Source organism: Bowmanella sp. JS7-9, assembly GCF_004329715.1.
Classification (GTDB): domain Bacteria; phylum Pseudomonadota; class Gammaproteobacteria; order Enterobacterales; family Alteromonadaceae; genus Pseudobowmanella; species Pseudobowmanella zhangzhouensis.
This window is the reverse complement of sequence record NZ_JXSY01000002.1, coordinates 57672-114782: the sequence shown is the minus strand read 5'-3', so window position 1 is coordinate 114782 and position 57111 is coordinate 57672. Positions and strand designations below refer to the sequence as shown.

General features: G+C 48.4%; 61 protein-coding genes, 1 tRNA gene and 1 riboswitch (2 of these 63 running past the window's edge). Of the genes, 32 read left to right on the top strand and 30 right to left on the bottom strand.

Annotated features, from left to right (window positions below):
- Positions 1-1382: the 5' portion of a glyceraldehyde-3-phosphate dehydrogenase gene (locus TK45_RS00885; protein ID WP_131256738.1), read on the bottom strand. 64 nt of this gene lie to the left of the window's left edge; the window shows 1382 of its 1446 coding nt (coding positions 1-1382); the start codon lies at positions 1380-1382; its stop codon lies off the left edge, out of view.
- A 66-nt stretch (positions 1383-1448) separates the two neighbouring features.
- Here TK45_RS00885 and TK45_RS00880 point away from each other — a divergent pair, with 66 nt between their 5' ends.
- Positions 1449-2336, top strand: coding sequence for a DUF2989 domain-containing protein (locus TK45_RS00880; protein ID WP_131256737.1), 888 nt, complete (start codon positions 1449-1451; stop codon positions 2334-2336).
- A gap of 38 nt (positions 2337-2374) precedes the next feature.
- Here TK45_RS00880 and msrB read toward each other — a convergent pair whose 3' ends face one another.
- Positions 2375-2755: a peptide-methionine (R)-S-oxide reductase MsrB gene (msrB, locus tag TK45_RS00875; RefSeq protein WP_131256736.1), complete on the bottom strand. Its 381-nt coding sequence runs from the start codon at positions 2753-2755 to the stop codon at positions 2375-2377.
- 258 nt (positions 2756-3013) lie between these two features.
- On the opposite strand from msrB, the gene gap reads away from it, so the two are divergent.
- Together gap and TK45_RS00865 are read left to right on the top strand one after the other, a co-directional pair.
- Entirely contained in the window at positions 3014-4009 is a 996-nt protein-coding gene (gap, locus tag TK45_RS00870; protein ID WP_131256735.1) for a type I glyceraldehyde-3-phosphate dehydrogenase, read from the top strand.
- Positions 4010-4065: 56 nt separating this feature from the next.
- Complete coding sequence (locus tag TK45_RS00865; protein WP_131256734.1) at positions 4066-4908, top strand: D-hexose-6-phosphate mutarotase; 843 nt, start codon at positions 4066-4068, stop codon at positions 4906-4908.
- On the opposite strand, the gene TK45_RS00860 is transcribed toward TK45_RS00865, so the two are convergent.
- The 7 genes from TK45_RS00860 to zwf form a co-directional block, all read right to left on the bottom strand.
- Positions 4902-5471, bottom strand: a complete 570-nt coding sequence (locus tag TK45_RS00860; protein WP_131256733.1) for a DUF3833 domain-containing protein — start codon at positions 5469-5471, stop codon at positions 4902-4904. The two genes, TK45_RS00865 and TK45_RS00860, sit on opposite strands and share 7 nt — an antisense overlap.
- A gap of 184 nt (positions 5472-5655) precedes the next feature.
- Entirely contained in the window at positions 5656-7038 is a 1383-nt protein-coding gene (locus TK45_RS00855) for a GAF domain-containing sensor histidine kinase (protein WP_131256732.1), read from the bottom strand.
- A gap of 101 nt (positions 7039-7139) precedes the next feature.
- Entirely contained in the window at positions 7140-7781 is a 642-nt protein-coding gene (locus TK45_RS00850; protein ID WP_131256731.1) for a bifunctional 4-hydroxy-2-oxoglutarate aldolase/2-dehydro-3-deoxy-phosphogluconate aldolase, read from the bottom strand.
- A complete protein-coding gene (locus TK45_RS00845; RefSeq protein WP_131256730.1) occupies positions 7778-8737 on the bottom strand; it encodes a glucokinase in 960 nt (319 codons plus the stop codon). The genes TK45_RS00850 and TK45_RS00845 overlap by 4 nt, the downstream gene beginning before the upstream one ends.
- Positions 8734-10563, bottom strand: coding sequence for a phosphogluconate dehydratase (edd, locus tag TK45_RS00840; RefSeq protein ID WP_131256729.1), 1830 nt, complete (start codon positions 10561-10563; stop codon positions 8734-8736). Before edd ends, TK45_RS00845 begins: the two co-directional genes overlap by 4 nt.
- A gap of 12 nt (positions 10564-10575) precedes the next feature.
- On the bottom strand, positions 10576-11262 hold the full coding sequence (pgl, locus tag TK45_RS00835; RefSeq protein WP_131256728.1) for a 6-phosphogluconolactonase: 687 nt from the start codon (positions 11260-11262) through the stop codon (positions 10576-10578).
- A gap of 1 nt (position 11263) precedes the next feature.
- Complete coding sequence (gene zwf, locus TK45_RS00830; protein WP_131256727.1) at positions 11264-12742, bottom strand: glucose-6-phosphate dehydrogenase; 1479 nt, start codon at positions 12740-12742, stop codon at positions 11264-11266.
- A 233-nt stretch (positions 12743-12975) separates the two neighbouring features.
- On the opposite strand from zwf, the gene TK45_RS00825 reads away from it, so the two are divergent.
- Together TK45_RS00825 and pyk are read left to right on the top strand one after the other, a co-directional pair.
- Entirely contained in the window at positions 12976-13818 is an 843-nt protein-coding gene (locus tag TK45_RS00825; protein ID WP_131256726.1) for a MurR/RpiR family transcriptional regulator, read from the top strand.
- Positions 13819-13998: 180 nt separating this feature from the next.
- Positions 13999-15432 (top strand): pyruvate kinase, encoded by a 1434-nt coding sequence (gene pyk, locus TK45_RS00820; RefSeq protein WP_131256929.1) that lies wholly within the window; start codon positions 13999-14001, stop codon positions 15430-15432.
- 42 nt (positions 15433-15474) lie between these two features.
- On the opposite strand, the gene TK45_RS00815 is transcribed toward pyk, so the two are convergent.
- A complete protein-coding gene (locus tag TK45_RS00815; RefSeq protein ID WP_131256725.1) occupies positions 15475-16344 on the bottom strand; it encodes an NAD(P)-dependent oxidoreductase in 870 nt (289 codons plus the stop codon).
- Positions 16345-16441: 97 nt separating this feature from the next.
- Here TK45_RS00815 and TK45_RS00810 point away from each other — a divergent pair, with 97 nt between their 5' ends.
- Both TK45_RS00810 and TK45_RS00805 read left to right on the top strand, forming a co-directional pair.
- Positions 16442-16924: a glutathione peroxidase gene (locus TK45_RS00810; RefSeq protein WP_131256724.1), complete on the top strand. Its 483-nt coding sequence runs from the start codon at positions 16442-16444 to the stop codon at positions 16922-16924.
- Positions 16925-16933: 9 nt separating this feature from the next.
- Positions 16934-17929: a 2-hydroxyacid dehydrogenase gene (locus tag TK45_RS00805; RefSeq protein WP_131256723.1), complete on the top strand. Its 996-nt coding sequence runs from the start codon at positions 16934-16936 to the stop codon at positions 17927-17929.
- On the opposite strand, the gene TK45_RS00800 is transcribed toward TK45_RS00805, so the two are convergent.
- A complete protein-coding gene (locus tag TK45_RS00800) occupies positions 17921-18679 on the bottom strand; it encodes a methyltransferase (protein WP_131256722.1) in 759 nt (252 codons plus the stop codon). The two genes, TK45_RS00805 and TK45_RS00800, sit on opposite strands and share 9 nt — an antisense overlap.
- A 22-nt stretch (positions 18680-18701) precedes the next feature.
- Between TK45_RS00800 and TK45_RS00795 the strand changes: the two genes are divergently transcribed.
- Entirely contained in the window at positions 18702-19457 is a 756-nt protein-coding gene (locus TK45_RS00795) for a YdcF family protein (protein ID WP_131256721.1), read from the top strand.
- 3 nt (positions 19458-19460) lie between these two features.
- Here the strand turns inward: TK45_RS00795 and TK45_RS00790 are convergent, their stop codons facing one another.
- On the bottom strand, positions 19461-20222 hold the full coding sequence (locus TK45_RS00790) for a Nif3-like dinuclear metal center hexameric protein (RefSeq protein WP_371414245.1): 762 nt from the start codon (positions 20220-20222) through the stop codon (positions 19461-19463).
- Positions 20223-20323: 101 nt separating this feature from the next.
- Here TK45_RS00790 and TK45_RS00785 point away from each other — a divergent pair, with 101 nt between their 5' ends.
- Complete coding sequence (locus TK45_RS00785) at positions 20324-20671, top strand: hypothetical protein (protein ID WP_131256719.1); 348 nt, start codon at positions 20324-20326, stop codon at positions 20669-20671.
- A gap of 42 nt (positions 20672-20713) precedes the next feature.
- Here the strand turns inward: TK45_RS00785 and TK45_RS00780 are convergent, their stop codons facing one another.
- The 9 genes from TK45_RS00780 to thrS all read right to left on the bottom strand — a co-directional run bounded on the left by TK45_RS00780 (position 20714) and on the right by thrS (position 29026).
- Positions 20714-20908 (bottom strand): DUF3912 family protein, encoded by a 195-nt coding sequence (locus TK45_RS00780; protein ID WP_131256718.1) that lies wholly within the window; start codon positions 20906-20908, stop codon positions 20714-20716.
- 157 nt (positions 20909-21065) lie between these two features.
- The gene (ihfA, locus tag TK45_RS00775; protein WP_131256717.1) at positions 21066-21356 is read right to left on the bottom strand and encodes an integration host factor subunit alpha; all 291 of its coding nucleotides are present in this window, start codon (positions 21354-21356) and stop codon (positions 21066-21068) included.
- Positions 21357-21361: 5 nt separating this feature from the next.
- Positions 21362-23749 (bottom strand): phenylalanine--tRNA ligase subunit beta, encoded by a 2388-nt coding sequence (gene pheT / locus TK45_RS00770; RefSeq protein ID WP_131256716.1) that lies wholly within the window; start codon positions 23747-23749, stop codon positions 21362-21364.
- 14 nt (positions 23750-23763) lie between these two features.
- Entirely contained in the window at positions 23764-24744 is a 981-nt protein-coding gene (gene pheS / locus TK45_RS00765) for a phenylalanine--tRNA ligase subunit alpha (protein ID WP_131256715.1), read from the bottom strand.
- 126 nt (positions 24745-24870) lie between these two features.
- Positions 24871-25749: a PEP-CTERM/exosortase system-associated acyltransferase gene (locus tag TK45_RS00760; protein ID WP_165490670.1), complete on the bottom strand. Its 879-nt coding sequence runs from the start codon at positions 25747-25749 to the stop codon at positions 24871-24873.
- Between the two features lie 130 nt (positions 25750-25879).
- Entirely contained in the window at positions 25880-26236 is a 357-nt protein-coding gene (gene rplT, locus TK45_RS00755; RefSeq protein ID WP_131256713.1) for a 50S ribosomal protein L20, read from the bottom strand.
- Positions 26237-26254: 18 nt separating this feature from the next.
- Entirely contained in the window at positions 26255-26452 is a 198-nt protein-coding gene (gene rpmI, locus TK45_RS00750; RefSeq protein ID WP_131256712.1) for a 50S ribosomal protein L35, read from the bottom strand.
- A gap of 94 nt (positions 26453-26546) precedes the next feature.
- Positions 26547-27089, bottom strand: coding sequence for a translation initiation factor IF-3 (gene infC / locus TK45_RS00745; protein ID WP_131256711.1), 543 nt, complete (start codon positions 27087-27089; stop codon positions 26547-26549).
- Positions 27090-27109: 20 nt separating this feature from the next.
- Entirely contained in the window at positions 27110-29026 is a 1917-nt protein-coding gene (gene thrS, locus TK45_RS00740) for a threonine--tRNA ligase (RefSeq protein WP_131256710.1), read from the bottom strand.
- A 195-nt stretch (positions 29027-29221) separates the two neighbouring features.
- Here thrS and TK45_RS00735 point away from each other — a divergent pair, with 195 nt between their 5' ends.
- The 5 genes from TK45_RS00735 (at position 29222) to TK45_RS00715 (ending at position 32293) form a co-directional block, all read left to right on the top strand.
- Positions 29222-30067, top strand: a complete 846-nt coding sequence (locus tag TK45_RS00735; RefSeq protein ID WP_131256709.1) for a fructosamine kinase family protein — start codon at positions 29222-29224, stop codon at positions 30065-30067.
- Between the two features lie 82 nt (positions 30068-30149).
- Positions 30150-30878, top strand: coding sequence for a pteridine reductase (locus TK45_RS00730; RefSeq protein ID WP_131256928.1), 729 nt, complete (start codon positions 30150-30152; stop codon positions 30876-30878).
- Positions 30879-30890: 12 nt separating this feature from the next.
- Complete coding sequence (locus tag TK45_RS00725) at positions 30891-31091, top strand: CPXCG motif-containing cysteine-rich protein (RefSeq protein WP_131256708.1); 201 nt, start codon at positions 30891-30893, stop codon at positions 31089-31091.
- Between the two features lie 94 nt (positions 31092-31185).
- Entirely contained in the window at positions 31186-32106 is a 921-nt protein-coding gene (locus tag TK45_RS00720) for a DUF3080 family protein (RefSeq protein ID WP_165490669.1), read from the top strand.
- Between the two features lie 110 nt (positions 32107-32216).
- A tRNA-Val gene (locus TK45_RS00715) sits at positions 32217-32293 on the top strand.
- A 303-nt stretch (positions 32294-32596) separates the two neighbouring features.
- Here the strand turns inward: TK45_RS00715 and TK45_RS00710 are convergent.
- Positions 32597-33013, bottom strand: coding sequence for a hypothetical protein (locus TK45_RS00710; protein ID WP_131256706.1), 417 nt, complete (start codon positions 33011-33013; stop codon positions 32597-32599).
- A 665-nt stretch (positions 33014-33678) separates the two neighbouring features.
- Here TK45_RS00710 and TK45_RS00705 point away from each other — a divergent pair.
- The 4 genes from TK45_RS00705 to qatD are packed head-to-tail and all read left to right on the top strand — an operon-like array spanning position 33679 to position 38390.
- Positions 33679-35439, top strand: a complete 1761-nt coding sequence (locus TK45_RS00705; protein ID WP_131256705.1) for a P-loop NTPase fold protein — start codon at positions 33679-33681, stop codon at positions 35437-35439.
- Positions 35439-36329 carry a hypothetical protein gene (locus tag TK45_RS00700; RefSeq protein WP_131256704.1) on the top strand — a complete coding sequence of 297 codons (891 nt, stop codon included), beginning with the start codon at positions 35439-35441 and terminating at the stop codon, positions 36327-36329. Before TK45_RS00705 ends, TK45_RS00700 begins: the two co-directional genes overlap by 1 nt.
- Positions 36322-37656: a Qat anti-phage system QueC-like protein QatC gene (qatC, locus tag TK45_RS00695; RefSeq protein WP_131256703.1), complete on the top strand. Its 1335-nt coding sequence runs from the start codon at positions 36322-36324 to the stop codon at positions 37654-37656. The genes TK45_RS00700 and qatC overlap by 8 nt, the downstream gene beginning before the upstream one ends.
- On the top strand, positions 37653-38390 hold the full coding sequence (gene qatD / locus TK45_RS00690) for a Qat anti-phage system TatD family nuclease QatD (protein ID WP_131256702.1): 738 nt from the start codon (positions 37653-37655) through the stop codon (positions 38388-38390). The genes qatC and qatD overlap by 4 nt, the downstream gene beginning before the upstream one ends.
- A gap of 290 nt (positions 38391-38680) precedes the next feature.
- On the opposite strand, the gene TK45_RS16450 is transcribed toward qatD, so the two are convergent.
- From TK45_RS16450 to TK45_RS00675, 3 genes are read right to left on the bottom strand one after another with little or no spacing between them, the layout of a single operon-like run.
- The gene (locus TK45_RS16450) at positions 38681-38863 is read right to left on the bottom strand and encodes an HNH endonuclease (protein ID WP_131256701.1); all 183 of its coding nucleotides are present in this window, start codon (positions 38861-38863) and stop codon (positions 38681-38683) included.
- Positions 38851-39150: a hypothetical protein gene (locus TK45_RS00680; protein ID WP_131256700.1), complete on the bottom strand. Its 300-nt coding sequence runs from the start codon at positions 39148-39150 to the stop codon at positions 38851-38853. The genes TK45_RS16450 and TK45_RS00680 overlap by 13 nt, the downstream gene beginning before the upstream one ends.
- A 12-nt stretch (positions 39151-39162) precedes the next feature.
- A complete protein-coding gene (locus tag TK45_RS00675) occupies positions 39163-39363 on the bottom strand; it encodes a hypothetical protein (RefSeq protein WP_131256699.1) in 201 nt (66 codons plus the stop codon).
- Between the two features lie 137 nt (positions 39364-39500).
- On the opposite strand from TK45_RS00675, the gene TK45_RS00670 reads away from it, so the two are divergent.
- From TK45_RS00670 to TK45_RS00660, 3 genes are all read left to right on the top strand, one after another.
- Positions 39501-39743, top strand: a complete 243-nt coding sequence (locus TK45_RS00670) for a hypothetical protein (RefSeq protein WP_131256698.1) — start codon at positions 39501-39503, stop codon at positions 39741-39743.
- Positions 39721-40929 carry an Arm DNA-binding domain-containing protein gene (locus TK45_RS00665; protein ID WP_371414244.1) on the top strand — a complete coding sequence of 403 codons (1209 nt, stop codon included), beginning with the start codon at positions 39721-39723 and terminating at the stop codon, positions 40927-40929. Before TK45_RS00670 ends, TK45_RS00665 begins: the two co-directional genes overlap by 23 nt.
- Positions 40930-41273: 344 nt before the next feature.
- Entirely contained in the window at positions 41274-42005 is a 732-nt protein-coding gene (locus tag TK45_RS00660; protein WP_131256696.1) for a hypothetical protein, read from the top strand.
- Here the strand turns inward: TK45_RS00660 and TK45_RS00655 are convergent.
- The 4 genes from TK45_RS00655 to TK45_RS16180 all read right to left on the bottom strand — a co-directional run bounded on the left by TK45_RS00655 (position 42002) and on the right by TK45_RS16180 (position 48090).
- The gene (locus TK45_RS00655; RefSeq protein ID WP_131256695.1) at positions 42002-45034 is read right to left on the bottom strand and encodes a hypothetical protein; all 3033 of its coding nucleotides are present in this window, start codon (positions 45032-45034) and stop codon (positions 42002-42004) included. The genes TK45_RS00660 and TK45_RS00655 overlap by 4 nt on opposite strands.
- Entirely contained in the window at positions 45024-47243 is a 2220-nt protein-coding gene (locus TK45_RS00650) for a hypothetical protein (RefSeq protein ID WP_131256694.1), read from the bottom strand. The genes TK45_RS00655 and TK45_RS00650 overlap by 11 nt, the downstream gene beginning before the upstream one ends.
- A 10-nt stretch (positions 47244-47253) precedes the next feature.
- Complete coding sequence (locus tag TK45_RS00645; protein WP_131256693.1) at positions 47254-47769, bottom strand: hypothetical protein; 516 nt, start codon at positions 47767-47769, stop codon at positions 47254-47256.
- Between the two features lie 147 nt (positions 47770-47916).
- On the bottom strand, positions 47917-48090 hold the full coding sequence (locus tag TK45_RS16180) for a hypothetical protein (protein ID WP_165490667.1): 174 nt from the start codon (positions 48088-48090) through the stop codon (positions 47917-47919).
- 205 nt (positions 48091-48295) lie between these two features.
- Here TK45_RS16180 and TK45_RS00640 point away from each other — a divergent pair, with 205 nt between their 5' ends.
- From TK45_RS00640 to TK45_RS00590, 11 genes are all read left to right on the top strand, one after another.
- Positions 48296-48550 (top strand): hypothetical protein, encoded by a 255-nt coding sequence (locus tag TK45_RS00640; RefSeq protein WP_131256692.1) that lies wholly within the window; start codon positions 48296-48298, stop codon positions 48548-48550.
- Positions 48551-49397: 847 nt separating this feature from the next.
- Positions 49398-49534, top strand: a riboswitch (molybdenum cofactor riboswitch).
- Positions 49523-50494, top strand: coding sequence for a GTP 3',8-cyclase MoaA (gene moaA / locus TK45_RS00635; protein ID WP_131256691.1), 972 nt, complete (start codon positions 49523-49525; stop codon positions 50492-50494). It overlaps the preceding riboswitch by 12 nt.
- Before the next feature lies 1 nt (position 50495).
- A complete protein-coding gene (locus TK45_RS00630) occupies positions 50496-51074 on the top strand; it encodes a molybdenum cofactor guanylyltransferase (RefSeq protein ID WP_131256690.1) in 579 nt (192 codons plus the stop codon).
- Positions 51061-51600: a molybdenum cofactor synthesis domain-containing protein gene (locus TK45_RS00625; protein ID WP_131256689.1), complete on the top strand. Its 540-nt coding sequence runs from the start codon at positions 51061-51063 to the stop codon at positions 51598-51600. The genes TK45_RS00630 and TK45_RS00625 overlap by 14 nt, the downstream gene beginning before the upstream one ends.
- Before the next feature lies 1 nt (position 51601).
- Positions 51602-52105, top strand: coding sequence for a cyclic pyranopterin monophosphate synthase MoaC (gene moaC / locus TK45_RS00620; protein ID WP_131256688.1), 504 nt, complete (start codon positions 51602-51604; stop codon positions 52103-52105).
- Positions 52098-52346 carry a molybdopterin converting factor subunit 1 gene (moaD, locus tag TK45_RS00615; protein WP_131256687.1) on the top strand — a complete coding sequence of 83 codons (249 nt, stop codon included), beginning with the start codon at positions 52098-52100 and terminating at the stop codon, positions 52344-52346. Before moaC ends, moaD begins: the two co-directional genes overlap by 8 nt.
- Position 52347: 1 nt before the next feature.
- Positions 52348-52800, top strand: coding sequence for a molybdopterin synthase catalytic subunit MoaE (moaE, locus tag TK45_RS00610; protein ID WP_131256686.1), 453 nt, complete (start codon positions 52348-52350; stop codon positions 52798-52800).
- A 2-nt stretch (positions 52801-52802) separates the two neighbouring features.
- Positions 52803-53579, top strand: a complete 777-nt coding sequence (modA, locus tag TK45_RS00605) for a molybdate ABC transporter substrate-binding protein (protein ID WP_131256685.1) — start codon at positions 52803-52805, stop codon at positions 53577-53579.
- Complete coding sequence (gene modB, locus TK45_RS00600) at positions 53569-54252, top strand: molybdate ABC transporter permease subunit (protein ID WP_131256684.1); 684 nt, start codon at positions 53569-53571, stop codon at positions 54250-54252. Before modA ends, modB begins: the two co-directional genes overlap by 11 nt.
- The gene (modC, locus tag TK45_RS00595) at positions 54249-55295 is read left to right on the top strand and encodes a molybdenum ABC transporter ATP-binding protein (protein ID WP_131256683.1); all 1047 of its coding nucleotides are present in this window, start codon (positions 54249-54251) and stop codon (positions 55293-55295) included. The genes modB and modC overlap by 4 nt, the downstream gene beginning before the upstream one ends.
- 152 nt (positions 55296-55447) lie before the next feature.
- Positions 55448-56509 carry a DUF3083 family protein gene (locus TK45_RS00590; RefSeq protein ID WP_131256682.1) on the top strand — a complete coding sequence of 354 codons (1062 nt, stop codon included), beginning with the start codon at positions 55448-55450 and terminating at the stop codon, positions 56507-56509.
- Positions 56510-56560: 51 nt separating this feature from the next.
- On the opposite strand, the gene TK45_RS00585 is transcribed toward TK45_RS00590, so the two are convergent.
- Positions 56561-57111: the 3' portion of a thiamine pyrophosphate-binding protein gene (locus TK45_RS00585; protein WP_131256681.1), read on the bottom strand. It continues 1066 nt past the right edge of the window; only the last 551 of its 1617 coding nucleotides appear in the window; its start codon lies beyond the right edge, outside the window; its stop codon occupies positions 56561-56563.

Sequence of the window (57111 nt, the reverse complement as noted above, 5' to 3'; positions counted from 1 at the left end):
TGACAGCTATAACCAAACTCATTGTCATACCAGCAATACAGAGTTGTGCGCGAACCACTAACAATGGTGGCATCTGAGTCAACTACTGACGCAAAACGGGTGCCCACCAGATCTGTCGATACAATTTCAGTCGACGCAGTGTAGCCAATTTGCTGCTGTAACGTCGAAAACAACGATTGATCACGCAGGAAGGTATTGATCTCTTCTTTGCTGGTTTCCATGCCCAATTGCAAATTCAGAATCGCCATAGACACGTTAGGTGTTGGTACACGAATGGCATTACCGGTCAGCTTACCTTCCAATTGTGGGTAGGCTTTAGCTACCGCTTTGGCGGCGCCGGTCTCAGTAATAACCATGTTCAAAGCGGCACTACGCCCGCGACGTGCACCTTTATGGTAGTTATCAATCAGGTTCTGGTCATTGGTGTAAGAATGCACTGTTTCCACATGACCATTTTGTACCTGAAACTTTTCATTCAATACTTTCAGAACCGGTGTGATGGCGTTGGTGGTACAACTGGCCGCCGACAGAATCGTATCCGCACTGGTAATATCGGTGTGGTTCACGCCATATACGATATTCTTAATATCGCCTTTACCTGGTGCGGTTAACAGTACTTTGGCTGCTCCTTTACTCTGCAGGTGCTGCCCCAGACCGTCGCGATCACGCCAGATACCTGTGTTATCGATAACAATCGCATCCTCAATGCCGTATTGAGTGTAATCCACCTCCGCCGGTGAATTGGCATAAATGACCTGAATAAACGCGCCATTCGCTTTAATCGCGCTGCGCTCATTATCGATAGTAATGCTACCGTTGAACGGCCCATGCACTGAGTCACGACGCAATAGCGACGCACGTTTTTCTAAATCGCCATCTTTACCGCCACGTACCACGATGGCACGCAAACGCAACAAATTGTGCTGACCCTGACGCTCGATCAAAAGGCGCGCCAATAAACGACCAATCCGGCCAAAACCGTACAGCACCACGTCACGAGGTTTTTGCTTATGACCAATACCCACGATACTGGCCAGCTCCTGTGCCATAAACGCACGGGCATCCGCACCTGCCGGTAACGCTTTAAATTTTACCGCCAGCTTGCCCACATCAACCTGGGCGCCGCCCAGTTGCATTTCAGACATGGCTTCTATCAGAGGAAAAGTCTCGCGCAGACGCAGTTTTTCACCTACGTACTGACGCACGGCACGGTGTGCCTTGATGATATCAATGGAACTGGCGCCGATTAGCGTACGCCCGAACAGCGTAACCTCAACGGCCTGATTGCGATAAAGCTTACCAACCAGAGGCTGCATTTGCTCCGCATACTCCTGACGTTCCTGCCAACTGTTTTGCAACGCTTGTTCTAAATCCTGATTCATCACTGCTGTGCCTTATGTGTTTATCTGTGTAGGGTTATTGCTGTCTGTGCAGACGCGGCGTATTTTATGGAAATAGCCAATAAAGACAAATTTGAAATAAAGGTACAAAAAGCAGTGGCTTACGCTAATTTCAGGGATTTTTTTCGTAATAAATCTACCTTTGTATATATCAGCGGGTTGTTCGCCCTCAGTGGCTGCGACACCCTGTTTACGCCTCCACAGAAGGTTTTGTGTGACAGGTATCCACAGCAATGCGCCGCGTTGGGCGACAGCGCCTGGTGCCAACATCACAAACATGAGGTCTTAACCCGCTTCGCCGAGGCGCAGCAAGATGTCGCTCAGCCCAAACTGGCACGTCGTCAGTTTCGCGAGTTACAGGCATTGCGCGAATTGGAGCAATGTTTAAGTCATGAACTGCGCAATAATTCGCTGCAACTGAACTCCAAACAGGATATCAGTGCATCGCTCAGCCATACCCGCCAGTGGTTAGCAAAGAGTGAACAATCCAGCGCGCGCTCGACTCAGGCACCATTGTTATTTTACCGCTGGCGCTATTTACAGGATCGCGATGCTGCCGCCATGCTGGTTAATACCCTGCGCGCCAAGACCAAACTAGATAGTTTTGAGCAAAGCATGCTCGGTCAGTTGTATGTGTTTCAACGTCAGGATGAACAGGCGTTAGTCGCGCTACATCACGCTCTGCAACAGCCACCGCGGGACAAAAAAACACTGGCGGAGATTTTTGCTACGTTGCATGTGATTTATGCCGGTCACGAGAAGTGGTTACAAAGCTACCAATGGGGCTATCTGGCTAACCAATATGGCGCGGGGCTGAATCTGAGTCTTATCCGCGAGCAGCTTAAAAAACAGCAAATTTACCAGCACAGTGCTGAAAAAGCGGCCGAGACATTGTTAGCGCAGATCCTAGAGGGGGAGTACCATGCTCCCCTATGACCGGGTCCCTGGTCTGAAAATTAATTTCAGAAATTTTTTTATTTCGGGGTAAATTTTAGCGACACCGAGTTTACACAATAACGCTGACCGGTTGGCGCCGGTCCGTCATTAAACACGTGCCCTAAATGCGCCTGACAGTGCTTGCAGGTAATCTCGGTGCGTCGCATACCATGACTGAGATCCAGCGTGTAATCGATATTGTCCTGTGCCTCTGCAAAAAACGACGGCCAACCACAACCCGAGTCAAACTTCTGCTCACTGGTGAATAACAACGCATCACAACACACACAGTGGTATTCACCACTGCGCTTTTCATTAAGTAATAAACCAGTAAACGGACGCTCTGTGCCCTTTTCGCGGGTCACCCGGTAGGTTTCAGGATCGAGACTATCTCGCCATTGTTCCGGTGTTTTTTGCATACGCCACTCCCATTTTTAGACGGTATTTAACAAATATGCCTGGCACAGGGGTTTCACAAGGCCCTGACATGAAAAATCCCACAACATTGACTAAATTATCGTCTTGTTAGCCGGTTTACTATTCCCTGCATAACAACAGGGAATCATCATCGTGAAAACAAATAACAATATTTAACGAACATTTGCGCTTTAAACCCAGTTGATCCATAATTTTTGTAATTTATTTACATTATTTAATTTCAAAAAGTAGGAACAGTCATGACAATCAAAGTTGGCATTAACGGTTTTGGTCGCATCGGACGCTTCGTGTTTCGTGCCGCCTGTGAAAGAACAGATATCGAAGTCGTTGGCATCAATGATTTGCTCGACGTTGATTATATGGCCTACATGCTGAAATATGACTCTACCCACGGCCAGTTCAAAGGCTCCGTCGAGGTGGTTGATGGTCAACTGATTGTCAATGGCAAAAGCATTCGCGTCAGCGCCGAGCGTGATCCGGCCGCGCTGGCCTGGGGCGACATCGGTGTTGACGTAGTAGTCGAGTCGACCGGCTTGTTCTTAACTGACGAGACAGCGCGCAAACACATTCAGGCAGGAGCCAAGAAAGTGGTGTTGTCGGCCCCTTCTAAGGACGATACTCCGATGTTCGTGATGGGCGTAAACCATGACAGCTACGCGGGGCAAGATATTGTTTCTAATGCCTCTTGCACAACAAACTGTCTGGCACCGCTGGCCAAAGTTCTGCACGACAATTTCGGTATTGTCGATGGCCTGATGACCACAGTTCACGCTACCACCGCTACGCAAAAAACCGTTGATGGTCCGTCTGCTAAAGACTGGCGCGGTGGCCGTGGCGCTTCACAAAATATTATTCCGTCTTCAACCGGTGCCGCCAAAGCGGTCGGTAAAGTCATTCCTGCATTAAACGGAAAATTGACCGGCATGGCGTTTCGTGTGCCAACCGCCGATGTATCGGTAGTAGATTTAACCGTCAATCTGGCCAAACCTGCCAGCTACGAACAAATCTGCGCAGCGATGAAAGCCGCCAGTGAAGGCGAACTGAAAGGAATTCTGGGCTACACCGAAGATGCCGTTGTGTCACAGGATTTTATCGGTGACACCCGTACCTCTGTTTTTGACAAAGAAGCAGGCATTGCGCTTACCGATACCTTTGTCAAAGTGGTAAGCTGGTACGACAACGAAATTGGTTACTCAAATAAAGTATTGGATCTGGTCGCGCACATTTCGCGCTAATCCAAATAAACTGATGAAAAGCGACCGATTGGTCGCTTTTTTCATTTCGGAGAGTTATGCATCGCAGTAATTATCTGACCGTTACCAGTAATGATCACGGTCTCGATATTCTTCATATCGATAACCCCTACGCCAGCGCCAGCATCGCGTTATTCGGCGGGCACGTATTAACCTTTACGCCAAAACATGATGGCAGGCCGCGCCTGTGGATGAGTGAACAAGCCATATTGGATGGCAGCAAACCGATCCGCGGAGGGATCCCCATTTGCTGGCCGTGGTTTGGCCCCCATCCAAGCGAAACAGGGGCGCCGCAACATGGCTATTTGCGTACCCTGCAATGGCAGCTTATTCAAAGCAGTGATACTCAAACAGGCACCGAGTTATTACTGGAGCCGTCATATACTCAGGCATCCTGGTTTACGTCTCCTTGCTCGGTAAAACTAAAAGTGCTGGTAGGATGCTATTTAGAGGTATCGCTGATCACCCGCAATGGCAGTCAAAACCCGGTGCAAATTGGCGCGGCACTGCACAGTTATTTGCATGTGGATGATATTCATCAGGTTCAGATAGATGGTTTAACCGGCGTATTTATTGATAAAACGGCTGACGCCAACATCGCGCAAACACCCGAATCCTATGGTATTGACGCGGAAACTGACCGAGTGCATTTGTGCCGGATTAACGATGTGTCGGTACGCACCCACCAGTTGACACAACGCCTGACCCAGCAGGGGCATGACTCTGTGGTTATCTGGAATCCCTGGCGGGAAAAGAGCCAAAGCATGCAGGATATGGCGGATGACGGCTACCTCACTATGCTATGTGTCGAGGCTGCAGTCACTCAGGGCCTGACGCTCGAACCGGGTGAACAACATAGTTTGACGCAGTCCATCTATTGATGGACTGCGCGAAAGTCTTCACAACCATTCACACCATGGCTTTTATCAAAAAAGATAGATAACTCAGCTACCGTGATGCCAAACTTCTGCATATAAGTGCGGTTCATCAGACGCTGGTTATCTAACTGATACATCCAGTCATCCATAAATACCGTCATGCTGCTGTCTTCCAGTTGCAAATTTAAATTGTATTGCCAGTGAAACACTGAGCCGACCGTTGCGCCTCGCGCCGTCCCTTCGACATCACCGGCACTACCTGTAACACTGCCATCAGGCTTGACTGAAATCTGCCATTTTCGGGTTTGGCGTTCGCCATCAGCAAAATAGAATTGCTCATCGAGAACCCCCTCGCCCCCCTGCCAACTTGGGGTGATCTCCACACAAAAACGTCGGGTCGCTTTACCACTGTAATCCTGTAACAGGCCCCAGGCAGTCATTGGCTGGTCAAAATACTGGTTAAGTCTGAATTGTGGTTTATCCGCTGTGTAATCGTCTAAATCCACTGAACAACCACTCAACAGAACGCTACCTAGTACAGCGATGCCACATAGCATTTTGTGCATTTTTAAATCCTTATTTGCTGCGATTTATTTCAACAGCAGTACGGAAATGACACAGATTCAGACCATCAGGTAGAAAAAAAGCCGCGATTGCGGCTTTGTATTTCAGGTTATTTGGCGCCCTCGACGGCCGTGCGGGCTAATTCAGTAATTTGTGCCAATCCGAACAAACATCATGATTCCCCCGTTAAGGACGATCAACATCCATCGGCAGCCGGATAACTACACAGGTTCCCTGGTCTACATCTGACTGAATAGTGAATTGCCCTTTTAATTGCTGATTAACGAGGTTGTATACGATGGACAGACCCAACCCCGATCCCCCGAGATGTCGTCTTGTAGTAAAAAACGGTTGTGTTGCATTCGCCAGTACTTTAGCGGACATACCGTTTCCATTGTCGGTGATGCGCATAACAACATGTGGAGCGTCAATTGTTGCGCAGAGGTTCACCTGATTGTCCTCCCTGTCAGCGCGTCCGGCAAAGCCGTGAATACAGGCATTAAGTACCAGATTCGACAAAATTTGCGCGATAGCTCCGGGGAACGTCCTGATCGGGATTGCGCCCTCGCAGATTACACGGATTTTCACCTGATATTGTTTGCCAAGGGGGCGCAAATTAGACGTTACCATCTCGATATAATCGGCTAAATCGATCATCTCTTTGTCATATACAAACTGATCGACAGCTGTCTTTTTAAAATTGCGAACTAAGGTTGCTGCCCTTTCCAGATTGCGAGTCACTGCCCCCAGTGCTTCATCGCTGAACTGGAAGAATGTCTGCATTTTTTGGCGGGATAATCTGTCGTCATTAAAATATCCTAAAAGTTTTTTAAGACTCTCCTGTTGTGCAGTTACCGCTGTAATAGCGACGCCGAGCGGATTGTTAATTTCATGCGCTACACCGGCCACCAGATTGCCCAGCGCCGCCATTTTTTCACTTTCAATTAACTGCTGTTGCGTGGCCTTAAGGCGCGATAAGTTCTCTTCTAACTGCTGGGTGCGCGCTTTGACTGTCTGTTCCAATTCGGCCTTATTCGCTTCCAGTTGACGCTGATACAGCAGTGAATTGGCAGCATTTTTTGCCCGCCCATACAAATCGGCTAATCCACTGGCAAAGCTGATATCTGTATCCCGCCACACCCTCGCAGGACCAATATGTTCACAGCAGAGAATACCGATGACGTTACTTTTGTAACGCAGGGGAACATCCAACATGGAATTGATCCCAAGTGGTGTCAGATAGGTCGCTGAGAATTCATTAGTGGATGGGTGCTGATGCGCATCATCGGCGGCAATCACTCGCTCTTTATCTAGTGCCGCGAAATAGTTGGGGAAGTCCTGACGTTGTAACAGTAACGACTCAACCTCCAACTGATGCCAGCTATCGATCACAAGTTCACACTCAATACCATTGCGATCTTCACTCCATAACCAGATACCGGCACGATGAATATTCAAGCCCTTGAGGGCTGCCTCAATCAACAATCGGGTACTATGAAGCAAATCACCGCCATCGAGTGATGGATCTGTAGAGACTTTAAGCAGCAGCGCCTGAAAGTTGTCTGTCACCTGAACATCGGGAGTACGCGATTGTCATATCACAATAAATTGCTACGCGTGGAATTACCAGTAATTCACAAAAAAGCCGCAATGACTGCGGCTTTTACTTTTTAGCGGGCGCCTTCTACGGCCGTGCGGGCTAATTCAGTAATTTGTGCCCAGTCGCCGGCTTGCATGGCTTTCTCAGGAGCCACCCAGGAGCCGCCTACACAGCGAATATTAGGCAAGGCCAGATAATCACGGTAGTTATTTGGACCGATGCCACCAGTGGGACAGAAGGTCACCTGAGGGAATGGGCCACCGATAGATTTCAGCGCGCCAACGCCACCCACCGCCTCGGCCGGGAAGAACTTGAAGTGATCATAACCTTTGTCCAGCCCCATCATTAGTTCTGAAATAGAAGAAATACCCGGAATCAGCGGGATTGAACCAGCATTACCGGCATCCAGTAAGCTACTGGTCAGGCCCGGGCTAATGGCAAATTGTGCCCCCGCTGCTGTTACGTCAGCTAACTGTTGAGCCGTGGTGACCGTGCCGGCACCAATACAAGCGCCAGGCACTTCTTCGGCAATTTTACGGATGGCATCCATCGCCACAGGGGTACGCAGGGTAACTTCCAGCACAGAAATTCCCCCAGCCATCAAGGCTTTTGCCAATGGCACCGCATGAGCCAAATCGTTTAATACGATAACCGGTACAACCGGGCCTTTTGCAAAGATGTCTGCGGCAGACGTTTTCCAGTTGCTACTCATACGGATTCCTTAGCATGCTGTTGAAGATAAGCCGCCGCGCCTAACAGACCATGGTCCGGCTCAGTAATTAAATAAATAGGGATGGGACGCACATAACTGGCAAAGCGGCCCTTGTCTTCAAAACGGGCGCGTAATTCACTCCGTTGAATAAACTCAATAAAGCGCTGTGCTATGCCGCCAGCGATATACACACCACCAAAGGTGCCGAGGGTTAGCGCCAGATTGCCGGCGAAACTACCCATTACCTTACAAAACTGATTTAACGTGGCTACGCACACCTCGTCTTCACCGTTTAATGCGCGCTCGGTTACTTCGGCAGGCGAGCGGCAGCTGACCGGCTTGCCATGATAATCTGACAGGGCCTGATAAATTTGCAGGATCCCCGGTCCGGAAATTAATTGTTCCGCCGAGACATGGCTGAAATGGCGGCGCAAAAACTGCCAGATATGCAGGTCAACATCGTCAATCGGTGCGAAATCCACATGGCCACCTTCACCAGGCAGAGCTTTCCAGCCTTCGGTCACCGGGACCAGATGCCCAACGCCTAGTCCGGTTCCCGGACCGAACACCGCCAGCGGGGTATTGGCTTTGGGTTTGTCGCCGCCAATCTGCACTTTTTGGGTGTCATCCAGCACAGGTAATGACATTGACACGGCTGTGTAATCGTTGATCACAAACAGTTCAGTCAGCCCAAGTTTCTGGCGTGTCGCTTCGATAGAAAAACGCCAAAAATGGTTGGTCATGCGCACATCATCACCATTTACCGGACAGGCAATCCCGATACAACCAGCGGTGAAGGCATATTGCGGATAGGTTTGAAAATACAAACCCAGCGCATCAGAAATATCCGAGAAGTCCTTGCACAGGTACTTTTCAATATCCAACAATTTGCCGCACTCAGTGCGTGCAATGCGGATATTGGTGCCCCCTACATCGGCAACAAAACGCGCACTCATGCCTGCTGCTCCTGAGTAGCAAACAATGAGCAAGCGCCCTGCTCAGCACCCGTTAACTGACTACGCATGCCAGTAAACAACTCCCGGCCCATGCCGACCAAATGATGTTCAAGCTGGGCTTTTACAGCCTCGCGAGCCTCCAGCTCGACATCATCTACCAGTAAGCGCATCACGCCTTTATCGGCATCCAGTTCAATCATGTCACCGTTTTGCACTTTGGCGAGTAAGCCTCCGTTATAGGCTTCAGGGGTTACATGGATTGCTGCAGGCACTTTGCCGGATGCCCCAGACATGCGTCCATCGGTTACCAACGCCACATTAAAACCGCGGTCTTGCAATACCCCAAGCGGAGGTGTCAAACGGTGCAGTTCAGGCATACCAATCGCTTTGGGCCCCTGGAAACGCACGACCACAATACAATCTTTATCTAATTCACCCGCCTGGAATGACTTATCCAGTTCGAACTGATCTTCAAATACCACCGCAGGAGCGGTAATGATGCCCTTGCCTTCTCTAAGCGCAGAGGTCTTCATTACGGCGCGGCCCAGATTACCTTCCAGCACAGACAAACCGCCGTCCGGCTTAAATGGCGTTTCCACCGATGCCACAACCTGAGGATCCAGCGAGGTTTTCGGTCCATCCCGCCATTCCAGTTCGCCATCATTGAGAACAGGTTCTTTGGTATACAGGTCCAGCCCCTGACCACAAATAGTCTGAACATCGTTATGCAGCAGACCGGCATCCAGTAACTGTTTAAACAACAATGACATACCACCGGCGGCAGTAAAGTGGTTGATGTCCGCCGACCCATTAGGGTAAATGCGGGTCAGTAGTGGCGTAGCCTTGGACAGATCGGAGAAATCATCCCATGTCAGGGTATAACCAGCAGCCTTTGCTACTGCAACTAAGTGCATGGTGTGGTTAGTGGAGCCCCCTGTTGCCAGCAATGCCACTACGCCATTGACAATAGATTTGGCATCAACAATATGGCCGATAGGCATGTAGTTACCGCTGATATCGGTCAGACGTGTTACCTGTTTGGCGGCCGCTTTAGTTAACGCATCACGCAGCGGCGTGCCCGGGTTCACAAAGGATGAGCCCGGCAAATGCAATCCCATCGTCTCAACCACTAACTGGTTGCTGTTGGCAGTACCATAGAAGGTACAGGTACCGGCTGAGTGATATGACTTAGACTCGGCTTCCAGCAATTCTTCACGGGACGCTTTACCCTCCGCATACGCCTGACGTACACGGGCTTTTTCTTTATTCGGGATACCTGATGGCATCGGACCGGCCGGTACAAATACAGTTGGCAAATGACCAAACGCCAGTGAACCAATCAGTAAACCGGGAACAATTTTGTCACAGATCCCCAGCATCAGCGCAGCGTCAAACATATTATGTGACAGGGCTACCGCGGTAGACATAGCAATCACGTCACGGCTCATCAGGCTCAAATCCATACCCGGATTGCCCTGCGTTACACCGTCACACATCGCTGGTACACCACCGGCAAATTGCGCCACACTGCCAGCTTCGCGAATCGCCTCTTTCAGGATCTGAGGATACGTTTCATAAGGCTGGTGAGCTGACAACATGTCATTATAAGACGACACGATAGCCACATTAGCCTTAGTCATACTGCGTAAATCTGCCTTTTCGGAGGCACTACAGGCAGCGAAACCATGGGCTAAGTTACCGCAGGACAATACGCCACGGTGTGGCCCTTGCCGACGAGCGTGTTCAATTTTGTCCAGATAGGCGCGACGCTCAGTTTGACTGCGTTCAATAATCCGCTGAGTCACTTCCTGAATAATACTGTTCATTTACAAAGTCTCCTACGCAGCCCAGATAAGCTCGACATCGGCGTTTTGCAACACCGCACGAATGGGCATTTCCAGACTGTCATCCGCTGATAACGCTTGGTCTAAAACGGCTTTTTTCTTATCACCGGTTAAATGCAAAAAGATATTACGACTGTTCAATAATGCCGGCAGCGTCAATGAAATACGCTGATGTGGTGCCGTCGTCGGCTGCACTGCGATTAGAGTTTGTCCTGAGTGCATATCCAGACCGGCCTTTATTTGCTCAGAACAAGGGAACAATGACGCAGTATGGCCGTCCTCTCCCATGCCGAGAATCAGCACATCGAATGGTCTGGCCATAGCATTGACCCGCTCGGTGACTTCAGTGATAGCATCATTGGCGTCCGCCGCTGTCGTCGTCAGAGAGACAAAGTGAGCGGCGGCGGCGTTATTTTTTAACAGGTGTGTGCGCACCAGCTTCTCGTTGCTCGCCTCATCGTCTGCACTGACCCAGCGCTCATCGGCCAGGCTGACATCCACATTTGACCAGTCCACATCGGCCTGACTGAGGATTTCAAATAATCCCACCGGGGTACGGCCGCCAGAGACCAATAAACTGGCGCGGCCCTGACGTGCAATACTGTTTTGCAGTATATGTGCGATGCGTGCAGCAAACTGTTCGTTCAGTTCCTGCTGAGTTGCATAATGAGTTTCGCGCATGTTATTTACTCTCGTACCAGGCCCGGTCTTCACGCGCCAACAAGGCGATAGACGCAACCGGCCCCCATGAACCGGCCTGATAAGGCGCTGGCGGCTCTTTGGTTTGTTTCCATGCGTCGATAATGCCATCGACCCATGCCCATGCGGCTTCGACCTCATCGCGGCGCACGAACAACGCCTGATTACCCATCATCACTTCCAGCAACAGCTTTTCGTAAGCATCGGCAATCCGTTCATCTTTGAAGGTTTCAGAGAAGCTCAGGTTAAGTTTGGTTTTTTGCAAGTCCATAGACTTAGTGTTGTTCAGGCCCGGTAATTTGTTCATTACCGTCACTTCCACACCTTCATCCGGTTGCAGACGAATTTTTAATTTATTCGGTGGCAATTCCGGGAAGCTGTCTTTAAACAGGTTGTGCGGTTGGCTCTTGAAGTAAATCACCACCTCAGACGTCTTGGACGGCAGGCGTTTGCCCGTACGCAGATAAAACGGCACACCGGCCCAGCGCCAGTTGTCGATCTCCGCTTTCAGTGCGACAAAAGTTTCGGTCTTACTGCGGGTATTGGCATCTTCTTCTTCCAGATAGCCGGGGACCTCTTTACCCATCACGAATCCACGGGTGTACTGGCCTCGTACGGTTTTCTCACGTACGTTACTGACGTCAATTTTACGCAGCGCCTTAAGAACCTTAAGCTTCTCGTCACGTATGCTATCCGCATCCAACGTTGTGGGCGGCTCCATGGCGATCAGGGTCAGGATTTGCAGCAAATGGTTTTGCACCATATCGCGCATCTGACCTGCTTCATCAAAGTAACCCCAACGGCCTTCAATGCCGACCGACTCGGCTACGCTGATCTGCACATGGTCGATACAGTTGTGATCCCAGTTATTGGTAAACAGCGAATTAGCAAAACGCAATGCGATCAGGTTCAGCACCGTTTCTTTACCCAGATAATGGTCTATCCGGTAAATCTGCGACTCGTTAAAATATTCTGCGACCTGGTTGTTAATCACCTTAGAGGAGTCCAGATCGTGACCAATGGGTTTTTCCAGCACTACGCGGACTGAATCGTCGATTACACCCGCATGTTTCATGCCCTTACAGATGTCACTGAACACCGATGGCGGCGTAGAGAAGTAACACACCATCACCCGCTCTGGATCGGTGAAGCGGCACAGGCCCTTGTAGTCATCCATCTTGGTAAAGTCCATTTCCACGTATTCACAACGGGCTTTCAGACGGGCCAGGCTATCTTCACAAATTTCGTCTTTGGTGAAATTACGCACGTTTTCATCGACCATTTGCGCGTACTCTTCCGCACTCATTGTCTGGCGCGCAACCCCGATTAACTTGGTTTCAGGGTGGATCAGCTGAGCTTTTTCTAACTGATATAAAGAAGGAAGTAACTTACGGCGGGCTAAATCGCCGCGGGTGCCGTACAGTACAAAATCACAGGGCTCAAACTTATTATTTACTGACATCTCTTTACCTGGTGTCGTGCGAATAGTTGAAGTGGCTGTAAGTCTACAACAGGTGAAATGACATTTCCTGTTGAGCTACGTTTAGTTAATCGCATTTGATGTAATTTTACAACATTTAACAATTCAATTTACCCAAAACCTGCCTTCGTGTAGCCTAGCCGAATATAAAATTGCGAATGTGTGCGAAATTTACGTACCTTTTACATAACAAACTTCCGCGCTAACGAGTCATTATGAATATATTGGACAAAATTTCTGAGTACCACGGACAGTTAAGTAAATCAGAAAAGAAAGTCGCCGAGACCATTCTGGCAAACCCGCAAAATGCCATTCATAGTAGCATCGCCACTCTCGCCCGCCAGGCGAATGTCAGCGAGCCTACCGTTAACCGTTTTTGCCGCCGTCTTGATACCAAAGGTTTCCCTGATTTTAAATTGCATTTGGCTCAGAGTCTGGCCAATGGCACTCCTTATGTCAGCCGCCACGTAGACGAAAACGACGGGCCTGAGGAATACACCAAGAAAATCTTTGAATCGACTATGGCGTCACTGGATGTTGCACGTCAGTCGGTGGATGTGGTGACTGTCAACCGTGTTGTGGACTTACTGACCCAGGCTAAGAAAATTTCTTTCTTCGGGTTGGGCGCGTCCGCGTCGGTGGCCCATGATGCGCTAAACAAGTTTTTCCGCTTCAATGTGCCTGTCGTGTATTTTGATGACATTCTGATGCAGCGCATGAGCTGTATGAACTGTGATGAAGGTGATGTGGTGGTACTGATTTCTCACACTGGCCGCACTAAGTCATTGGTCGAGATTGCACAAATCGCCCGTCACAATGGCGCCACCGTCGTCGGCATGACTGCCAAAGACAGCCCACTGGCGAAAGAGTGCTCCATGGTGCTGGCGCTGGAAGTGCCTGAAGACACAGATATGTATATGCCAATGGCGTCACGGATTGCCCAAATGGTCATGATTGATATCCTTGCTACCGGCTTTACTTTGCGCCGCGGTCCGCGTTTTCGTGAGAACCTCAAACGGGTCAAAGAAACGTTACGCGGTTCCCGCTTTGACAAATAGCCGCTAACTGCCAGAATTTCGGGACGCTACGGCGTCCTTTTTTACATCTGACGATTAACGACTTTTTTACAACTAAATAACCCGCAGCGATTTTCATTTAAGCGGAGTTGCGCTAGAATTTTGTAATTAAATTACAACATTTGTTGTTTCATCTACTTTTTGAGGCCGTGTCACATCATGATGCATAGAAGAACCAAGATCGTTGCTACCCTGGGCCCTGCTACCAGCAGCAAAGAACAAATTCGCGGTATTTTACAGGCGGGTACCAATGTGGTGCGTATGAACTTCTCCCATGGCAGTGCCGAGGACCACATTGCCCGAGCCAAACTGGTGCGTGAAACCGCCGAGGAAATGGGCAAGTACATTGCGATTCTGGGTGATCTGCAGGGGCCGAAAATTCGTGTCGCCAAATTTGTAGATGGCAAAATTGAACTGGCTGTCGGCGACAAATTTATTCTGGACGCCGATATGGACAGCCTTGCCGGTAACCAACAGGCTGTGGGCATCGACTATAAAGCCCTGCCACAAGACGTCGCCGCCGGTGATATCCTGCTGCTGGATGACGGGCGTGTTCAATTACAGGTAGAAGCGGTTAAGGGTAATCAGGTACATACCGTGGTAACGGTTGGCGGCAAATTATCCAATAACAAAGGTATTAATCGCCAGGGTGGCGGCTTATCTGCTGCCGCACTGACAGATAAAGACAAGCAAGATATCAAAACCGCAGCCGCTATGGGCGTGGATTATCTGGCAGTATCCTTCCCACGTTGCGGCGATGATTTACGTTACGCACGTGAACTGGCCGAAGCGGCGGGTTGCAAAGCACGGATTTGCGCCAAAGTAGAACGTGCCGAAGCGGTAGCCAGTATCGAAGCAATCGATGACATCATTTTAGCCTCGGACGCGGTAATGGTAGCCCGTGGGGATCTGGGGGTTGAAATCGGGGATGCAGAATTAGTTGGCGTACAGAAAAAACTGATCAGCCGCGCCCGTCAGTTAAATCGTGTTGTTATTACGGCGACGCAGATGATGGAGTCGATGATTGAAAGCCCTATGCCAACCCGTGCAGAGGTCATGGACGTGGCAAACGCTGTGTTGGACGGTACCGATGCGGTAATGCTGTCGGCAGAAACCGCGGCGGGCAAATATCCGGTAGAGACAGTCGCGGCCATGGCTCGCGTGTGTGAAGGCGCCGAGACACACCCAAGCGTGAAAATTTCTAAACACCGTCTGGATGAAACTTTCTCCAGCGTCAGCGAAACAATCGCGATGTCAGCGGTATATGCCGCCAACCACCTGGCAAGTATTAAAGGCATTGTGGCATTAACCGAGTCTGGTGAAACCGCTCGCCTGATGTCACGTATTACCTCATCGCTGCCCATCTATGCGCTGTCTCGTCACGAAGACACGCTCAACGTAATGGCGCTGTATCGCGGTGTGAAACCCGTGTACTTTAACTCTAAATTATCTCAGCCAGGTGGGCTGACGCTGGATGTAAAAGCACGCCTGATCGAAAAAGGTTTAGTGCAACCGGGCGATCAATTGTTGCTGACCTATGGCGACAACATGGAAACCGTAGGTGCGACCAACTGTTGTAAAGTGATCACGGTTTAATCCACAAAATTGACTAAAAAAGGCAGCTTTCGCTGCCTTTTTTTATTTCTGCAATCGGGTGAGCAACGAAGACGTATCCCAACGGTGCCCGCCGGCTTTCTGCACTTCCGCATAGAACTGATCCACTAACGCGGTTAATGGCAGGCTGGAGCCGTTTTTACGTGCCTCATTCAGGGCAATATTCAAGTCCTTACGCATCCAGTCAACCGCGAAACCGAACTCATATTCGCCATTGAGCATGGTTTTATAACGATTTTGCATTTGCCAGGATTGCGCCGCGCCCTGGCTAATCACCTCAATCACTGCCGCACAGTCCATACCCGCCTGCTGGCCAAAATGCAGCGCTTCAGCCAGACCCTGCACGACACCAGCGATACAGATCTGGTTCATCATCTTCGCCAATTGCCCGCTACCATGTTCGCCCAATAATCTGCAGCAGCGGCTGTATGCCTGCATGGCATCATTGGCCTTGGCGAAGCTTTGTTCATCACCGCCGACCATGATGGTCAACTGGCCATTTTCCGCGCCCGCCTGGCCACCAGAAACCGGCGCATCTAAAAAGCCAATCTGTTGCTCAGTACAGCGCTGTGCCAGCTCACGGGCAAGTTCAGCCGATGCAGTGCTGTGATCCACCAACACCGCGCCCGCGGTCATGCCCGCCAACGCACCATGGTCACCATAGACAACCTGACGCACATCATCGTCATTCCCCACACACACAAACACGATATCCGCGTCTTTCGCCGCCTGGGCTGGAGTATTAGCCATGCTGCCGGTGTACTGCTCCACCCACTTTTGTGCCTTAATACTGGTGCGATTATAAACGCAGACCTGATATCCACTTTTTTGCAGGTGACCGGCCATGGGATAACCCATCACCCCCAAACCAATAAAGGCAACTTTCTGTGACATACGAGATTCTCTGACTTAAGGGGTTTAATCGGGTTACACTGCCCGACAACATATGTGATTACTATTACGCTAACAATACCAAAAAACAGCCATTACAATGACAAAAAATCTTTATGACTTCTCCGCTTTGCGCAATAACGGTAGCGCAACGTCCATGTCTGAATTTGCCGACAAGGTGCTCCTCATCGTCAACACCGCCAGCCATTGTGGTTTCACACCTCAATATGAAGGGCTGCAAAAACTGTATACCCAGTATCAGGCGCAGGGCTTTGAAATCCTTGCTTTTCCCTGTGATCAGTTTGGTCATCAGGAACCCGGTGATGATATCCAGATTGCGGAGTTTTGCTCGCTCAACTACGCGACGACCTTTCCGTTATTCAGCAAAATTGAGGTCAACGGCGCTAACGCCCATCCACTATTTCGTCACTTAAAAAAGGCTGCGCCAGGTATACTTGGCAGCAAAAGGATAAAATGGAATTTCACCAAGTTTTTGGTCGACCGTCAGGGCAATGTGGTTAAGCGCTACGCTACGGCCACCAAACCGCAAGCGATAGCCGCGGATATTGAACAACTACTTTGAGGATGCGCTATGCAGGTCGCGGTATTCAGCAGTCAACATTATGATCAAACGTTCTTAAGCGAAGCAGTCAAAGCGAGCGGAATACAGCTGACATTTTTTGATGCACGTCTGACCGCACAAACTGCAACCCTCGCCAAAGGTTTTAGCGCCATTTGCGTGTTCGTAAACGATGAGTTGAGCCCCACTGTACTCTATTGCCTGCACGAATATGGCGTTAAACATATCGCCCTGCGCTGTGCCGGGTTTAACAATGTGGATATCAAACACGCCAAACAACTTGGGATCAGTGTTTCCAGAGTGCCTGATTACTCTCCCCAAGCGGTGGCAGAACATGCCGTTGCGCTAATGCTGACCCTCAACCGCAGATTGCACAAAGCCTACAACCGCGTGAAAGAAAATAATTTTACTCTGGATGGCTTACTGGGTTTCAACATGCACCACAAAACAGTAGGCATTATTGGCGCGGGCAGAATTGGTCAGGCAACCATGCAGATCCTGCGTGGGTTTGGTTGCCAAATTCTTTGCTATGACCCGTTTAAACCAGAAATAGACATCCCTGAGGTACGCTTTGTGCCGCTGGATACATTACTCAAAGACAGTGACATTATTTCCCTGCACTGCCCCCTTACTCCGGACAATCAACGCATGATTGATGCCAGTGCAATTGCCAAAATGAAACCAGGGGTGATGCTTATCAATACCTCGCGTGGCGGTCTTGTCGATACCCGTGCGGTCATCGATGCTTTAAAGACCTACCATATTGGTTATCTTGGGCTGGATGTGTATGAAATGGAAAGCGAATTGTTTTTTCAGGATCTATCCGACAGCATCGTTCAGGATGATGTGTTTCAACGCCTGCTTACCTTTCCTAATGTGTTAATCACCGGACATCAGGGCTTTTTCACTCGTGAAGCACTGCAACACATTGCCAGCACGACTATCCATAACCTACAGCTTGCAGAGCAAGGTCAAAGTGACCCACTATCCTTTTTAGTTTCAGGCTAAACGGCGGGCAATCACGTGAAAGTATTTGCCGAGCCACATAAATGGCTCGACCTGCGCATACTGTCGTTCTAGTTGCAGTAGTGCGTCAAACTGTTCGGTTTGCACACGCTTGTCACGCACATAATCATGGAAACAACGGATCCCGGCCTTATGCTGCACGCTAAACTGATGCTTCTCCAAAAAGGCCAGTACCTCACGTGGCGCCTGTGCGTTGGTAGGGTTCATTCTCACCCGATTCGGCACATTAAACCCTTTACTGATGTAATCAAAATTACCATACAGAATATTGCCAAATAACCGGGCATCCTGATTAAAGAAGGTCAGCGAAATTTGCCCACCGGGTTTCACTTTATTCAGCAATCCTTCGAGCACACTATACGGATCTTCCAGCCATTCCATGACAGCATGGCACACCACCAGATCATATTGGCTGTCGTCCAGTGCCTGTATAGCACATTGCGCTGCACTAAACTGCTCAAACGCACCGCAGCGCTGCTGCGCCAGTTCAATCAACTCGGCCGACAAATCAATCAGGTGCACTCTATGACCAGCCTGCAACAATGGTAACGACATCTCGCCACCGCCACCACCGGCATCGAGCACAGACAAAGGAGCTGTGCCGGTGTGCGCCATCACAAACTCTTCCAGCAGAATCTGACGTAACTGCCCTTTACTGGTGCCATAAATATTGTTCTGAAATTTTCTGGCTATCGTATCGAAGCTTTGATCTGGTTTATTATCTGGTTTCATCAATTATTAAGCGTTGATTTTTATGGAAATGTTCTGGTTTAAGAAGCTCGTGGGCAAACTGCTGATGCCATTACCGCTGATTATTATACTGAGTCTGCTCGCCCTGTTCTTGTATAAACGCAATAAAAATCGCGCAGCAAAATCCATCGTCGCCCTTAACATTATGCTACTGCTGCTGGTGACTACGCCCTGGCTGCCAAATCAACTGCTGGGTGCGCTGGAACATGAGTATCCGCAATTCGATCAGGCTCAAGCGGTTGAAGTTGTTGTGGTGCTGGGTTGTGACCATGTGAATGACTTACGCGTGCCGTTAACGTCGCAATTGCGCGCCTGCTCGCTGTTTCGCCTGACAGAGGGCTTGCGTATCCTGCGGGCACATCCCAACGCGCTGTTAATCACCTCAGGTGGTTCGGCAGAAACGTTTAGCAATGCGGAGACCATGCGGGATCTGGCTATAGAATTGGGCGTCCCAGCCCAGCGCATCCGCATGCAGACCACCTCCAGAGACACGGAAGAGGAAGCGCAATTACTCAAACCCATGTTGGCTGATAAGCGTTTTGCGCTGGTCACCTCTGGTTATCATATGCGCCGCGCCATGCGAATTTTTCATCATGCCGGCATGCAGCCTGTCGCCGCACCTACGGAGCATCTGGTCAAAGACAGCGGTGCGCCGCGCAGCTGGCTTGGCAAATTCCCCAGCGCCAGCCATTTAGCCCGTATGGAACTGTATATCCACGAAACCCTAGGCTATTGGTGGCTAATTATACGCGGTAAGTAGAGACTATGCCGGGTTATCGATATCAATAAATTCAACCTGCAAATCCCACGCATCGGCCAGATGCTGCCCTAACGCTTTGATCCCGTAGCGTTCGGTAGCGTGATGGCCTGCGGCAAAAAAATGAATGCCCATTTCCCGCGCAATATGAATGGTTTGCTCGGAGACTTCACCACTAATAAAGGCATCAACACCGGCTTCGGCCGCTTGCTGAATAAAACTTTGGCCACCACCAGTACACCAGGCAAGCGTTTTAATCGGTTGGTCATTGATTTGTTCGGCCAGCACAGTTCGGCCCAGTCGCTGTTGAATATGGCTGGTAAGCGACGCCGCACTCATCGGCTCGCGCAATTGCCCCAGCATTACCATTCCTTCAGGCTCGACCGCAGAAAGTGGTTGCAGAACCTCAATATCCAGCAAGGTGGCAAGTTGTGCATTATTGCCATAGAGGGGATGCACATCCAACGGCAGATGATAGGCATACAGATTGATATCTGCTTTTAACAGCGCCTGTAATCTGGCCTTTTTCATACCTATGATGCGTGGATCTTCATTTTTCCAAAAATAACCGTGATGCACGAAGATTGCGTCAGCATGGCAATCTACCGCCCGATCAATTAGCGCCTGTGATGCCGTTACGCCGCACACAACACGCTGCACCTCTGCACGTCCTTCAACCTGCAATCCATTAGGGCAATAATCCCGGATTTTGCCCACATTCAGTAGCTGACTAACGTACTGTTCCAGTTGTTTATTGTTCATTTTCACGCCTTTTTATTGCTTTTTGGCTACCGATTAGACACATGTGTGAAAAAATTGTATAAAAGGTGTCCTTGAGTAAAGACATTCAACAAGGTAGTTCGAAAAACATGAGTAAATCAGATAAAGATCAGGTTCTTGAAGCATTCAGCCAAGCTTATCAGGCTGCGCACGGCAAAGCACCTGTGATTGAAGCCAAGGGCGGCTGGTATTCCGTTGATGGTGGTAAAAACGTGCGCTTAGCACAACTAGAAGAAATGACCGCGGAATTAGCGGGTGCTAAACCTGCAGCGACCAAGGCTGAAGCTAAACCTGCCGCCAAAGCAGCGAGCAAAGCCGCGCCAGCTAAAAAAGCTGCCAAACCTGCCAAAGCCAAGAAACATAGTGATTTTTCAGTCAAAGCGTTCTGGGCTGAGCAACTGGCGTCACGCGACGGCGCTTGCAAGCTCCCACGCTAAGGTTTCGCTAATAACAAAAAGGGCAGCCTACGCTGCCCTTTTTTAATATCCATATGCCCTGCGATAACGTCGCATCAAAACAAAACACTCTTTGTCACATTCCCAGTCTGGCTGATTGGGCGCGATCCTAAGCACATATTTTTCTTCATCGACTTGCCGGACGACCAGCGCGATTTTCGCCTGGTGTTCCCCACGTTTAATAAACACTTTCTTGCCAACTAACTGTTCGCTCAGCATCGTACGCGTGTCCAAACCAGAACTACCCCACGCGCTAATTTTAATCCATGAAACGATTAAGCTCTAAGTATCAATACTGATGCCTGAGGATGAAAAAACATACGTGACAAATAAAAAAGCCAGCAATTACGCTGGCTTTTTTTATTGAATCAATCACTTAGTTTTGAGGGTTTTCTACCCGGCTTTTTAACTTCTGGCCTGGACGAAATGTCACAACTCGGCGCGCTTTGATCGGAATATCCTCTCCGGTCTTGGGGTTACGCCCCGGACGCTCATTTTTGGTGCGCAAATCAAAATTTCCAAATCCGGATAACTTGACCTGTTCACCGGCCTCTAGTGCCTGACGGATCTCTTCGAAAAACGCTTCGACCAAGTCCTTGGCGTCACGCTTATTGATACCCAGCTTTTCAAACAGGTGTTCCGCCATGTCCGCTTTCGTCAATGCCATAGAGTTTAATCCCTCAGTGTTGCGCCGAATCGCTCATTTAGTTGAACCAGAATCTCATTCACTACCGCCTGAATCTGTTGTTCCTCGAGGGTCTTTTCTACAGATTGCAGCGTCAAAGATATTGCCAGGCTCTTCTTGCCTTCAGCGATTCCCTGACCCCGGTAAACGTCGAACAAGTTTAGGCCAACTAATTGATTTCCGCCAAATTTTTCAATTGTGGACAGAATATCACCAACTGCAAGTTGTTCGTCAACTACTATTGCAATATCTCGGCGATTTGCCGGGAATTTTGAAATATCTTGTGCAGATGGAATGGCTCGCTGTTCTAAATCGGCCACTTTTAATTCAAACACGACACAACGACCAGAAGTGCCCAACAGTTTTTCGAATTGCGGATGCACGGTTCCCATGTAACCAATCAACTGCTCACCAGCATAAATCGCCGCAGATTGACCCGGATGTAACGCGCTGTGCTCCGCTTTCTCAAAACGAAAATCACCGAAACGAGCCGTTTGACGCAACAAGGCTTCAACGTCGGCTTTGGCATCGAAAAAGTCTACGCCTGTATCTTTGCTATCCCAATGCTCAGCGAAGCGGTTGCCACTGATGACACCGGCAATCATCAATTCCTGTCTTACGCCATTTTCGGCGCTGGCATCCGGAATGAAACGCAGACCGGTTTCAAACAGGCGAACACGCTGTTGCTGACGCTTCTGGTTATAGGCAACCAGCGGCAGCAATCCACTCCACAAGCTAACGCGCATGACTGACATATCCGCAGAAATAGGATGCGGTAGTGTCAGGCTAGCCTGCTCAGGGAACAGAGCATTTTGTACTTTAGGGTCGACGAATGAATAACTGATCGCTTCCTGATAGCCGCGCTGCACTAACGCTTGTTTAAACGTATTCAGCGGGGTATTGCTTTCCTGACTATCGAGCATTTTCAGACTCGCAGTCGGTGCAACATTAGGAATATTGTTGTAGCCATATACCCGCGCGATTTCCTCAATCAGATCTTCTTCGATTGAGATATCAAAACGATATTGCGGCACGATGGCCTGCCATCCTTCCGGGGTCTCGGTCACCTGCATGCCCAAACGTTGCAAAATTTCGCGGACCTGTTCATCAGCGACGCTAATGCCCAATACTTTTTGCAAACGGGTTTTGCGCAGCGTCACGCTGGCCGCTTTGGGTAAATGTGTGTCACTGACGGCTTCTACAACCGGTCCGGCTTCACCACCTACGATGTCCAGCAGTAACTGGGTCGCCCGCTCCATTGCCGTGCGCTGTAACTGTGGATCGACACCGCGTTCATAACGATGAGACGCATCTGTGTGCAAACCATATTGGCGGGCACGGCCAGTAATGGCCAATGGTGCGAAGAAGGCGCTTTCCAACAGAATATCTTTGGTGGTCTCGGTCACACCTGAATGCAGCCCACCAAAGATCCCGGCCATAGCCAGAGCTTTATTATCATCGGCAATCACCAGCGTATTAGTTTGCAAGGTAACTTCCGACTCATCCAACAGCGTGAGCTTTTCACCCTCGTTGGCCAGACGAACATTGATGCCGCCATCAATAGCCGCCAGGTTAAAGGCGTGCATCGGATGACCTAGTTCCAGCAATACAAAGTTAGTCACATCCACGATAGGGTCGATGCTACGAACGCCACTGCGACGTAATTTTTCAGTCAGCCACAGAGGTGATACGGTATTAACGTTCACGCCTTTAATTACACGGCCTAAATAGCGTGGACACGCCTCTGGCGCCTGCAAGGTAATCTGCAATGCTGCATCGATGGTTGCAACTACGGGCGAAATTTGCGGCTCACACACTTCCGCGTTATTCAGTACACCCACTTCCCGCGCCAGACCGCGGATGCCGAGACAATCTGCACGGTTAGGGGTTAAATCCACTTCAATGGTGGCATCGTTTAACTGCAGGTATTCACGAATATCCTGCCCGACAGGGGCATCAGCAGGTAATTCGATAATGCCGGAATGGTCTTCAGAAATGCCCAATTCGGAAAATGAACACAGCATGCCATGACTCGGCTGACCGCGTAATTTGGCCTTTTTAATCTTAAAGTCACCCGGTAAAACAGCACCAACCACGGCGACTGCCACCTTCAATCCCTGACGGCAGTTAGGTGCGCCACAGACGATATCCAGCAACTCATCTGCCCCTACGTTAACCTTAGTTACCCGCAGTTTATCGGCATCCGGATGCTGTCCGCATTCCACCACTTCACCAATCACCACACCGGAAAACTCGCCGGCGACAGCTTCAACACTATCGACTTCCAGGCCTGCCATGGTGATTTGATGGGCTAATTCATCACGACTAACCGCAGGGTTGACCCATTCTCTTAACCAGCTTTCACTAAATTTCATCTTATCCCTGCCCCTTAATTGAACTGCTTAAGGAAACGTAAATCGTTTTCGAAGAAGGCGCGCAAATCATTGACGCCATAGCGCAACATGGTCAGACGCTCAACGCCCATACCAAACGCAAACCCGGTATACACTTCCGGATCAATGCCCACTGAACGCAATACATTCGGGTGCACCATGCCGCAGCCCAATACTTCCAGCCATTTGCCGTTATCACCCATTACATCCACCTCAGCACTTGGCTCAGTGAAAGGGAAATAAGACGGACGGAAACGCACAGTCAGCTCTTTCTCGAAAAAATGATTCAGGAAGTCATGCAAAATGCCTTTGAGCTCAGTAAAGCTGACGTTTTTATCCACCATCAGGCCTTCTACCTGGTGGAACATCGGCGTATGCGTCTGATCGTAATCGTTCCGGTAAACCCGTCCTGGCGAAATAATCCGCAGCGGTGGCGCTTCTGCCTCCATAGTACGGATCTGCACGCCCGAGGTTTGGGTACGCAGCATTAAGTCCGGATTGAAATAAAACGTATCATGGTCAGCACGTGCAGGGTGGTGTGCAGGAATATTCAACGCATCAAAGTTATGGAACGCATCTTCTACTTCCGGGCCAGATTTAACAGCAAAACCCAACTCGTTAAAAAATGACTCGATTCGCGCAATCGTACGGGAAACCGGGTGTAGGCCCCCCACTTCACTATGACGACCCGGCAGCGTAACGTCGACTGTTTCACTGGCCAGCTTGGCATTTAACGCGGCCATACGCAGCTGCTCACCCTTAGCGGTAAGTAATTGCTGAATACGCTGTTTCGCTTCATTAATTTTTTGACCCGCGGCAGGTCGCTCTTCGGCTGATAACTTGCCCAAGCTCTTTAACTGCTCGGTTAACTTGCCTTTTTTACCCATGTAGTCAACACGAACTTCTTCCAGTTCTGCGACCACGGAGGCGGCATTTATCTCAGCTTCGGCCTGCTGGATGATGGCTTCTAGCTCCATTTTATCCCCGTAGTAGTGGCGAATCGCCGGTATGCATACCGGCTATTGACGTTCGATTATTAAAAGCCCGAAATTCTACACGATTTCAGGGGTTTGCGGCTATACATTCCGAATGGATGATACGTTTTATTCAGGTATTTCACGCTGAAACTTGTTGTGCCGGAATGACTGAAAAGACGGCAACTCTCCGCGTCGGGTTAAATTATCGATCATGGCTTTTTGTAGTGAGCGTAAATTGGGCGGTAACGCTGTCAGCACCCGTTCCGGCATATACAAATAAGCCTGGCGTTGGCCGTGTTGTTCAAAGGGTTTTCCCACCGGAATTAACTCAATGCCGAGCAAAGCCATGGTTCTGGCCATTCGTGGCTGCAGTACCACGTAACCGTACTGCACGTGATAGTAGCGCGACAAACTAAAGGCTAAAAAATACAGTGCCATACCCAAATAGGGTAACAAGCGCGAATTTTGCAAATCGGCCTGAGGATGCACTCCATCGGCTGTTGCCTGCCAACCGCCCCGGTCAACACTGCGCCGCCGAAAATGCGCCGGGATCGCTAACTTTGAAATCTCACATATCGAGGTTGGATGAAAATGGTGAGGATGATTCGCCTCCAGACGCAAAGCTGCCGATGCGGCGCGCTCTACTGGCAATGGCTGACCGGCATGGTGCGGGAGTACCAAACGGACCGTTCCTGCACATGCTCCGGACGATTTGTGTCGGACAAACCCAATGACACTGTACGCATCAAATTCATCGTTATCTATGCGCTGCGACGAAGGCAGATGCTGCTTGAGCTCTTCTGCAAACACCTGATGACGGGTTTGATAGCACAAACGCTTTTCGTGCTCATCATTGGCGATGTGCAAGGTGAAATAACGGGAGAAATGTTGATGAATCTGATCGACGGAACGGCTGAGATATTTCAGATTAAAGTTTGCAAGAAATGCACGGACATGACGACGTTGCCCGCCCATTTTCGCGCTAAAGCGTGGAATATGCTGCATTTTGTTCATCCTGACCAAACTCAAATCCAGTCTAGGTCAAGGATAGCTTTCGCGCCGCAATAAAAAACGGGAGGCATCCGGCCTCCCGTTTTCAAAAAATTAAGAACTTAAGGTCAACTTAAAAAATATATTAAGCCAGAGCGCCTTTAGCCGCTGCTACCAGCGCACTAAATGCAGTTTTGTCATGTACCGCGATGTCGGCCAGGATCTTACGATCGATTTCGACAGAGGCTTTCTTCAGACCGTTGATGAAGCGGCTGTAAGACATGCCATTTTGACGCGCAGCAGCGTTGATACGTGCAATCCACAGTTGACGGAATTGACGTTTACGCTGACGACGGTCACGGTATGCATATTGACCGGCTTTAGTTACAGCCTGTACCGCTACGCGATAAACGCGTGAACGGGCACCGTAGTAACCTTTAGCTTGCTTTAATACTTTTTTGTGACGAGCACGAGCGATAGTACCGCGTTTAACTCTTGCCATTATTCAGTCTCCTCTCGTTTAAGCGTACGGCATCATGCGTTGGATCAACGCTGTATCCGAATCATGAACCAGTTTCTTGCCACGTAAGTGACGTTTACGCTTAGAACTCTTCTTGGTCAGGATGTGACGCAAGTGAGACTGCTTGCTTTTGAAGCGGCCTGAAGCGGTTTTCTTGAAACGCTTCTTGGCACTGCTGTTTGTTTTCATTTTAGACATTGCTAAAACTCCGCATTTTAAGTTTCGGACATGTGTCCGTATTTCAACTTAGTAATCAGGTGAACGGTGATGAGTCGTTACTTGTATACCTTAATTACCGCTTAATTGGGGCAAGCACCATGATCATCTGGCGAGCTTCCACCCTGTCCGGGAAGGATTCGCAAGTGGCAATGTCTTCTAAATCCTTTTTAATTCGGTTTAGTTGATCAATGCCGATCTCTTGGTGGGCCATTTCACGTCCGCGGAAACGAATCGTTACTTTGGCCTTATCACCCGCTTCTAGAAAGCGACGCAGGTTGCGCAGTTTGACCTGGTAATCGCCTTCATCAGTGCCAGGGCGGAATTTAACCTCCTTGACCTGAATTTGCTTCTGCTTTTTCTTTTGCTCTTTCTGAGCTTTGCCCTTTTCAAAGAGGAACTTGCCATAGTTCATGATTTTGCAAACAGGAGGGGCGGCATTTGGGCTGATTTCCACCAAATCCATATCTGCGTCTTCTGCCATACGGGTTGCTTCTGCGATGCTTACCACACCTACCTGCTCACCATCGGCTCCAATCAAACGAACTTCACGCGCTTCGATTTCTTCGTTAATACGGGCTTTATCTGACGACTGACCCTTGTTACTCGCGCTTTTAATAGGCTATTCCTCCAAGATAATTAATCGATGATTTTGGTGTTGTACTGCTCTTTGAACAGTTCCACTACCTGTTCGATAGTGAATTTACCTAAATCTACTCCACGGCGTGTACGCAATGCGACCTGGCCTTGAGCCATTTCCTGGTCGCCCACGACCAGCATAAACGGTACCCGCCTTAATGTGTGCTCGCGGATTTTAAAGCCAATCTTCTCATTTCTCAAGTCAGACTTGGCGCGGAAGCCTTCATCACGTAAAGTTTTTTCAACTTTGCGGGCATATTCAGCCTGATTATCGGTAATATTAACGATTACCGCTTGCTGAGGCGCCAACCAAAACGGGAAGAATCCGGCGAATTCCTCGGTTAGAATGCCGATGAATCGCTCCAATGAGCCCAGAATCGCACGGTGAATCATAACCGGCACTTTACGCTCACCGTCTTCGGCCACATAAGTTGAGCCCAAACGGTTTGGCATAGAGAAGTCCAGCTGTACGGTACCGCACTGCCATGCGCGGTCTAAGCAATCATGCAGGGTAAATTCAATTTTCGGCCCGTAGAACGCGCCTTCACCCGGTAAGTACTGGAACTCAATACCTTTACTATTCAGCGCTTCGGCCAGTGCTGCTTCGGCCTTATCCCAGATTTCATCTGAGCCAACACGCTTTTCAGGGCGGGTAGACAGTTTGACCACAACTTTATCAAAACCAAAGGTTTTGTATGTGTCATAGACCATATCAATACAGCCACCGACTTCGGCCAGAATTTGCTCTTCGGTACAGAAGATATGCGCATCATCCTGGGTGAAACCACGCACACGCATCAGGCCATGCAAGGCACCACTTGGTTCGTTACGGTGACAGCAACCAAATTCCGCCATACGTAATGGCAGATCGCGGTAGGATTTCAAACCCTGATTAAAGATCTGTACGTGACCCGGGCAGTTCATGGGCTTAATTGCATATTCACGCTTTTCAGACTCAGTCGTGAACATGTTTTCCGCGTATTTGTCCCAGTGACCAGATTTTTCCCACAGGCTGCGGTCCATCATCAATGGCCCTTTTACTTCCTGATAGTGGTATTCACGCAGTTTTTTACGGACAAAATGCTCCAACTCGGTGTAAATCGTCCAGCCGTCGTTATGCCAGAACACCATCCCAGGCGCTTCTTCCTGCCAGTGGAACAGATCTAACGTTTTACCGATTTTACGGTGGTCACGCTTTTCAGCTTCTTCCAGACGCTGCAAATACGCGCTCAATTGCTTTTTATCAGCCCAGGCCGTGCCGTAGATACGCTGCAACATTTTATTGTCACTGTTTCCACGCCAGTAGGCGCCCGCTACCTTCATAATTTTGAAGTGCTGGCAGAATTTCATGTTCGGTACGTGCGGACCACGGCACATATCGATATATTCTTCGTGATGGTACAAACCCGGACGATCATCTTTGCTGACGTTTTCATCCAGAATTTCCATCTTATAGCTTTCGCCACGGGCGGCGAAAACATCACGGGCTTCCTGCCAGCTGACCTTTTTCTTGATAACGTCGTAGCTGGTTTTGGCCAGTTCGTTCATGCGCTTTTCTAGCGCATCCAGGTCGTCCTGCGACAAAGACTGTTCCATGTCGACATCGTAATAAAAGCCGTTATCGATAACCGGACCAATCGCCATTTTGGTATTTGGCCACAACTGTTTAATTGCATGACCTAATAAGTGCGCACAAGAGTGGCGGATAATTTCCAGGCCTTCCTGATCACGGGCAGTAATAATTTGCACGGCAGCATCATTTTCAATCAGGTCACATGCATCGACCAGTTCGCCATTGACCTTACCGGCAATAGTGGCTTTAGCCAGACCTGGGCCGATATCATTGGCAATATCCATGGTAGAAACGGAATGGTCGAAATGACGCTGACTGCCGTCAGGAAGAGTAATTACAGGCATGATTGTTCCTATACAGTGGTGACACAAACCAAGTGCCACATGATTTAAAAAATAAAAAAACACCCGCGCGGGGTGTTTTTTCCGGCTGATACTGTCAGCCGACGCGATGCGCGAACTATATCAATCCCCATGCACTTTGCCAACGACAACCCGCTATGCTGACTATACTTTGCGTCGACATTTTGCGGGGTGCTTATGTGGCAGTCGATTTATCAGCAATTAAATGACGTGTTGGGAAAAGAACAGGCCTGGTCAGCCCCACAACCGGTTGGCGGTTCGCAGCAGCATTTCCATTTAAGTGGCAACGCGCATCACCTGTTTATAAAACTGGCATCACGTAAAGAGCGCGATCGCCTCGAAGCTGAATATCGCGCCCTGCAAATACTCAATACCACCCCTTGCCCTCAATCTCCGCAGCCACTAATGGTCGGCAGCAGTGGTAAACGTAGTTTCATCGCCATGCAGTATATCGATTTGGTTCATCATGGTGACTGGGCGCAACTGGGCGCTGCGATCGCAAAGTTTCATGCCAGTCAGGCGCAACGGCAATACGGCTGGCAGGAGGACAATTTTATCGGCCCTACCCCACAAAAAAACGCCTGGCATAACAACTGGGCGATGTTTTTCGCTGAACAACGGGTTGGCTTTATGCTGCAACTACTTAAAGAGCGCGGCGTTGAATTTGCAGATATTCAGACTGTGGTGAGCAACGTACACAAGTTATTGTCTGGCCATCAGCCTGCGGCCAGCCCATTGCATGGCGATTTATGGTCTGGCAACGTGGGATTTTATCAACAGCAGGCATTTTGGTTTGATCCTGCGTTTTATTTTGGCGATCGTGAAACCGATATCGCCATGGCTGAATTATTTGGCGGCTTTCCCCCGGCGTTTTTTTCGGGATACAACCAACAGTGGCCTTTGACCGAAAGTTACCAATGGCGCAAGCCGGTTTATCAGTTATATCACCTGCTAAATCATTGTCTGCTGTTTGGTGACAGCTATCACAGCGCAACAACCCTGATTATTGATAATCTGCAGTAGTCCGAATTCCCCTGTACTGAGTACAAAGGTACACTTAGTGCAACCAGTACAAATAGTTCAGATACAAATCAACATGTTAGATATCACCAACAAGGTATTTTTACTCACCGGTTCGGCAAAACGCTTAGGCAAAGCCAGCGCACAATTGCTGCACAGCCAGGGAGCGCGGGTAATCATTCATTGCAACCAGTCCCGTCAGGCGGCCGATGAATTAGCCCAGCAACTTAACAACCAGCGTGCCGACTCCGCCAAAGTGGTGCAGGCGGATATCACAGAGATCGCCAATATCGACGCTCTCGCCCACAGTGCACTGGATTGTTTTGGTCAACTTGATGGGCTTATCAACAACGCATCAACCTTTTACGCCAAGCCTTTCGGTGACTATGACAATAGTGACTGGCAATCGCTGGTCGGCAGCAATATGCAGGGACCCTTCCTGCTTAGTCAGGCGCTGGCCAACGAACTCAAAGCCAGACAAGGGGTGATCATCAATATGATTGACATCCATGCAGAACGCCCACTTAAAGGCCATACTCTGTATTGTATGGCCAAAGCGGCGCTGGCAATGATGACCAAATCGCTGGTTTTAGAGTTAGCGCCCCATGTGCGGGTTAATGGGATTGCCCCCGGTGCAATTCTGTGGCCGGAACAAGGCATGGAAATTGAGGTCAAACAACAGGTAATGGCCAGCATTCCATTGCAACGGCTCGGAAACGAACAGGATATTGCCGATGCGGTGAGCTTTCTGGTCAGGGCGGCTTACGTAAACGGTCAGATATTGGCGGTGGATGGAGGCCGATCACTTAATTAAGAGGAGTTTAAGATGTCACTTCCCTCTAAGACCATTGAATGCCCTAACTGTGGCCACCATATGCATGTGGAATTTGATACCAGTAACGGTGACCAGGATTACATTGAAGATTGCAGTAACTGCTGCAATCCCATCCATCTGACCCTGCATATCGACGATCAACATGGCAAAATCCAGTTAATGGTGAGTTCTGACGACGAACAGATTTATTAATCCCAAAGTAGCGCTTACCAGGTTATTGCGCGGTCTGGGCAGATCGCTTGCGCTGCTTTGTTTAGTTGGATTAGTCGCCTGTCGGCCGGCCGGGTTGTCAGAACGCCTGATAGACTATGCCAACAGACTCGCAACAACACAGGATGTTCAGCCACCCGGCATTTCACCGCCCAGGCTGACGTTGTCCACCCTACCCGTGATAGCTGAAGCAGACGCGCTGCAAATCACCCTGTCTGACTTTCATCAACTCAAGGGCTGCGCCGCGCAGAGCCTGATAGCCGAGCGCAATACCACCTTGGGAAAATTGCAGGCTCCATCGCAACGCTTTCTTTACCAGCGAGCCTTGCTGGAAGCATTAGGTACCTGCCAAACAAGTAATTCCGACGACACCTTGGTAAAAAAGCTCGCCGGCTGGCAACAGGATCTGCAGGCTCGCCAGCCCTATTCAATTGCACGCCTAGTTGATCAAAGCCGCGAAATCACCAATAGCCTGACGAACAGCGGTCAGGGTATCGTCAGCGAGGAAAGTTATTCAGCTTCATTAGCGGCCTTTTCTTATCTGGCCAGGGTCGTCACTCAACAGGTTAAAGCAGATAGCAAAACGCTGGAGACGCATTTACAGCAGATTGACCGGCAACGTTTGCCAAAACGGCTTTACAACCAATTCAAAATGCAGGCTCATTACCTTAATGCGCTGAATGATTGGCAAAACAATCTGACATTTACTTGCCCAAACGGACGTGCAGGCAAATCGGTGGAATACGCTGTAAACGTATTTAATCGCTATTTTATTCAGGGTATTCAGGCAGACGCCGGTCAGGCCAACCAACTCTATTACACGCTGATGCCCACATTAGAAACGCTTAAGTCGGTTGAGCTGGTGTCGCCAGAGTTTCGCACCAATATTGACGCGATTACGCTGGCTTTTAACGCCAGCCAACAGGCGATTAGGGAGCACGTCACCTTTTGGCAGGATGTCTATCGCCGCTGCGAAATTAAACCCGGCAAGCGCTGAACGTTCAGAAAACAAGCAAACGGCGTGAAACTAAGGAAAAAGCACTTGCACCGGCCAAACGGCATCGCTAATATACGCCCCGCTTACCGCTTCGGTAATTCCAATACAGTGCGTCCGTAGCTCAGTTGGTTAGAGCACCACCTTGACATGGTGGGGGTCGGTAGTTCGAGTCTACTCGGACGCACCAATTTCCTTATATAAATCAATATCTTATACAACGATCTGGTGCCCATTACGGTGGGGGTCAAACGATCTGCTGTCCCGGTGCCCAAACGGTGCCCAACGCCCTTTTCCGCACTTGCCGATTTCGGCCAAAAACTGACCCCCAGCCAGATGGGCACATAATGTTATTGTAAGAAAATTTCAATTTTTTGGGCGATTGGATCTTTGGCGAGATTTAATTCGGTTTTGAATATAAGTTTTCTGGTAACAAAAAAGGGACTCTCGTCCCCTTTTTAAAATTTTTAACGGTTAAACTCGCCATGCAGGCCTAGTCATCATCGATAACACTTTTTAATTTCGCTATCAGTGATTTGAATTTCCGGCATTTGGTTGTCGTGCTCATATCTTTAACATGGGCGCTGGGTGCAATCCCCAAACAGGCTTCTAATATCTCGATAGAACGTTCATCGAGTTTTTCAACGCAGCGCTCCAACGCAAATCTCGTCAGAAAGCTTCCGGTTTCTGGTTCAAGGTGGACGGGCAGCTCATCATGATCACAATAAGCAAATTCGTCTTTCATAAAGTCGGCCATGCGCCATCGTATTCGATTACTCGCGTAGCTAAAAAACTGAACCCCGAGTGTGTGACCATATGTTTTGGCACTGTCTATTAGAGCGATTCTGGCGATCTGCATCAGATCGTCGAAATAATTAGGATAAGTGCAAAATCCGTGAACAATCAGCACTTATTCCAGGTCTGTCCAGCAACTGATCCAATCATAACTGGCAGTGACGTCCAAGCAGATTCAGCATCGACAAATACCTTAATTTGTAGGTCGTGAAATTATCAGGTAATAGATTAGAGAAACAAGGTTACTTTAACCCTCTGTGTGGAGGTGAGTACTTTTGTTAACATCATTCGTTGGACGGTACTTATTTAAGTCTAATGTGGATGTTCCGGACAAATTTTGAACGCAACAAAAGGATTAGAAATCACTAGAGACTGCGTAGTCGATTCACGTCGGCTAAGCTATTGTCATCAAAAAATGGCTAGTTTTGATGAGAATACACATCTTATTTCAATCATCGAGTACTCTGCCGTTCGCACCTTAAGTCAAAGGGCCTCTTAAAATGTTCTAGTTGGCAAGCGGCTGACGCCTGTCCGGGGGGTAACAAAAAATGAATCAAAAAGCAGAGAAAATACACTGCTAAACGCGGTAGTAAAGTTATGGATCTCATTTCAGGCCAGATGTACTATGAATCATTAACTTAATGATTCATATATTAAAAATTGTGCCCAAAAACTTATGAGTGTTCTGCGCTAGCAAAGATGTCATTAAACGCAATGCGTTTATTGAAATAAAAATACATAACAAGCTTAGCGTGGGGCACGCTAAATAGGGATATAGCAATGTGGTCCGATAAAGAATCAAAAATCGATTTTCTGAACTTCAATGAAACTGCCGAATCAATCAAAGACCTGATCACTGAAAAAAATCTTATGCCAATAAGTGTTGGTGTGTTTGGTGATTGGGGGGCAGGTAAATCAACAATTCTGGAACTGACAAAGTCTGCCCTTGCAGATGACGAGGAAGATTATATCCAAGTCAGTTTCGATGCATGGATGTTCCAAGGTTACGACGATGCCAAAGCAGCATTATTAGAGACAATCGCTACAACGCTCGTCAAACGAGCCGAGGCTGATAAAAGCTTAAGCGCGAAGGCCAAAGACTTTGCTAGCCGAGTTAACAAGATCAGACTTATGGGACTTTTAATGGATGCAGGAGGCCTCATAGCAGGGGTTCCGACATTTGGCGGGTTCCAAAAGCTTTTTGGAATGTTCAGTGGCGGAGAAAATGGTGAGTATGATTTCGAAGATGTTAAGAATGGAGTTGAAGGCGCGGGAGAGGTGGCCAACAAAAACAAAGACCTTTTGAGCGAAAAAAAGGATTTCTCTCCACCTAAAGAAATCAAGGAATTCAGAAAAGCGTACTCTGATCTTCTTGCTGAATTTGGTAAGCCCTTGATTGTCTACGTTGATAATTTAGACCGTTGCTCGCCCTATAACGCTATTTCAACGCTAGAAGCTATTCGCCTTTTCTTATTTCTACCCAACACGGCATTTGTCATTGCAGCCGATGAAGACATGATCCGACTAGCTGTCGGTGAGTACCACAAAGGTTCCTCTCAGAGACACCAAACAGATTATTTGGACAAACTGATTCAAATTCCTATACATGTGCCGCGTCCCGGCACTTTAGAAATAAGAGCCTATCTGATAATGCTGGTTGCGCTTGATCACGGTGTCACGGGGAAACCGCTTGAGGCACTACGACATCAACTTGAACTCAATCTCAAGATGTCTTGGAAAGAAGATGCAGTCGCTATTGATGACTTGCTCGAAGGTAAAGAACTTCAGGACGTTTCTGAACTGAGGAGTAAGTTCGTTGTTGCAGAACAACTTGCGCCTCTGCTAGCTGAATCATCCAACATTAATGGCAACCCGCGAATAGTAAAACGTCTCCTTAACCAAGTAAGAATACGAAGAAAAACAGCTCTTCGACGCGGTATGCAGTTAGATGAAAAAACCATAACTAAGCTGGTAATCTTTGAGCGTTGCCTTGGAACAAGAGCTACTAATAAATTCTACCAAATGATTGATTCCGAAGATGGAAAACCGAAGATTTTGGCTGAACTTGAGGCGGACGGGGCTAACATCGACGAGATCGCTCTACCTGAAGAGTGGAAGGCCGAGAAAAACTTTCTGGCTAAATGGTCAAGATTAACGCCTAAATTTTCTGAAGTTGATTTAACCCCAGCCCTCTATCTGAGTAAAGAAAATGTGCCTATGGGAGCATTTGGAACAGTGATGTCAGGAGCAGCCCAAAAACTTGTTATGGCATTGTTGAAGCAAAGCCAACGAATAAGTATAGCAAGCAGTAAAGCAATTGAAGATACTCCACCTGATGATTACATGCCAGCAATGGATGCTTTGCTTGAAAAACTGAGACCTATAGGTGATTGGAGTAAGTGCCCCGATGGGATTTTTGGGGCAAGATTGCTCGCTGAAAAAGACGTTAGGTGCAAGGCTACATTTTTGGATTTTATGAAGCAACTACCGCCTGCACGTTGGATGACTCCAATCATCGAAGAGCTAGAAGGAGCTAAATAATGGGAACATCAGCATCATCGAGAGGACCAAAAGATAAAAATCCCCTTGTGCCGCCGTGGGCTGAAGGTGGAGATGGACTATCAATCGGTCCAGATTCTAACTCAGATGGAGACTTAGGTCTCGGAGATGGCGGAGGAGAGCAAGACAACGATGACAAAGATAATAGCCAAGAAGTTGATAACGATAAGGTACAACAGGAGATTGGTCCTCCAGATCATGCGCAACCGCCCCCAAGTAGATTCAAAAGTGCAAGACAAGCTTTTGGCAAGTATGCAGGTACTGGAGGCACAACCTCAGATCTGAGGCGCTCATTAAAGAACTACGCTAAAAAATCCTCCGGTGGCGGGAAAGGTACAAGCCGACGGTTAGCCAGTGGTATAACCGCAGGTTCAGGTTTGGTAGGAATGATGCGCGGTGGCAGTGTTACCGTGGGTGATCAAACCCTATCTCTTAATGACCTTCGTGGCCTTTCTACTGATCAAGCGATTGATCGCATTGCCTCTCACCTAGCGCCAGACAACTCTGATTCAGATTCGGTGCGCATTGCGCTGAATTACGCTTTGGAAGAAGCTCTTCCTGATACGCAAGACTTCGACCCTGCAAGTTTTACGGATGAGGTAATTCAAGACGCAATTTCTTGCTATTTAACCGACCTAATTTTTCAGGATGTTGTTACAGGAATGGGTGAAGCTTGGTTTAAAGCAGAGTTAGCGACAAAGCATCACAAAATGGAAAGCGAACTGAGGGAGCTTATAAAAGTGATAACGCAGCAAGAAATGGACAAAGCGACAAACGGCAATCCCAGTGATATCACCAAGAACAATATTAAGAAAATTCAGATTGAGGCAATATCAAAGACTGTAGAGTATTGGGAGAAATTCAATGACTGATTTTTACTTCCATCACGACCCCAATAAGCTTCCTGACTACTCTGACGAATGCCATCCGGTACAAATTTTTGATAGCCATCCGCTAAATAAGTATAAATGCAGTCACGCATCGAAAGAATTGCTCACCAAGATTAGAAAGCTTGGAGTTGCAGTGAATCCCGATGCGCTTGATTTGGTAACTATCGCAACAGCGGTGACTTCGGCGGAGACATTTGAGCCAAGAGAGAATGCGCCAAATTCTTGGTCCAGAATCTTGAACCTCCACATACCTGTCTTGGCTCCAGATAAGTGGAAAGCAGTAGCCACAAGACTTGAATCACTGTTAGGTTTCTTAACGGGCGATCAATGGAAATTAACTTTTAGCAAGTCTGACTTAACTCTACCCAAGCCAATAAATAGCAAACAGTCCAAACTTACTACGGAATCACTGAAAGGATTGAATGCGGTCTGTCTGTTCTCTGGAGGATTGGACAGTGCTGTTGGGGCAATCGATATTCTCAACGGGCAATCTGATGTGAGGCCAATGCTCGTGAGCCACGCTTACAGAGCTGATGGAGCCAAACAGCAAGACATTAAAAAACTTCTAAAGAAACCCTATGGTGAATTGTCTTACTCAATAGCCCCACAACTATCCAGTCAGGCCAATCATGCAAACGATACCAGCATGAGAGGAAGGAGCTTTAATTTTTTGGCGATGGCTGTATTGGGGATTGCGGCACTTAGAGGCGCAAATAATGATAATACTATTTCCCGGATTATTGTGCCTGAAAATGGATACATATCGATTAACCCGCCGTTAACTAGAAGGCGCATTGGTAGCCATAGCACCCGGACAACTCATCCGAACTTCCTCTCTCAACTAGAGGGATTGCTCAATGATGTTGGATTTAATATCCATTTCGTGAACCCATATCAGTTTAAAACCAAAGGCGAGATGCTAGCTGAGTGTGTCGATCAAGACGCTGTAAAACAAGCGATACCTTTGAGTGTATCTTGCAGTCACTGGCATCGAGAACATATACAATGTGGCTATTGTCTTCCATGCTTAATCCGACGAGCTTCAGTGTTTCATGCAGGCTTTGAAAAAGATGCTGCCTATGCTGTTCCTCGACTTAAAAGCATTCTGAAAGAATACGAAAAAAGAGACGACGTCCACGCGGTACAAACTGCAATACTTAGATTAAAGAAAAGTCCAGATTACATGGCTTGGTTGCGTCAGTCTGGTCCCTTGCCACAAAATAAAGAGACACGTGTAAAATTGGAGTCTACGGTGAAAAGAGGCTTGGCCGAAGTTGAAGCATTTTTGAAATCGGTCGGCCTTGCATGATGGATTTGCATTGTCATGTCGATTTGTATCCAGATCACAGTGAGGTACTTAATGACTTGAGAGAATGTAATTATTATGTGCTGTCAGTTACCACTGTGCCTTCCGCTTGGAGAGGCACAGTTAAACTCACAGAAGGAATCGCCCGTTGCAAGACCGCTTTAGGGCTACATCCACAGCTTGCCCATTTGAGAAAGAATGAACTAGCCATCTTCGATGAATTAGTATGTGAAACTAGATACATAGGAGAGATAGGTCTGGATGGTTCAAAGGGTTACATACCGTACATCGCAGATCAACTCTACGTCTTCAACCATATTCTTGAAAAGTGTACGCAGTTCAATGACAAAATCCTTTCTATTCACAGCCTCAACGCTACAGAACAAGTACTTGAGTGCTTGAAAGCTCACCCCTATGCAGGAATACCAATACTTCATTGGTTTTTAGGAACCAAAAAACAAGTAATAGAAGCAACTGAACATGGCTGTTTTTTTTCTGTTGGCCCGGCTATGTTGAATTCAAATCGGGGACTGAAAGTTGCTTCGTGGTTACCGCCTGATCGAGTACTACTCGAAACTGATGGTCCATTTGCGAAAGTAGATAATTCCCCACTATTACCCTCGCAAGCCAAGCTCGCTATTCATGAGTTGGCCTTATTGTGGAAAACTAGTACCGAGAATGTTGTTGCTCAACTTAAACGAAACATAGTTTTGTTGTTGAATAGCGGCTTAGCATGAACTTTTATTGACTCTGGCGCTTTTCTGAAACCGGCTGGCCACAAGTAAATGCTAACCCTAAACCTGCCTTAAAAAAACAACATCTGGTAAAGGCTATGCTGTTGGATTCAATGTGAGAAGGCCTTCTGACTTTCTCCCCAGATTTAGCGCCATGATTTTAATGAGATTTCCAATAAACTGAGGCCAATGGATATCTCGAAATGAAGAAACGTTACAGCGAAGAACAATCCTTAGCCTTCAAAGTACTTGTAGTTCGATTGATGACATTTTAATGTGCGACGACCTCAATTTCATTGTGCGAAAACGCTCCGGTAGCCGCATTTCTTGGTGTCGAGCGATGACAATGACATGTGTGACCGACAGTAGTGTAATTTGCCGAGATTGCAGGTTTCACACAGAATTTGCAGGTTGTTGATATCCAACGCTAACTCCGGAAATTTCGCACGGGGCTTAACGTGGTCTACGTGCAACACAGCTCCTTGTCATAGCCTGCCCCACAGCACAAACATTGGTTGCCATGGCGTTCAAATGCGCGCAGGCGCAACGCTTTCCATTCCTGCGTGTTGTAAAAGTTTGTCGCCTTGTCAGCCTGTTCTGGTAACTGGCTCTGGCAGGTAAACGACTGCGGCAGTTCTCCCGGCACATACAAAATGGCTTGTGCTCGCGCGTCTTGTTTGTCCAACCAGGAACGAATCGCTGAATGCGCGCGCTGCAAACTCTGATAGCGGGCGGTTCTGCGCTTTTGTGTGATATATGTCACCTGATCCTTACTTTATTGCCCTTTACACTTTGACGTGAAAAAGCGCCATAAGTCATCCATTAGCGCCAGGGGCCAGGTACAGGCAAACACCAGTGATGTAATCAGTTCAGCGGGTATCGAACCGTTACCTAATAATTTGTGATGATGAATGTGGGGAAACACCCACATGAAATAGCAAACCGCCAATACTGCGTATATTTGTAAAAATTCCATTTTTGCAGACTCTTCCTTGATCTGGATGATTAGTTAAACAGATAGTCATCTTTGGCTCAATTGCCAAGTTTTCTGTTCAACTTGTCGCGCATTGGTTCTGTCGTAAAAAGGTCGGTAACTACGAACAGGAGCAATTTATGCCTGACTATACCGACCTGATTACTGCTGATGAACTGGCAAAGCGAATCCGTTTTTCCAAACACTACATTAGTACTTCCTTGCGCGACTCTGTGTTTGTGGAGGGTAAGCACTACATTCGGCCATTCGGACGGCGCAATGTGCTGTATATCTGGCCTGCGATTGAGAAAGAAATGTTTGCTTACCGTGACCGACCTCACGCTGTGATCCCGATGGCGGGTGGGAAGGTGTGCCGTGGCTAGCCTTAGAGTTCGTAATGGCAAACTTTTGATGGACTTTCGATATAACGGCGTTCGTTGTCGTGAGTTAACGGCACTGTCTGATACACCGCGAAACCGCAAGCGCATTGAGAAAGTCATGAACGATATCACTACGGATATAAAACTGGGACGGTTCGTCTACTCCGATTATTTTCCGCAGGGGGCACAGCGCTTTCGGCTGGAAAATCTGGATAACGCGACCCGGGAGTATATAGAGCAGCTCAACGCCCATCTGCCCAAGTTCGAAGAAGTGCCTCATTTTGAGGAATTTGCCTGGGAGTGGTTTAGCGAAAATCAGATCCGCTGGAAAACGTCACACGAGAAAAATATAAAGCTGATACTGGAAACCTACTTAATCCCCGAGTTTGGACGCAGCAAAGTGCATGAAATTTCACGTCCAGCCATTATCAAATACCGGGCGTCGTTAGGTAAACGGCGTGCGGCCCACGATAAAGATACCGTCAGTAATGACTGGATTAATCATGTGATGACTCCCCTACGCGGAATCATGACCGAGGCGGCAGTTCGCTTCGACTTTGCTAACCCTTATGAAGATATTCCGCCGTTAAAAATTGAACGGTCTGAGATACACCCTTTGTCATTAGAGGAAGTACAGCGTTTTTTGCATCATGTACCTGAACCGTTTCACGATTACTACGTTGTGCGATTTTTTACCGGGATGCGCACTGCGGAAATAGACGGCCTACAATGGCGTTTCGTTGATTTTGAACGTCGTCAAATTGTGATTCACGAGACGCTGGTGAACGGGAAAACTGAAACGCCAAAAACCCGCGCGTCTTATCGTGCCATTCATATGTCGCAACCTGTACTCGAGGCGATGCAGCGACAGTATCAACGTTCTCGCCATTTTGATTACGTCTTTTGCAACGAAGTAGGCAATGCACTCGATCACAGGAACATTAACAAGCGCATATGGAAACCGACCTTAGAGCGGGCCAATATTCCATATCGTCGCCCTTATGAGTCGCGCCATACGGCGGCTACTTTGTGGCTAGCTGCTGGTGAATCTCCAGAGTGGATCAGCCGCCAACTTGGACACAGCACCACAAAAATGTTGTTTGAGGTTTACTCTCGCTACGTGCCAAATCTGACCAGACAAGACGGTAGTGCATTCGAAAGCTTGCTCGCAAAAAAAGGCATGATCTGACACCGAATGAATGTGAATGCGTATCCTCCAACCCTGCGTTTAATTACCTTCTTGGTACAAAAATTTGTCAAACCACGCATATGTGATATTGCCGCATCGCGTTACAAGTTTTTGCCAATTCAGAGTTAATTAGTAATTTGTTATTGCCATTCGCGACCGTGTCACATTGTTCGACATTATCGTAATGTTACAGATTAACAATAAGCAACACATTGATAAATAAGGATTTTCATTTAGGCCCACCAACACCCGCCCCCTTGTCATTTGTCGCGCACACAGCTTGTGTGATTTTGATTGGGCATGACAAACGTTGTGCCTCGTTGACATTGAAAAAGGTAAAAATTATGTCTTTACTTCTAAAACCCGTAACAAAAAAAGTACGCGTACTGGCTCGTGTACTACCACCTCATAACATCCCACTCACTGATTGCAATTTGGTTGCAATACATTCGTTTTGTCAAAAGCCCCTCTCCTCCGCAGTTGTTTCTTCAACTATGGCAACGCGGATTGACAATCAACTTGTTTTTGCAATGTACAGTCCCGGTCTTTACCCGCAATTTACGTTTCCAAATCCCTGTAATGTCGAAATTTGTAACACACAAATTCCGGCCGACGTCTGGAAAAACATGAGGGGAAAACTCATCTCTGATGAATTTGAGTCTCTGATAAATCACATGGAAGTGATAGACAATGATGCAGCAATAAATTTTATCTGGTCGACATTAAAAGATAAGGAGCTTTTAGCAGAACTATTGGTGCCTCGTCAGCCTAGTCGCTTAATTAGCTGTTATCCTGATGAATTGGGCAACAAAGTCTTAACCGATATACTCAGTTTCACTCCGTCAGATTCAAATGACTGGTTTTTAAACTTTGTGGTGCAGCTCATTATTTCAGCGTATACCTTCAAGCAGAAAAATATGGGCTTGAATCCTGTTTACGCCCCTCTGTGTCTAGCTTTTCATGATCTTTATTATCGTAACAACGCTTTGTATAACGACATTCGTAACAAAACGTTAGTGGCTTTTAACATTGATATTTATAAGGAATTTCCTCTGACGTTCTACTGCAGAGCTTAGCAGAGTAGTTCCAGATATCTTAACCAAATGCCGGTGACGTGCAGAGCTTGCACGAACACTGGCATCTGTTTTCTTTTCTGATTAGCCACATCTCGTACCTGGCTAATTTCCAGTACGCCATGGGGAGAGTTCCGCCCCTTGAATCTCGCCTTTGGATTTGGCATGGCTTGCAAAGCACTTGCGAATTTCGCTGGCAACCGCTTTTTCCAATAGGTTTGGTAGCTTTTTAAACCCCGCTCCGTCAGCGTGTCCAACCCGTCGACAACACGATGATAGAGACGGATTCGGATATTCTCTGGTGGAATGCCAATCGCATCCAACGCTGCCAAAAACACCTCAACCTGTTCTGGCTGTGTACACCTGACAGCGTACCCTGCCCGTTCCCGTGCCAGACTGAGCATTTTTACGCCATTCAAAATTGCCTGTTGGCGGCTCGCATGACGATCATTTAAAAAAATTGTCTCAACACGCCCTAATATGCCCATGAGTATCGCGCGGTTCCTCGACTCGGTTTTTCCTGGCGGCAACGCCGACTGTGGTTTTGGCGCTTTTGGGTATTGTGGAAATTTGGCGCCCTTATCTGGATATCTCTCAGCAAACCACGCAGCCGACTGTTCCACTGCCTGCACATCTGTAGTGCGATATCCGAGTGTCGCGGCAACAGTTTCTGCAGGGTGCTGGCGCAGCTTTTGAGTAATTTCAAACAGTTCGGACAGCGACAGGACGGTATGTGATTGTTTGTACTTATCAATCACAGGTTGTAAATCAGGTGCAGGTAAGCCTATCAAAGATCGCTTGCCGCCATTGCTAATTCGTCCCAGAAATGGATCATTTCCGTGCCTGAAAGACAGGCCCTCGCGAAATCCACACTGAGGGTATGACTCTGACAGCCTGATATCTGGCCATATAAACACCGCGTTGGCTGTTGTCAGTAATTCCGACTGTGTCAGTGCCACGGCGATTGAACGAATATGAATATAACGATTTATCGTGACATCGATTTCGCTGTGCCCCAGCATTTCACACAGATGCCAGAATTTGAACGTATCGTCGTAGCCCTGGCACAAATTCTCAATAAATTTTTCACATTGCTCATCATCAAAAAATGGGTGGCACATAAACGCCGGGCGCCATCGACCATTGGACCAGGTTTTGTAAAATAGCCTCATACAGTTGAATGACGCGCAACTGTGGCGCAGATGATGGAACCTAACCGATTTGTCTCCTGTAACGGCGCGCAACAGATCTGATGCCAGCGACATTGCAGCAGAGGCTTGTGCCGCATTACTAAAAAGCGCTGAACTTTTTTTCATGCCCGACGCGCCTTGCGCTATTTCAACTAAATACGTCAATTGTGCTGTTGGCAACAGCGGCTGCAGTTCAATATTTCGAACCCCTGCGGGAGATTTTGGTTTGCGCTGTTCATTAGGTCGGATTTTTAATGTGCAACATTGGCCCCCCCCGCGTGGATAGGGTTGAACGTCACTCAGACACAATCCCAAAATCTCGTTACGTCGTAACCCGGCATAAAAACCGAGGGCGACAAACAACGCGGCCAATTTGGACTCTGCCGTATCAGCACTAGCCAAAGCAGCAAGCACTTTATCGATATCCGCTGGAGTAACCAGATTGGCATCAACCCTCACTGCCAAATCCGGCAACTCCAATTCGTCCAGCGGAATGTCTGGCACAACACCAGTGCGCATCAAAAACTCAGCGAAATAGACGACGAATTTTTTTTGTTGCGGCGATGCGACACCGTCAATTATGAGCTGCAATTTGTTCAATAATTCGGATTCAGACAGCAACCGCACATCCAGATCGATAAATACATTCATTGCAGGCTGAAAAATTGTTGAAAAATATTGCGTTATTGTTGACGCTGCCAGGTGTGATTTTTTGACTCCACCATTTCGCATCATGGCAATCAACCAATAGCCCATCATGCGGGCCAAAAGATTCGGCTCTGTGAGCAAGGATTCTTCAATTTCTTTGCATATTGCTTTGTAGCTCGCTTTACCCAGGCGCTTTTTTGGAAACAGGGCTAACCAGGAGTTTTTTAACTGCCGTATCCGATTAATTTCATCAATGGATCTCACTGGCTGTGCGGGTTGACAGACACTATTTTGAATTTTGATTGGCAGGTCTTTCATCGGTAACGATAAAGGACCAGCATCGCCCCCCAGCTGACCAGTCATTAATCGGTGAAATACATTATTGGGTAACTCTGTAGATGAGATGGCCCCAACGATCAGTTGACTAAAGACCGGCCCGATTTGCATCGCCCCCTGATATTTTCGGCAACCGATAATCTGGCGCTCAGTGAGATGTTCCAACCCAATTCCTAGCCCGTAACTTTTCAGCGCCAAGCGACATAACCTTATATCGATTACCTCCCTTAGGCTTAACATGTGTTTACGCACTCTCAACAGCAATAGAGTGCTCGTATCACACAAAGCAAACCGTTGGCATGGCTCGTCATCCAAATGCGCGAAATTTTGATTATCAAAATAAATCAGCTTGCCATTTTTAATCAGATCGACGGCCGTTCGCAGATTGGGCACACAACAACGCAACATGAGCCAAACGATTAGTCGCCCCACTGCCGTTCTAAAAGGGAGTTCATCGCGGTTACGACCTATTTTCAGCCCCAACAGTTTGGCATTGTGTAAAGTGTGGAAGGCGTGGACATCAGAATCTGATAAAAAATCTTGTTCCGGCTCCAGTATTACAGGCGCATTAAACTTACCAAGCTCATGCGCCCCTTGGCATTGCAAAACCATACTGTTCAAAATTAAGCGCAGCGCGTTTTTTGTCCCGTCGTCTTCGCAGGTGATCAGCGCACTTTGCAGCGTTTGCACGATTGAACTAACTGAACATTTTTTAAAACTCGCGGCTTGCTCGAGCGCGCGTTGTGCCGTTTCAAAAGCGACCGAAAATGCGCTCTCATCTCCGCGTATTTTCCGATTCATCGCCGCCAAATACCGCTCTGATTCGACGAGCCAGTCAGCTAACAGCTTAACGTCCATATTTCGGCTCCAACGCCACAAATCCGATTCGTTGAATGTAATTTTCAATATGCTGGACTGCGGAATCGAATTGAGCGGCATACCCAACAGCACTGTCCGCCGTGCGGGGCGATTGGCCGTGACTCCAATGGCCCATTAGCGCATTGACCACTCGATCTGAGGCATGTTTTGACAATTCGCTGTGAAATTGATGGCGAAAAAAATTGTCTGCAAATTCAGCCCGATTGATGCCAAATTGTCGATAAACCCGACTGACATTGACTTTTTGAGGACGAAGATCGTCCGTTACGAAAAACAGCCAACGCCCTTCATCGTTTTGCAGTTGCCAGAGGGCCTCATTTTGCCAACCAAATAACCGCAAAAAATGCGCCTTATGTTCATCGTAAAAATTCAGTTGGGACATAAGCGTGTCACAAATTGGCAGAGCGCGTAGCCGCTCCTCAGAGTTAATTTTTTTGTCACAGAAGCGCACCATTTTGTGAGCGAAATCAAATTGTTGTCGTGCTGGCACAATCCCCCGATTGGGTCGACACCCGCTGGCTGCCATAAATAACAGGGCTGTATATGCCGTCAGCTTATTGTGATAGTCGATAGGGTTGGTACACGCATTGACGCTATCTAACGTCCTGTTTACGAGCGATTTAACCGCATTCTCGTCTACCAGAAATCGCGAGTTGATTGACCCGATTTCGAAATTAACCGCACTAACGCACAATGCCATTTTGTCTGCATCATCAGGTAAATAGTCGGCGACTTTCTGCCACAATGATTGCCACATGACGCGTAACGTATCGCCATATACGCTGGTATACAGGCGGGTGACACGGCACTCAAATCGCTGCCAATTCAGCACGATATCCAACTGATTAGCCGAGATATCCGGTTGCGAACTAACAAAATTTGGTAAAAAACGGGCGATTTTATTCAGTGAAAAATTAACAGCGCTATTGTCCGACGCGCGTTGCAGTGCTTTTTGGAGTCGCTTTTTCAGTTGTTTAGATTTGAACAGTCGTTGATTGTGCACAGGGGGGCATGCGGTAAAAAACCGTTCTAGACAGGCGGGCAATCGCAGTCGACTCCATCGTGCCTCCGATTTGGAGGCTGGTAAACGAATTTGCCAATATCCGGTGTTATTGACTGGATCCCATACGATGCCCTCTCGCAACAATCCCGGTGAAAAAATTGTCATGGATTGGAGCTTTTCCACCGGCCAGCCAAGAAAAAAACTGACTAACACTGCGAGGCCAAGCGTACCCTTTTCTGAATACAGCCATTTCAGGCCCAGATCTAACACCGCCCCCGTTTCGAGCGGCGTCATTAATCCGGTATGCAACTGATTCCGTCTGCGGTTTTTTTTAATTTTTCGACCTACTGACACGGACCGTGTGGTGGTGTTGTCCGTCGTGTAAACCGCAGCCAGAGAGCCCAATTCGGCGCGCAGAATGGGTTCAGGATTTTCGAGCACCAATTCGTAGTCAACATCTTCGGCAGCCACGTCGCCAGTTTCATCGAGACTACAATCCGGTGTTACAAATCGCACAGTCTCATCGTCGGATCCGCCGCGAGTGAGCTCACGCAGGTCGATGAAATACCGTTTGCGGCTTTTGGGTACTCCCTTCGAACAGGTTTTGCCGATAGCGCCCTGCACATCACCAAAAAATATCGCAAGGCGCTGCAGGTAGTTTCTGCGTAAATGATTAACCGGCCACTGCAGCGCGGCCTCGCGGCAGTTTTTCCCCAATTTGAGACGGCTACGGTCTGTAAGGCCGGTGAGATCCAACACAATATCGGACCAATTTATTGCCGCGCGGTGTTTAGTCAAAAGCAAACGCAGTGCCCGCGCTCCCAGTTCCGTTTCTTGCGATGACAAACGGTCTTTAATAGCGACCCACTGATACAGAAATGCTGCGAGTAAACGCAGTTCGGCATTGCCCAACGAACAAAAATTCACCTGCCAGAGCAGCGCCCACAGCGGGCTCTCTGCACATAAATTTTTCGTGATCGATTTTTTAAACAATACCCTGCTGTCAGTTTTTTCTGCGCGTTGCGATATGCCGTCCAGCCATTCCTGCCAGCCGCTTTTCTCACCCCAGTCACGTGACAATGCCGGATCAAATTCGAGCAGTTTTTCTAACACAGCGACAACCTGACCAGCCCCGTCCAGTTGCGCAGGTGGGTTTAGCCAGCCGAAAACTTTTTCTCTAATCATCGCTCTCCACCTAATACAGGGATTTGGTGGAGCAACGCCACAGACGCGCCAATGCTGCGAGTGTTGCGACCTCGGGAAACAGTTTCTGCCAATACGGCGAGCGCCAAAGTGAAGCGCACTTTTTTACAGTGTCGCAAAATAGGAATTCGACGATATTTCGGCGTTCACGGTACGACATGGGGTATGCCATCACCGCCTCGTATGCACTTTCTAATGCATAAAGCGATTGTTGAAACTCAGGAAGCGTTTTGTGGACCAAAACCGGAACCGTAGGTAATTCCGCGCTCAGCGCCACGATTGCAGGGATATTTCCGACCAACGTCAATGGATCCGAATGGGAGAACTGCACAACATTCCAAAATCGATGTTCGAGTGGAACTGGGTTTGTCGTGATTGCAGTCTGGATTTGAGGAGCAATCGTTGCTAATCGCGTAAACACAGACTTAGAACTAGCCCCGTGAATCGCCCTTTTAATTTCTGCCCTGCTGGCGTGTCTAAAATCCGCTCTAGGGGTGTACAGCCTCATGAACTCATCCTGCAAACAGTGTTTACGGATGACTGGTGATGTTTTGTTGAAAAATATTGCGCGGAAGGAAAATATTTTTGAATTTTGTTTGTCGCAAACTTTGCGGGCAAAAAAAAGCCCGGACGTTACCGGGCTTTTACCTGCCAGTTAATTCGGCGTATCACGCTCTTCAAAATTTTTTCCAACACGACGCATTGTTTCTGCTACACCATATCGACGCAACATGGCCCGCGTAAGAAAATTGAATGCCACGTCGATTTCATCGAGTGGAAATTCCTCTGCGGCCTCGAAATTATTCGCGACCTTTGTAGATCTAGGCATAAAGCCTCCTAGGTTGAGTCCCCACCACGCTGATGAGGACGAGTTAATGTAAAAAGGATGTAACGACTTGACGACGTTACACCCTCTTATGGCGATGATTTCCGCAAAAATATTTAATTTTTTTAATTTTTTTTATCATAGCTGTTACCCCAGGGCTTAGGTCATGTATTGTAAGGCGAGGCGTGTATTAAGAGGCCGGTGTGAAATGGAAAAAAGACAGAGTAGCCAAAGTGATATGACACAAGATTCGTCAAATACCGACCCAGACCATAAGGCACTGCTCGCACAATCGACGATGCGCGTGCTACCAAATTACGGAGGCAATCTCTTTCCAGAATCGCTCCCCAGCAAAATATCGGGGGCCTATTACAACGTCAAATACGACCTGATGTTCTGGCTCATTGAAAGACACCCCGCCGTTGCTCGATGTTTTGGGTGGACTGACAGCATCGCCGACTAACATTCACCTGTGGTGATCAAATCCGCAAAAATATCCCCCACGCCAAAAATATTTTTTAGCACGGCCGACAGACTGCCGCCCCTATGGTGATCCAATCCGCAAAAATATCACCCCCGCCAAAAATATTTTTAGCACGACCGGCAGACAACCGCCCCTATGGTGATGATCACGGCATTTTTATCGCGCTGATCGAAAAAAAATTTTTACATGCCGCCTATCGGGATATTACGTACCGCCAAATCGTCAAAAACACCACGCTCACGTCACTATCGCAACGAGTGGGGCAAAACTGAAAAGTGGTCAAATTGACCAACATTTTTCGTGCGCCGTTTGGAGAAATTAGCGCCACAATAAGGCACTGTTTTGGGGTGTTCACAACGAAAACCGGCGCTGTTGAAAAGCGCCGGTGCAGGTAATGCCGATTATGTAAAAATGGAATCCCCTGTAGAGATTTTAATTAAACTCGAAAATTAAATGATTTATCAAACCATCGCGAAAATGTCGGTCCCCCCATTTAAAATAAATCGTATAGCTACATTCTGAGGAGTACTTATTTTTTCATTCATAAGCACTCTCATCCGGCATAATCTGTCTTCACTTCGTTCTCACCGCCAACACTTTTCCGTCTCAAACAAAATCAGCCGAAGCTTTTACCTGTGGGGTTCAAGGCTATTTGTGTCATATACCCTGACCTTACCAGTTTGTGGAATACGGAATTTTATCAGCTGATAAAATGAGTTGTGCGTCACCTCATATGGCTTTAGGTCAAATGAAAACAATCTACCCACTAGGTAGTAGTAAAACACCCCTTCTTGGCAATAACAATACGCCAGCAAACTGCTTAAGCTTACAGACATAACACCGAGCTACCGGCTCTAAGGCTTTAACCAGGCTAGGAACGGTAAGCCGTGGCAATAACGCCACCGGGTATGACTGGAAACGGCCACACCTCCCCATTTGGAAAGGTGAGTTATGTTAATTGACGCCTATGCGCGCCGCTTTAGTTATTTACGCTTATCCATTACGGAGACCTGTAACTTCCGTTGCAGCTATTGCCTGCCTGATGGCAACACCTGCGATTCACGCGTTGGTGAATTGTCTATTGCTGAAATAAAGCGCTTGGTTACCGCTTTTGCACAGCTTGGCACCCGCAAAGTACGGATTACCGGAGGCGAGCCCTCACTGAGAAAAGATTTAACCGAAATCATTGCAACCTGCAAAGCTGTGCCCGGCATCGAAAAAGTGGCGCTTACAACCAACGGTTACCGCTTACTGCGCGATGCTAAAGCCTGGCAAGCTGCAGGGCTTGATGCGATTAATGTCAGTATAGATAGCCTGGACGCTGATAACTTTCACCTCATTACCGGTCAGGACAAACTGGCCGAAATTCTTGCAGGCGTTGCCTATGCGCAAGCCTTGGGCATTGCGCAAGTTAAAATCAACACGGTGTTACTCAAACAGCATAATGCCGCTGAACTAGGTGACTTTCTCAACTTTGTTAAATCTCAGCCTATCGCACTGCGATTTATCGAGCTGATGCGCACGGGCGATAATGCCAGCTATTATCAGCGTCAGCACTTAAGTGGCAGTCTGATCCAAAACCAGTTACTGCAGCAGGGCTGGCAACTTAAGACAAAAGCGAAAACCGATGGCCCGGCGTTAGAGTATTCACACCCGGATTATCAAGGCAATATCGGTTTAATCATGCCTTACAGCAAAGATTTTTGCGCCGACTGTAATCGTCTACGTGTATCCAGCCTCGGTCAGCTCTATCTTTGCCTGTTTACTGATAGCTATCAGGATCTGCGCGCTTTCTTACACACCGACGACACCGCCGCACTGCAGCGCTTTTTACAACAAGCGGTGCAAGGCAAAGCCTACAGCCATCAGTTACAACGGGAACACAGTGGCAGCACGCGGCACCTTGCACAGATCGGAGGCTAGCATGCAAACACACACTGCGTTCACTGCCCTGATTCTGGCCGGCGGATTATCCAGCCGAATGGGACAAGATAAAGCCCTACTTAACATTCAGGGGCAAACTCTGCTGTCGCATATGCAGCAACTGGCATTTGCAGCCGGCGCCAAACAGGTTTTGGTAAGCCGCAATCAAGCCGGCTTTATTCATGATTTAGCACAGCCCATGCTACATCAACAAGGTCCGTTGGCAGGCATTTTAGCCAGTCTGAGCCACTGTACTAGCGATAGATTATTAGTGCTGGCTGTGGATACACCACTGTTGACGGCCGACTCGCTGCAACTGTTGCTAAATGCTGCTGCGAACCAGGCGACTTACTTTACCGATAGCCCGCTACCTTGCGTGTTACCGGTTAGCGCCAGCTTGGCTAACCAGATTGAACAGCAATTACATGCAGGGAAACGTTCTGTAAAACAATTACTCGACCAACTTGGTGCCTTATCCGTTGCAAGCTCTGCATCAGAGCTACTTAACACTAACACCCCCGAACAATGGCAGCAGTGTCTTAACGTTTTAGCGCACAGGAGGGATTATGCCCAAGCCTGACTTAACTCATTTTTATCCGCTTGCGGTTTGTGTACTTACCGTATCGGACAGTCGTACTGAACACAATGACTGCAGCGGCGCCTTACTTTGCGACGCATTACAAACAGCGGGGCATAACCTTGTTGGCCGGGCGTTACTGCCAAATAACAAATATCTGCTGCGCGCTCAGCTTAGCCACTGGATTGCCAGTGATCTGGTACAGGTTGTGCTGATAAACGGCGGTACCGGCTATGCCAAAAACAACTGTACTATTGCTGCCATAACGCCGCTGCTTGATAGCACGGTACCCGGCTTTGGCGAGCTATTTCGCCAGCTGTCTTATCAGGATGTTGGCTCTGCGGCGCTGCAATCTGGCGCCTTGGCTGGGTTAGCCAATGACACACTGATATTTGCCATGCCCGGTTCTGGTTCAGCGTGTCAGTTAGCAATGCAGCAACTGATCTTACCGCAGCTTAGCGGAAAAACCGGGCCCTGTAATTTTGTCGCCCATGTTAAACATAGCCCCAGCCAAACCTGTGGAGCCTGACATGTCCAATATGCAAACCGCTACTCTCACCCATTTGAATGCCAATGGTGCCGCCGCAATGGTTGATATTAACGATAAAATGGCTAACCAGCGCGTAGCCCGGGCATCAGCCAAAGTGCAAACCTCAAGCAAGGTTATTAAGCTTATTGAGCAGGCATTGCTGAAAAAAGGCGATGTGCTGGCGACGGCACGTATTGCCGGCATTATGGCCGCGAAGAAAACCAGTGAGCTGATCCCTTTATGCCATAGCCTGATGCTAAGCAAAGTCAGCATCGACTTCCAGCTTAACCCCGAGCGGGGCCAGATTTATATTGAGTCTTACTGTAGCGTAACCGGCCAAACTGGCGTAGAGATGGAAGCGTTAACGGCTGCATCCGTTGCAGCACTTACCATTTACGACATGTGCAAAGCCGTCGATAAATCCATGTCTATTCACGATGTGCAACTGCTGGAAAAAACAGGTGGCAAGTCCGGGCACTATTTACTGGAGACTCATCATGATTAAAGTGCTGTTTTTTGCCGCGCTACGTGAGCGGCTGCATTGTGACCAATATACCGCGCATTGCGCTACCCCAACGACTGTCGAGTCACTGTTGTTACACTTACAACAGCACAATGAACAATGGCAGCAAGCCTTAAGCGGTACAGAGTTACTTTGTGCCATTAACCAAACCATGGTTAGCCACAGTGCCGAGGTCGTTGCTGGCGATGAGGTCGCCTTTTTCCCACCGGTCACCGGAGGTTAACATGACGGTATTTGTTGCTGTGCAAACGGATGACTTTTGCCAGGCCAGTGAGTACGACGAGTTACGCCGTAACGCCGGTTGCGGTGCCATCGTTACCTTTTGTGGGCTGGTACGGGATCTGCAAAGCACTACCCTATCTGGCATGACACTGGAACACTACCCTGGCATGACGGAAAAAGCGTTAAAAGACATCGCCTACAAAGCGAAATCGCGCTGGGAGCTTGGTGCAGTGCATATTATTCACCGGGTTGGCTATTTAAAACCCAACGCCCAAATCGTCTTTGTTGGCGTGGCCAGTGCTCACCGGGCAGCCGCGTTTAGTGCCTGCGAGTTTATTATGGACTACCTGAAAAATCAGGCGCCATTTTGGAAAAAAGAACACACCACTGAAGCCGAATACTGGGTAGCCTCCAAAGACAGCGATAAAGTGGCATTAGCACGCTGGGAGCACTAAAGATGCTGCGCCACGCGCTTTACCTGATGTTCACCGTTTTCTGTCTTTCGCTGCAGGCGGAAGACAAGCTAACCATAGCCGCCGCGTCGGATCTCAGGTTTGCCCTTACGGATATCGTGGCGCAATTCAAACAGCAGCACACTGCTGCAACGGTCGAGTTAGTATTTGGCGCCAGCGGAAAACTCAGCAGCCAAATCCAACACGGCGCACCGTTCGATATTTATTTTTCTGCCGATATTCGGTATGCCAATACACTGGCTGACGCCGGTTTTACTGCAACCGTGCCAGCAGTACATGCTTTAGGCCGCCTGGTGCTGTGGAGCAACACAGCTGGCATTAGCGCGCTTACGCTGTCAGATCTGACACAAAAGCGCTTTAAGCGTATCGCGATTGCCCAGCCAGAACATGCGCCTTATGGCCTACGCGCAAAACAAGCCCTAATCAAGGCGGGCCTCTGGCAACAGTTACAGGCCAAAATCGTCTATGGCGAGAACATTGCGCAAACAGCGCAAATGGTCAAATCCGGTGCAGCGGATATCGGCATTATTGCTCTGTCACTGGCTCTGTCCCCGGCCTTACACGATAAGCCTTATACGCTGATTGACGAGACGCTGCACTCACCACTTGAGCAAGGCTATGTTGTTACCTTGCACGGCGCGGCTAACCCGCTTAGCAAACAATTCATCGCCTACCTGCAAAGCACAAACGCCCGCAACATTATGCTCAGGTACGGTTTTACTGAACCACAACGTAACCATGAGGAGCGCTATGTACCTTAGTCCTGCCGACTATCAGGCGATTTGGTTAACGCTGAAACTATGCAGTCTGACAACAGTTCTGCTGTTAATCGTTGCCACGCCGCTGGCGTGGTGGCTGGCGCGCACCTCGAGTAAAAGCCGCATTGTAATTCAGGCAATAGTGGCGTTACCTTTGGTATTGCCACCCACTGTTTTGGGCTTCTATTTGTTATTGCTGCTTGGGCCAAATGGCGCTATTGGCAGTACTCTTGAACTTATGGGGTTCTCCCACCTGGCGTTTAGTTTCAGTGGCATTGTAGTGGCCTCAGTGTGTTACTCGCTACCTTTTGCCGTGCAACCCCTGATGCAGTCGTTTCAGGATATGGGCCCTTTACCGAATGAACTGGCGGCAAGCCTTGGCGCGGGTTCTTTAGATCGGTTTTTCAGCATTACCTTACCGCTGTGCCGCGGCGGCTTTATTGTTGCGGCAACCTTAAGCTTCGCCCATACCCTGGGGGAGTTCGGCGTCATACTGATGCTGGGTGGCAGTATTCCGGGGGAAACCCGGGTGCTATCGATTCTGATTTATGATCATACCGAAGCGATGAATTACGCCGCAGCTCACACGCTTTCGATTGGCATGTTAGTGGCTGCGTTTGTTGTGCTGTCTATCGTTTATAGCGCGCAGCGCCGCTTCGCCCAGGTAGTAGCATGATTACTTTACAGTTGCAGCTGGTACGGCAGCATTTTGATCTGAACATCAACACAACCTTACCGACAACGGGCATCACCGCTATTGTTGGGCGCTCGGGCTGCGGCAAAACCAGCCTGCTACGCGCTATCGCTGGCCTGGAGCCCAATTGCCAAGGGCTGATTCAATTTAATAACCAGTCATGGCTAACAGGCACTGTCGCATTACCAGTAGAGAAACGACGCATTGGTATGGTGTTTCAGCAAGCTTTTCTGCTGCCGCATTTAAGTACTGAGCAAAATCTGTTGTATGGCTTTAACCGCACGCGAAAACAGCAGCGCACGTTAACCCCCGAATTGATCATAGCCATGCTTGATCTGAAGCCATTACTTGGCCTGAAACAGCACCAATTGTCCGGCGGGCAGCGACAGCGGCTGGCTCTAGGACGCGCCCTGTTAACCAGCCCGCAGCTGCTGTTGTTGGATGAGCCTTTCGCTGGCCTGGATCAGCAAAGTAAAGCTGAGATACTGCCGTTTTTACACCGTATCAGCCAGCAAACAAAGATCCCGATGTTGTTAGTAAGCCATCAGCTGGACGATATTGTGCAGCTTGCCGACCATATTGTCTTACTACAGCAGGGGCAGCTTGTTACACAAGGTCCGTTGCAACAGCAACTGAGTCTGCAAGCGTTCTCAGCGTTTGGCGCCATGTCAGTGTTGCATTGTCACACGGCAACCAGTAACGATGACACCTTGTTAACGCTGCAGCTCGGTAAGCAGCAGTTAATGCTGCCTTATCAGTACTTTAATGGTGCATGCCGTTTGCGGGTGCAAGCAAAAGATGTGGCAATCAGCCTTGAACCTCTGGTAAACAGCTCCGTCAACAACCAGTTACAAGCAACCGTCTGTGGCTTTACCAGCGCATCTCACCCAGCAGAGAGCATCGTGCAGCTACAGGTTGAGGGGCAGCCACTACAGGCGCTTGTTACCAACCGCTCTACTGAACGGTTAAGACTAAAAGCCGACATGACCGTCTATGTGCAAATTAAAGCGGTTGCGATTTATTAAATTGATAAACCAACCCTGGCCAAGCTACCTAACTGTGATACCTCGACACTACCACCAACGCAGTATCTTAAGTAAAAGTTGTTCTGGAACAAGGTTTTGCTAAAGCCTGACTTTACACTGTAGCGGTATTTGTCATTACGCCGGAGTGCATCATGCCAGTTAGTAGCCAACATAAAGTTTACTTACCCGAAAACGCTAAATCTAACCAATATATCCTCGCTGAATTTAAAGCCAGCCCGGAGCTTTACCAGCACTATGTTGGCAGCTGGCATTGCTACCAGCAGTTAAGTGAGCAACTGTTTAAGCTTGCTGAAGAATATCAGCTATACAATGTGCATCTTATTGCAAATGATAAAGTGCCTGTGGTGCGGTTTCATCATGAAGCCTACTCACTGCAAACTGCTGAACAAGTGCCGTTTTTTTATAATCCACTTTATCATGAAGCTCAGGATCTGATTAGCACCGCTAACTATCAGGCAAAAAAAATACAGCTGTTATTTTTGGCAACAGGTGACAACCTGCGCGCCAACGCGGCCGACTTTCATCAGCGCGTTTGCCAGTTATTGCATAAATTAAAGCAGCACCTACCGGTTAAAGATGTAGCGATAAAAATCAGAGATCATCAACATTTAACTTACGATTTGTTCGCCAAGCTAAAAGCCCCAACCGAGAGCTATGGCTACAAACTACGATCTTTGGGCGCACGTTATAAAGCACGTCAGGTCGAACTGGCCGAACATAGCGCATTAACCTATGTGCATGTAACCTTGCCTGTTAGCCGACAACTAAAGCAACGCTTTGCCGATAATATCAGCGAACATAGCAGCCTGTACCAAGGCTTGAGCGCGAGCTTTGAGCAAGCAATTGCCGGCAAGCAACTGGGGCATTGCGCTATGGTCGCGAACGGTTTGACACCCTTAGTCAGAAATAGCAAATTTGAACAGTCGGACACTTCAGCAGAACTTATTCGCCTCGGTTTTGATCCGTCCCGCTCTGAAACGCCTTTCGTTACTTATTGCAGCACAGAAAAGTTAGTCGACACGGTGCATTTTCTGTTTGTTGCCACTGAAGCAGACAAAACAGAAATGGGCTTTGGCAAGTTTATGAACCGCGTTGAATCGGCATTACACAGCTTGGGCGACAAATTGCACTTAGATGGTAAACAACAGGATATGATAGTGCGCTTTCACCAGCACATCAGCTATTTGTTTTAGCAAAAACCGCCAAAAAAAACCGCCCAAGTGGCGTTTTTTTCTGGCTTATGGTTAACACGCAGCCGGGTGTTTCTGTGCACCAAGAAAGCCTGCAGCGAAAGCATTCAGCCGCTCGCTGCGACTGCTTTCGGCAACCATTACCTCAATTAAGGTAAAGCGTTTGCTGGCTAGTGCCAGCTCCAATGCCTGATCAAAATCGTCCAGACTATTTACCTGCATCCCCAATCCGCCCATGCCACGGGCTAAATCAGCATAATGCCAATGGTCTAAATGGGTACACTGTAAATTGGGTGAAAAGGCTTCAATCATGTCCCAGCGCCGGTTATTAAACACAATCACTATTGGTGCAAAACCATACCTGACACAATGCCCCAGCTCTAATCCTGTCATTAAAAAAGCGCCATCGCCTACCAACACGACAGGCCTTAAACCCGTTACTGCTTGCACGCCCACTGCAGCAGGCACGGCATAGCCCATAGAAGCATAAAACGCTGGCGCTAACATTAAACTGGGTTTGGCATGTAACGAGGCAAACAGGCAATCGCCGATATCTGAGATAATGGGTACGGTTAGTGAACTTTCAGCCAAACGCTTATCCAGAT

Excerpts from the sequence above, each read along its gene's own strand:
- TK45_RS00735 (WP_131256709.1), top strand. The coding sequence starts at position 29,222 with ATGTGGCAGTCGATTTATCAGCAATTAAATGACGTGTTGGGAAAAGAA.
- TK45_RS00795 (WP_131256721.1), top strand. The coding sequence starts at position 18,702 with ATGGAAATGTTCTGGTTTAAGAAGCTCGTGGGCAAACTGCTGATGCCA.
- ihfA (WP_131256717.1), bottom strand. The coding sequence starts at position 21,356 with ATGGCATTGACGAAAGCGGACATGGCGGAACACCTGTTTGAAAAGCTG.
- modC (WP_131256683.1), top strand. The coding sequence starts at position 54,249 with ATGATTACTTTACAGTTGCAGCTGGTACGGCAGCATTTTGATCTGAAC.
- TK45_RS00780 (WP_131256718.1), bottom strand. The coding sequence starts at position 20,908 with ATGCTGAGCGAACAGTTAGTTGGCAAGAAAGTGTTTATTAAACGTGGG.
- pheT (WP_131256716.1), bottom strand. The coding sequence starts at position 23,749 with ATGAAATTTAGTGAAAGCTGGTTAAGAGAATGGGTCAACCCTGCGGTT.
- TK45_RS00880 (WP_131256737.1), top strand. The coding sequence starts at position 1,449 with ATGGAAATAGCCAATAAAGACAAATTTGAAATAAAGGTACAAAAAGCA.
- TK45_RS00700 (WP_131256704.1), top strand. The coding sequence starts at position 35,439 with ATGGGAACATCAGCATCATCGAGAGGACCAAAAGATAAAAATCCCCTT.
- TK45_RS00825 (WP_131256726.1), top strand. The coding sequence starts at position 12,976 with ATGAATATATTGGACAAAATTTCTGAGTACCACGGACAGTTAAGTAAA.
- TK45_RS00590 (WP_131256682.1), top strand. The coding sequence starts at position 55,448 with ATGCCAGTTAGTAGCCAACATAAAGTTTACTTACCCGAAAACGCTAAA.
- moaE (WP_131256686.1), top strand. The coding sequence starts at position 52,348 with ATGACGGTATTTGTTGCTGTGCAAACGGATGACTTTTGCCAGGCCAGT.
- qatD (WP_131256702.1), top strand. The coding sequence starts at position 37,653 with ATGATGGATTTGCATTGTCATGTCGATTTGTATCCAGATCACAGTGAG.
- TK45_RS00630 (WP_131256690.1), top strand. The coding sequence starts at position 50,496 with ATGCAAACACACACTGCGTTCACTGCCCTGATTCTGGCCGGCGGATTA.
- TK45_RS00785 (WP_131256719.1), top strand. The coding sequence starts at position 20,324 with ATGAGTAAATCAGATAAAGATCAGGTTCTTGAAGCATTCAGCCAAGCT.
- pyk (WP_131256929.1), top strand. The coding sequence starts at position 13,999 with ATGCATAGAAGAACCAAGATCGTTGCTACCCTGGGCCCTGCTACCAGC.
- TK45_RS00845 (WP_131256730.1), bottom strand. The coding sequence starts at position 8,737 with ATGAGTGCGCGTTTTGTTGCCGATGTAGGGGGCACCAATATCCGCATT.
- edd (WP_131256729.1), bottom strand. The coding sequence starts at position 10,563 with ATGAACAGTATTATTCAGGAAGTGACTCAGCGGATTATTGAACGCAGT.
- TK45_RS00850 (WP_131256731.1), bottom strand. The coding sequence starts at position 7,781 with ATGAGTAGCAACTGGAAAACGTCTGCCGCAGACATCTTTGCAAAAGGC.
- TK45_RS00800 (WP_131256722.1), bottom strand. The coding sequence starts at position 18,679 with ATGAAACCAGATAATAAACCAGATCAAAGCTTCGATACGATAGCCAGA.
- TK45_RS00760 (WP_165490670.1), bottom strand. The coding sequence starts at position 25,749 with ATGCAGCATATTCCACGCTTTAGCGCGAAAATGGGCGGGCAACGTCGT.
- TK45_RS00865 (WP_131256734.1), top strand. The coding sequence starts at position 4,066 with ATGCATCGCAGTAATTATCTGACCGTTACCAGTAATGATCACGGTCTC.
- TK45_RS00675 (WP_131256699.1), bottom strand. The coding sequence starts at position 39,363 with ATGGAATTTTTACAAATATACGCAGTATTGGCGGTTTGCTATTTCATG.
- pgl (WP_131256728.1), bottom strand. The coding sequence starts at position 11,262 with ATGCGCGAAACTCATTATGCAACTCAGCAGGAACTGAACGAACAGTTT.
- zwf (WP_131256727.1), bottom strand. The coding sequence starts at position 12,742 with ATGTCAGTAAATAATAAGTTTGAGCCCTGTGATTTTGTACTGTACGGC.
- rplT (WP_131256713.1), bottom strand. The coding sequence starts at position 26,236 with ATGGCAAGAGTTAAACGCGGTACTATCGCTCGTGCTCGTCACAAAAAA.
- TK45_RS00650 (WP_131256694.1), bottom strand. The coding sequence starts at position 47,243 with ATGATTAGAGAAAAAGTTTTCGGCTGGCTAAACCCACCTGCGCAACTG.
- thrS (WP_131256710.1), bottom strand. The coding sequence starts at position 29,026 with ATGCCTGTAATTACTCTTCCTGACGGCAGTCAGCGTCATTTCGACCAT.
- TK45_RS00640 (WP_131256692.1), top strand. The coding sequence starts at position 48,296 with ATGGAAAAAAGACAGAGTAGCCAAAGTGATATGACACAAGATTCGTCA.
- msrB (WP_131256736.1), bottom strand. The coding sequence starts at position 2,755 with ATGCAAAAAACACCGGAACAATGGCGAGATAGTCTCGATCCTGAAACC.
- TK45_RS00705 (WP_131256705.1), top strand. The coding sequence starts at position 33,679 with ATGTGGTCCGATAAAGAATCAAAAATCGATTTTCTGAACTTCAATGAA.
- qatC (WP_131256703.1), top strand. The coding sequence starts at position 36,322 with ATGACTGATTTTTACTTCCATCACGACCCCAATAAGCTTCCTGACTAC.
- pheS (WP_131256715.1), bottom strand. The coding sequence starts at position 24,744 with ATGGAGCTAGAAGCCATCATCCAGCAGGCCGAAGCTGAGATAAATGCC.
- moaA (WP_131256691.1), top strand. The coding sequence starts at position 49,523 with ATGTTAATTGACGCCTATGCGCGCCGCTTTAGTTATTTACGCTTATCC.
- TK45_RS00810 (WP_131256724.1), top strand. The coding sequence starts at position 16,442 with ATGACAAAAAATCTTTATGACTTCTCCGCTTTGCGCAATAACGGTAGC.
- TK45_RS00670 (WP_131256698.1), top strand. The coding sequence starts at position 39,501 with ATGCCTGACTATACCGACCTGATTACTGCTGATGAACTGGCAAAGCGA.
- gap (WP_131256735.1), top strand. The coding sequence starts at position 3,014 with ATGACAATCAAAGTTGGCATTAACGGTTTTGGTCGCATCGGACGCTTC.
- moaD (WP_131256687.1), top strand. The coding sequence starts at position 52,098 with ATGATTAAAGTGCTGTTTTTTGCCGCGCTACGTGAGCGGCTGCATTGT.
- TK45_RS00815 (WP_131256725.1), bottom strand. The coding sequence starts at position 16,344 with ATGTCACAGAAAGTTGCCTTTATTGGTTTGGGGGTGATGGGTTATCCC.
- TK45_RS00725 (WP_131256708.1), top strand. The coding sequence starts at position 30,891 with ATGTCACTTCCCTCTAAGACCATTGAATGCCCTAACTGTGGCCACCAT.
- TK45_RS00660 (WP_131256696.1), top strand. The coding sequence starts at position 41,274 with ATGTCTTTACTTCTAAAACCCGTAACAAAAAAAGTACGCGTACTGGCT.
- TK45_RS00625 (WP_131256689.1), top strand. The coding sequence starts at position 51,061 with ATGCCCAAGCCTGACTTAACTCATTTTTATCCGCTTGCGGTTTGTGTA.
- modA (WP_131256685.1), top strand. The coding sequence starts at position 52,803 with ATGCTGCGCCACGCGCTTTACCTGATGTTCACCGTTTTCTGTCTTTCG.
- TK45_RS00805 (WP_131256723.1), top strand. The coding sequence starts at position 16,934 with ATGCAGGTCGCGGTATTCAGCAGTCAACATTATGATCAAACGTTCTTA.
- TK45_RS00860 (WP_131256733.1), bottom strand. The coding sequence starts at position 5,471 with ATGCACAAAATGCTATGTGGCATCGCTGTACTAGGTAGCGTTCTGTTG.
- TK45_RS16180 (WP_165490667.1), bottom strand. The coding sequence starts at position 48,090 with ATGCCTAGATCTACAAAGGTCGCGAATAATTTCGAGGCCGCAGAGGAA.
- moaC (WP_131256688.1), top strand. The coding sequence starts at position 51,602 with ATGTCCAATATGCAAACCGCTACTCTCACCCATTTGAATGCCAATGGT.
- TK45_RS00655 (WP_131256695.1), bottom strand. The coding sequence starts at position 45,034 with ATGGACGTTAAGCTGTTAGCTGACTGGCTCGTCGAATCAGAGCGGTAT.
- modB (WP_131256684.1), top strand. The coding sequence starts at position 53,569 with ATGTACCTTAGTCCTGCCGACTATCAGGCGATTTGGTTAACGCTGAAA.
- rpmI (WP_131256712.1), bottom strand. The coding sequence starts at position 26,452 with ATGTCTAAAATGAAAACAAACAGCAGTGCCAAGAAGCGTTTCAAGAAA.
- TK45_RS00645 (WP_131256693.1), bottom strand. The coding sequence starts at position 47,769 with ATGAGGCTGTACACCCCTAGAGCGGATTTTAGACACGCCAGCAGGGCA.